We start from the raw sequence: 57,671 nt of genomic DNA, 5'->3' as shown, positions 1-57,671 counted from the left end.
CCGTCCACGGATGGGGAGCGCTGGCTGTTTGTTTGTACCAAGGAATAAAAGTGATGAAAGAGTCCGTAAATGTCGGACTCTTTTTTTTAGGCTTTGTTAAAAGTTAGAATCGAGGTCATTGTCAGTTTTTAAAGGATATGGCAGGATTGTGGAAGACTTGATTTCGAGACTTTTGTTGAGTGGGTAGGAGCTGCGGGGAATAGCTCGCTTTCCGCGGGAGCGCGGTGAGCCTCCTCGGACTGCGTCCTGTGGGGTCTCACCCTGCACTTTTTTCCCGCAGGAGTCTCCCCATTCCCCTCCGCCCCTTTGCCATGGAAGATTCTCGAAATCACTTCTGGAACAATCAGCTTGAATGACTGAGGAAAGTGGATCATATAACATCTCCACAAACAGGCATTCAGAATCTATAAGCTTGATACAGAGCGCTTTATGCCTGCCTTAGGAGGGGAAGTAGGAGACACTCCCTCTAGGTAAAGGGGGTCGTTTCTCCTTACTATGAAAGGGGTGGTTGGGAAGCTGCGAGACTCCCGCGGGAATGGATTGGCTGGCGAGACCCCGCAGTGCGAAGCACGAGGAGGCTTGCCGTCATCCCCGCAGGAAAGCGAGTGGCTTCCCAACCACCCCTGACGCTCAACCAGGCAACGAACCCCGGGAACGTCTCGAAACTGAGTCTTCAAGAAAAGGGAGCTTATATTCAATAACAATTTAAATGGAAAGTTTTGCAGGAATTTCGATGCATTTGTCGAATAGTAAAGATTATAAATCAATGTGTTTTTTATCCTCTTTATGTTTATTCTGAGTGGCTTCAAACATTTTTTGGAACAAAGGTCCAATGTGATCTTCTAATGCTTGTAAGCCCTCGCCAGTAACCCCGCCTTTCACCGTAACCTTTTCCATCAATTCTTCCAATGTCATGATTTTTTGTGCCAAAAGTTCTCCCAAACCAACCATCATATTCTCAGTCAACGAGGTAGCTTGATCTTTGGGAAGGTCTGCAACATCACCGGCAGCTGCAATCCACTGGCTTAACAGGTAACTGATGAAAGCAGGACCGCATGAGACGATATCTGACGCTACACGAATATGCTCTTCTTTTACATCGATAGGAGTGGATATATGTTGGAACGTCTGCTTTAATAAATCCTGATTTTCCTTCTTTATTCTTGATCCGAAGGTGAATAAACTCACACCAGACCATGCGTGGTTTGTGATCGATGGAACAATTCTTGCGACCTGGCAGGGAGTAACTTTTTCTAACTGATCAACAGCAACCGGGCTTGTTATGGAAACAAGACATTGGTCCTCAGACCATTTTCCTTCTAAGGTATCAATAATGGTTTTGTAGTGATGCGGTTTAACACATATGAAGATGATATCGCTGTTGCTTTGTAGGGAAGCTAAATTTTCCGCTACGTGGAGCATTGGAAATTTCTCTTGGATCTTTTCTGCTTTTTCTAATGTGCGATTGTAAATCGTCAACTTCTCAGCAGGTACGGCTCCGCTCTTAATAAGCGTAGAGATGAGCATACTCCCCATATTCCCTGTGCCGATGATTCCCCATTTCATTGGAATCCCTCCTTATTGATTACCTATATATCCTTATTCTGAAATTATTTAATTATGAAAGAAGGTAAGAACATGGGCGTATTAAAAAGATACGTGTGGCTATTTATCGTCTTTGCCATAATCGGTGTGCTATATTTTTTCAAGCCACCAAATGATGGGGAGAGCCAGACAGTAAAAGTTGAAGAAATGACCGTACAGGAAACGGTTGAAAAAAAAGACTCTCCTACTGAGTTATTCGTGGATGTGAAAGGAGAAGTGCATAACCCTGGTGTCTATACAATGAAAGAGGAAACGCGCGTGGATGATGCCATAAAGCAAGCTGGAGGGATGACACAATTGGCGGATCCGACAAGTGTCAATCTGGCTCAAAGGATACAGGATGAAATGGTCATCTTTGTAGCCTCTCATCAATCGTCCAAGAATGAATCAAGTGATGGCGATTCATTTAAGGAAGGAAAAGTAAGCATCAACCGTGCTTCAGCAAGTGAGATCGAAACATTGAATGGAATTGGACCATCAAAAGCAGCTAGTATTATTGAGTATAGAGAAGAGAATGGACCCTTTTCTTCAGTGGAAGATCTTGTGCTAGTCCCTGGCATTGGTGAAAAGACGTTGGAGAATGTCAAGGAAATGATTAAGGTTCCCTAAGTTTGACGGAATTAGATGGTCAGAGTACACTTGATGAAAAAATAGTGGGGGTTACATAATGGAACGGATTACTTGGAATCAATACTTTATGGCGCAAAGCTATTTATTAAAATCACGGAGTACATGTCAAAGGCTAGCTGTCGGAGCTGTTATTGTAAGAGACAAGCGTATGATTGCTGGCGGTTACAATGGAAGCGTCTCTGGAGGTGTTCATTGTATCGATGAGGGCTGTTATGTTGTGGATGGCCATTGTGTTCGTACCATTCATGCTGAAATGAATGCACTCCTTCAGTGTTCGAAGTTTGGTGTGGCTACAGAAGGAGCAGAGATTTATGTCACTCATTTTCCTTGTCTTCACTGCACAAAGGCAATCATTCAAGCAGGGGTAAAAGCTGTCTATTACAGCGAGGATTACAAAAATGATTCGTATGCGATTGAATTGTTGCAACAGGCAGGTGTCCGCATGCAAAAGGTTCCTGTTGAAAAGGAACCGCTTCAACCTGAACAGCAATTTCTCATTCGACAAATGCTTGAGAAACTTGAAAGGATGGACGACCCTGAGTCAGAGGAACTGGTACAGGAAGCGGCTCAACTTCTAAGATTGGAAAACCGATGACCCCATTAAGAGGAATCTGGCATATCCCCGTCATCGCCTTTGTGCTTGGCGGGGTGTTATCTGTCCAAGCAGGTCTGACCTTTTATGTCTTTGGCAGTATTTTCCTTATCTGGCTTATTAGCTACCAACGCCACCCTTTATTCCTCTCACTCGTTCTTCTATTTGGGGTGGGTGGGTATATCCATCTCTCACTCGATTCCTCTTCTTTCCCTCCTCAACTCTTCAATAAAGAATCCATGGAAGGTAAAATCATATCCGATGTGTCGGAAAGTGATCAAACCATATCTTTCGTAATAAAAGGGAGGGAAGGGAACGTGGCCGTTCGGTATGTAAAAGGTGAGAGAAGTGAACCTCATCCGGCCAGATTGAAATATGGAGCTGTTTGTGTGGTGAAGGGGAAGGTCAAGCCTTTTGAAGGCGCACGAAATCCGGGGCAGTTTGATTACCGCTCGTATATGACAGCTAAAGGAATTCATGGTCAAATCCTTTTAGATAATGAAGCAGCTCTACAATGTGAAGGAGAATCCTGGATCAGTCATTTGTATGACACTAGGAAAAAACTGAAATCGGATGTTAAGGCGCACGTTCATCCAAGTGCTTATATGTGGATGGAAGCCCTTGTTTTTGGAGATACGGACCTTATCGATTCTTCGACTATTGAATGGTTTAGAGAGTTTAATTTATCCCATATTCTCGCTATATCAGGGCTGCACGTAGGTCTTACACTTGGTGGAATTTATTTTCTTCTATATCGGACAGGCATAGCAACAAAAAAGCAATCCAAACTCTTTTTGGTTGCCCTTCTGCCTTTTTATATTTTCATTTCTGGTGCTGCTCCTTCAGTTATGCGAGCAGGGTTAATGGGCGTGCTTCTTATTTTCGCAGGCTTCTTCCGGAGGAAGATCCCCATCATCGATCTCTTATCTTTCACTTGTCTTCTTTTATTGATCTCTTCCCCTTCTTATTTTTACCATCTCGGGTTTCAATTTTCATTTTTAGTTACCTTCAGTTTGTTGCTCACGATACCTGTCCTGAAGCAATATGAAAGTAAATGGGTACAGTCAGCAATTATAGGGTTGATCAGCCAGCTTTCTCTTCTTGCCTTACAGGTGCACTATTTTTATGAATTTCAACCTTTTTCTTTATGGATCAATATGATTGCTGTTCCTTATTTTTCATTCTTTGTTATCCCTTTCTTAATGAGCCTCTTTCTTTTATCTTTTCTAATCCCTTCCTTAAGCATGGTTCTCTCCTATGCATTTTCCAGCTTTCATGATTTTTTTCTATCTTTGTTTATTAAGGGATCAGAATGGCTTGACTATCCCTGGGTCATTGGTGAACTACCCACTTTTTACATCGTTTTATACATATCATTTTTCGTAATAATGATGAAAAAATGGGAGCAGAAGGAAAAGGTGAAAGCGTTTTTTGTTTCGCTGGCCACAATTTTTGTCCTTGTTTTTTATAGTTCAATTCCGTATTTCTCTAAAGAAGGAGTCGTGACCATGTTGGATGTGGGTCAGGGGGATTCCTTTGTCATAGAACTGCCGGAAAGGAAGGGGGTCATTATGATTGATGCCGCTGGACCACCGATTTTCACCACGAATAAAGAAAAAACGGCTAAGGAGGTAATCTTACCTTTCCTAAAGTCAAGGGGGATCGATCGTATTGACGCGTTATTTATAACTCATGAAGATTCTGATCACAGTGGGAGCGTACCTTTCATCCTTGACGAAATGAAAGTTGACCAAATCTTTGTGAGTCCGTTTCATACTGAAGAATATGAAAAAACGAGTAAGATCGAGAAAGTAAGCGCAGGACAGCGTGTTTGGATCGGGGGACATGTGTTTCATGTCATACATCCAATGATAGAGAGGGATGAAGGAGACCCAAATGACAATTCGCTTGTATTGGACACCGTTTTTGGAGGGGAGCGGTGGCTCTTTACTGGGGATATATCTACTTCAATTGAAAGGGACATTGTAAGTCGAAACGCTACTTTACAAACAGATGTATTAAAAGTCGCTCATCATGGCAGTCATTCATCCACCTCAGAAGACATCTTAAATGAGCTTCATCCAAACATCGGCCTCATTTCTGCGGGTGTTAATAACCGTTACGGTCATCCTCATGAAGAGGTGGTGGAAAGATTAAACAGGCATGGGGTTGTAAGGCTTCAAACCAGCCGTCACGGAGCCGTTCAATACATTTTTTCTAGGCAAAGTGGAACGTTTTCAACGTTTTTCCCGTATAATGCGAGCAGAGAATAAAAAAAGACTGCCGAAAACAGCAGCCTTCCCGTTTTGCATCTTATTATTGTCCCAGAAAAGAAAACAAAACACCGATGAAGAAGATGACGAAGAAGAAAACAAATGAAAATACAAACCCTAACCCAGAGTCGATCACATCATTAGTTTTGGATTGAATATCGTTTTTAAACTCGTTCACTGTTACCCCTCCTATATCAATTACTAAGTATAGTCCATTTTTACCCAAAAATCTACATTTACCGGGCATGAAAACGAATTTTATTGAGTATTCATACCTTTCCCACTCCTAGCAAGACTTGTCACAGATAATTCTTACGTAAGCGGTCAAACTAAACGCAAGAGAGGAACAACATCGTCCTCTTCAAAAGCTCCCGGGGCTTTTGGAATGGCGTTTATATAGATGGTTCATACGGCGAGATCAGCACACCATTTTGACAGAAATTCGAAAGAAACATAAAATGGTGACACTGAGTTCCCCTTTATGGGGCGCCGTACTCTTTTTTTATAAAGGAAGGACAACCACTTTATGGTCAATGTAAAACAATCACAAGTGTACTTATTATATGGAGAAGAATCCTATCTGATTCAAGAACATAAGAATAAAATTATTGAAAAAACGTTAAAAAAAGAAGACCGGGAGTTTAATATATCCCAATATGATTTAGAAGAGACGCCTATAGAGGATGTTGTTACAGATGCAGAAACCTTTCCGTTTCTTGGTGAAGGAAAAGTCGTCATTGCCCATCATCCTGTCTTTTTAAAGGCGAAGCCAGATAAACTTCCAATTGAACATGACACAGAAGTCCTCTTGGAATATCTTCAAAATCCTGCTGAATACACGGTGCTAATTTTAATTGCTCCTTATGAGAAGCTTGATGAACGGAAAAAATTGTTCAAACAATTAAAGAAGAATGGAGAAGTCATCAGCTGCCAGCCGGTCAAAGAGTGGGATGTTGACAAATGGGTCCAAACCTTAGCGAACGATTTACATATCACCGTTCCACCAGAAATTCATGAACTTTTCACTCAGGAAATTGGAGCAAACTTAATGGCGCTTAGAAAAGAAATGGAAAAATTAGCTTTATATGTAGGTGAAGGGGGCGTGGTCACGAGAGAAATCGCAGAACAGCTCCTTTCCCACAGTGCTGAAGCATCAGGGCTTAAGCTTGTCGATGCCGTTATGGAAAAAGATTTGGGACGGGCGATCCGGATTTTTAAGGATCTTGAGAAACTAAATGAGGAGCCGATTGCTTTAACTGCTCTCCTGGCTTCACAATTCAGGATTATTAGTCAGGCGAAGGTACTTAAGCAGAAAGGGTACGGTCAAAATCAAATGAAGAGTTATATTAAGGCCCATCCGTACGTGATAAAAATGGCGCTGAAAAGGGAGCGTGCCTTCACTCAGCATGAGCTGGACCAAATTATGAACCAACTGGCAGAAACCGATCATAACTTGAAGCAGGGGAAAATGGAGAAGTCACTGGCTTTTGAAATGCTTCTTTATCGCTTGATCAACATCAAACAAAAAGCACCCGTCTCTACCTAGTCTACACGCACACTCTCTTAAAAGGAGTGTCAAAACGAAGCCTTCAGTAAAAAAGAAAATGAATGAAAAGAAGCCCTCCGATTCTTCGGAGGGCTTCTTTTCATGTAAAAACGACCCATTCAAGAAAGAAGGATCGTCTGTTGGTCATAAATTACGAATGAATTATAATGCGTTGACAAGTTTAGTTAGGCGGGATTTTTTACGGTTCCCTGTATTTGTAGGAAGGGCGCCACGTTGAACAGCTTTGTCGATTTTCTTAACAGCTGTAGGAAGTGCTTCTTTCGCGTTCTCTACATCTTTGCTTTCAACAAGCTTTTCTACACGTTTAACCGCTGTACGCATGTCAGATTTGAAAGCTGCATTCAAAGAACGAGCGTCATCATTCGTACGTACACGTTTTTTCGCTGATTTAATATTAGGCATAGTTTCACCTCCTAGGTAAAAACAAAAGACTCATTCATATCGAACAAGAGACATTTTACCAGAGCGGTGCACGGTTTTCAATACTTATCTATATACCAATCCTTTCATTTGCATAGTTTTTATCTGGTTGGGAGAAGATTTTCTTAAGGAGGTTGAGTTGAATGGAGGAAAATTTCGACTACACGTTGAGAACGGACCTGGCTCTGGAGGCACAGGAAATGAACGTCAAAGATGAACCTGAGTCTTCAGACTCTGATGGGGTTGAGGTTCATGAAAATGAAAAAAATGAAATTAAAATTACGTATGTAACGGTGGATGAAGCAGGCTCTGAACGAATTGGGAAAAAGGCGGGGCATTATGTCACGTTGGAATCACTCGCAATTCGAAAGCAGGATCACGACCTGCAAGTGAATTTATCCAAAACATTATCCGGTCAGCTGAGAAAATTAATGAATGAGTGTGGAATCAAGGAAATGGACAGGGGGCTGATTGTTGGCCTTGGTAACCAAAATGTGACACCGGATGCTTTAGGGCCATTGGTAACGCAAGAAGTCTACGTGACGAGCCACTTATTTGAGCTTCATCCGGAAACCGTCTCGGATGGCTACCGGCCTGTGTCTGCATTTACACCCGGGGTCATGGGTGTGACTGGAATAGAAACAAGTGACATGGTGCATGGAATTATTGAACAGACGAAGCCTGATTTCGTTCTGGTCATTGATGCCCTTGCTTCACGTTCAATCAACCGCATTAATGCAACGATACAACTTTCTGATACGGGAATCCACCCAGGGTCTGGTGTGGGCAATAAGAGGAAAGAAATTAGCCGGGAGACCTATGGGATTCCTGTGATCTCCATTGGTGTACCAACCGTCGTCGATGCTGTGACCATCACGAGTGATGCGATTGATTATGTGTTAAAACATTTTGGTAGAGAGTGGCGGGAAAAAGATCGTCCTTCCAATGCGTTGTCACCCGCAATGAATCCGTTTGAAAGAAAGACGTTAACGGCTGAAGACCACCCGAATGAAGAACAGAGCAAAGCGGTCATGGGCATGTTCGGCCAATTGGAAGACGTAGAAAAGAAGCAACTAATCAAAGAAGTGCTCACGCCCCTCGGCCATAACCTGATGGTCACCCCTAAAGAGGTGGACAGCTTCATCCAGGATATGGCTCATGTCATTGCGAAGGGAATCAATGGAGCCTTGCATCCAGGTATTGAGGATGGAGAAGCACAATCTTATTTTAAATAATGATTTAATAGAGAGGTTCTATTAAATTCCTCTCTCTCATACCATTTAATAGATAGTGGATGAGGGGGAGGATTTTTCATGTCTCGTTACCCGATCATGAAAAAAGATAAGAAGAGTTATATGAAACAGGGGACAAGATGGACCATCATCACAGTCACTGTTTTGCTTTTATTGTTTATAGGGATCGGTATCCTTACAGGAGCTAAAACGACGTATCGTATTTATTCAAGTACGATACAAGAGTGGACAACCAAGCTTGAAGGCAGTGCATTTTTATATCTGTTCGAAATGGAAAACCGTTCTTTCAAAGATGCTCATCCGGAAGGGAATCGAATTCCTAGTTTGACGACATTGTCTTTTCAACTACTCACAAGCCTTACACCGAACGACCCAAGAAGTCTCTTGGGTCGTGAGATTCCGGGGCTGTCCTCTTACAATAGTCAAATCATCATTGCCGGTAAAGGAACGGACTATTCCACCCTTCCCATTGAGTCAGAACCTCCTAGGTTTGTAGATAACCGCGGGGAGGAAGGAGAGGTTGAAGAAAATAACGATGGAGATCGTGACCCGGAACAGAAACCGGTGGGTGAAGAACGTGTCTATATTTACCACACTCACAACACAGAATCTTTTTATCCTCATTTACCGGATCAGTCCACGAGCTATGATGGAAAAGTAAATATTACTCTTGTTGGAGAACGTCTCGGTGAAGGGTTAGAAAAAAGAGGGATTGGCACGATTGTAGACACAACAGATGTCGCTGCACTTAGAAATGAAAACGGTATGGAGTATCATCAATCCTACGATGCCGTGAGACCGGTCGTGGAAGAAGCTATCAGTCAGAATGGAGACATACAGTTTTTATTTGACCTTCATAGGGATTCCCTTTCCAAGGAACACACAACTACCTCAATTGATGGGAAAACTTACGCACGTTTTGCTTTTGTTATTGGGGCTGAACATCCTCAATATGAACAAAACTTACAACTCGCATCCACCATTCATCAGATGCTGGAGGAAAAATATCCAGGGATCAGCAGGGGAGTTATAACGAAGAAAGGTTCCGGAGTAGACGGTGTGTATAACCAGGACTTGCATCCAAATGCCATGCTTGTTGAATTTGGAGGCGTTTACAATCATTTGGATGAGTTGTATCGTTCCGCAGATGTAATGGCTGAAGTATTCAGTGATTTCTACTTCAAAGACGAAAAAGTCTCCACAGACTAATAGAGGAGGGGCAAAATGAAATGGTTAGCGGGTGGACTCATCGTTGTCATCGTTTTTGTTACGGGAGCATTTTATGGCATTGAAAAAACAAACGAAAAGCTGGATGACCGCCCCACTGTGGTGACATCTCAAAGCTCAGAACAGGAATTGGACCATGGGGTTGAAAAACAAGAACCCACAACACAGGAAGCCAAGGATTTTTGTGCTTCTCCTCAAATGGATTTTGATCCTCCCTGGATCTCCCAACTTGCCGGAGGGATGGGGAAAGGGGTAGCTTCGAGCTTCAATGGAGTCATCGTTGTTTTATCCGAAATCATCCAGGCAGGTTAATAAGATTCAAATGTTGTTGGGGTTTACATTGAATATTGCTTGACGTATTGCTATAATCAACCTAGATATTTGTGTCGAATTCAGTAGGAGTGATTTAAGTTGACAGCACAATCTAAACAAGAAAGGGTCCGCAATTTTTCGATTATTGCCCATATCGACCACGGGAAATCGACACTTGCCGATCGTATTCTAGAAAAAACAAAAGCACTAACACAAAGAGAAATGAAGGAACAATTCCTGGACGCGATGGATCTTGAACGTGAACGTGGAATCACGATTAAATTGAACGCCGTTCAATTGTCCTATGAAGCGAACGATGGACAGGACTATACATTCCACTTAATTGATACCCCAGGCCACGTCGACTTTACATATGAAGTCTCTCGTAGTTTGGCGGCCTGTGAAGGGGCGATTCTCGTAGTAGACGCCGCCCAGGGCATAGAAGCACAGACACTTGCCAATGTTTATCTAGCACTGGAGAATGATCTAGAAATCATCCCTGTCATCAATAAGATTGACCTTCCTGGTGCAGATCCTGAACGGATTAAACAAGAAATCGAAGATGTTATCGGGATTGATGCATCGGATGCCATTCTTGCTTCTGCTAAAGAAGGCGTAGGAATTGATGAGATTTTAGAACGGATTGTGAGCGATATCCCCGCTCCCGAAGGCAATGGAAACGATCCGACGAAAGCTTTGATTTTCGATTCCTTGTACGATTCTTACAGGGGTGTTGTAGCCTATACCTGTGTCCGTGAAGGCTCTATCAAACTTGGAGATAAAATAAGAATGATGGCGACGGGTAAAGAATTCGAAGTAAACGAACTAGGCGTGTTTCGTCCAACACCGACCCCAATGAAAGAGTTGAATGTTGGGGATGTCGGTTATTTAACGGCTTCGATAAAAAACATCGGGGACAGCCGTGTGGGTGACACCATCACCCTTGCCAATAACCCTGCAGCGGAACCACTGCCTGGATATAAGAAGATGAACCCGATGGTGTTCTGTGGAATGTATCCGGTAGATGCGAGCAAATACAATGACCTTAGAGATGCACTTGAACGATTGGAACTTAATGATTCCTCCCTTCAGTTTGAGCCTGAAACTTCTCAAGCGCTTGGATTTGGATTCCGTTGTGGTTTCCTGGGAATGCTCCATATGGAAATCATTCAAGAACGTATTGAGAGGGAATATAAGATTGATCTCATTACGACTGCTCCAAGTGTTATTTATCAGGTGACCCTTACTGATGGATCGGTCTTCAATGTCGATAACCCTTCGATGATGCCGGATAACCAAAGACTCGAAGAAGTTCAGGAGCCTTTCGTAAAAGCGACGGTCATGGTTCCTAACGATTATGTCGGACCAGTCATGGAAATTTGTCAACGCAAACGTGGCAACTTCATGGATATGCAGTACCTGGATGACAATAGGGTGAACATCGTTTATGAAATTCCTTTGTCTGAAATCGTCTATGATTTCTTTGATTCCTTGAAGTCCCAAACCAAAGGTTATGCTTCCTTCGATTACGAGTTAATCGGGTACCGTGTCTCCAACCTCGTGAAAATGGATATCTTGTTGAATGGGGATACCATTGATGCCTTGTCCTTCATTGTCCACCGCGACTTTGCGTACGAACGTGGAAAGCTGATTGCTGAGAAGCTTAAGGAATTAATTCCTAGGCAGCAATTCGAAGTACCTGTCCAGGCTGCGATCGGGAATAAAATCGTTGCTCGAACGACGATCAAAGCAATGCGTAAGAACGTTCTCTCTAAATGTTACGGCGGAGATATTTCCCGTAAGCGTAAATTGCTTGAGAAGCAAAAAGAAGGGAAAAAGCGCATGAAGATGGTCGGATCAGTCGAAGTACCTCAAGAGGCCTTCATGTCCGTCCTTGATTTGAACGAAGACTAAAGCTAAAGGAAGACAGTTGAAACCGCAGGAGACTTTTTCTCTTGCGGTTTTCCTTATGAAAGGTGGTAACATCCATGAACATTCCATCCGCATATATTCACATTCCATTCTGTCAGCAGATCTGCCACTATTGCGACTTTACGAAGTTTTTCTATAATGAGCGGCTGGCAGATGACTATTTAGAAGCACTCGAAAAAGAAATACACACGTATATTCCAGGGCAAAAAGCGAGTGTGCGCACTATTTTTGTCGGAGGTGGGACCCCCACTGCAGTCAACCACAAACAGTTAGAAAAACTATTACAAATGATTGATGACCATTTTGATATTGCAGGGTGTGAAGAATACACATTTGAAGCGAACCCTGGTGATTTGGATGTGGAAAAAGTACGGTTGTTAAAAGCCTATGGCGTCGATCGCATCTCGCTTGGAGTCCAAGTTTTCGATGATGACATGTTGGAGAAGATTGGTCGTGTCCATAAAGTTAAAGATGTGTATACAAATATCGACCGCCTCGTTCAAGCGGGCTTAACGAATATAAGTATTGATCTTATGTACGCTCTCCCTGGGCAAACTGTTGAAGATTTTGAGGAAACAATTGATGAAGCGATGCAATTCGGCCTGCCGCATTACTCTTCCTACTCTCTTCAAATTGAACCAAAAACGGTGTTTTATCAACGGTATAAAAAGGGTAAGCTTTCCAAGGCCAAGGAAGATGATGAAGCAGAAATGTACGAATTGCTGCAGCGTAAATTAGCAGAAGCGGGCGCTGAGCAATACGAAATTAGTAACTTTGCCAAGCCTGGGTTTGAAAGTAAACACAACCTGACATACTGGAATAATGAATTTTATTATGGAATAGGTGCCGGGGCACATGGATATCTTCCAGGTAAACGAACAATCAATATCCGTCCTTTGCCTGCTTACGTAAAAAAAGCCACAGAAGATGGAAAGCCTGTTCTGCATGAGGAACCTATTGGTGAGAAAGAACAGCTGGAGGAAGAAATGTTTCTCGGGTTAAGAAAAACAAAAGGGGTATCCAAAGACCTTTTTCAACAAAAATACGGCAAAACACTAGTCGATGTTTTTGGAAACAAACTGACAGAACTGAAAGAACGCTCCTTGATTGCAGAAGATGCTGGCCATATCCGCCTCACGTCCAAGGGGCGCATACTCGGTAACGAAGTTTTCCAAGAGTTCTTATTGGATGAATGATTATGCAATAATTTTCTTTGGTAAGAGCCATTTCCATTGGGGGTACGGTAGCCTTTTTTGAGGGATATGTAGGAGAGATCACCGCCAGAATAAGTTGTTGGGGGTGATTTTCCATTCCCACAGGATCCAACCGTTCTTTATCTCCAATCTGATCTCCATGTGTCACAGACTTGATATCCTGTTTTTGCAGTGGGAAACACATGAAGCACAAATTCGAAGGGTAGAAGGGCCTGGACGAATGAGTAAAAAAAAGAGCTTTTTCCGTTGACATCCATCAACCCTTTTGATAATTTATTATTAGATTTAGCACTCACTACAAACGAGTGCTAACAGGGGTGATCATCGATGTTAACAAACAGACAATTGCTCATTTTGCAAGTCATAATTGATGATTTCATTCTGACCGCACAACCAGTGGGTTCGCGGTCAATAGCCAAAAAAGATGCTGTGACATTTAGTTCAGCAACAATAAGGAATGAAATGGCTGATTTAGAGGAATTGGGTTTTATTGAAAAAACCCATTCATCTTCCGGAAGGGTCCCTTCTGAAAAAGGGTACCGCTTCTATGTCGACCATCTTCTTTCTCCATTGCGCCTTTCGAGTCAAGAGATGGTGACAATTCGGGAAGCATTCGATGATAAAATGATGGAGTTCGAACGTGTCGTTCAGAAATCAGCAGGCATTCTTTCTGATATGACGAACTACACATCCATCATTCTTGGACCGGAAGTATTTGAAACGAAACTAAAACAATTGCAGATCGTTCCATTATCCGATCAATCTGCTATTGCCATTTTAGTTACGGATACCGGTCATGTAGAGCATCGGGCATTCAATGTCCCTGTTGAAATCAAAGGTGCGGATTTGGAAAAGATGGTGAACATTTTAAACAGCCGTCTCCAAGGAGTCCCGTTAGTAAAACTGCATGAAAAACTCTATTCCGAAATCAATGATCTGTTAAAAACACATACGGATCATCATGAAGAAGCTTTCCAATATTTGCGTGCAGCTCTTGTGGATGAGCATCCGACGAAACTGTACATTGGTGGAAAGACTAACATTCTCATGCAACCTGAATTCAGGGACCTTGATAAAGTCAGGTCTTTATATGCAACCATCGAACAGGAAAGTGAGATGGCTGACTTGCTGCGTACTGGTAAGGAAGGGATTCAAGTTCGAATCGGACAGGAAAACCCTTTTGATGCTATGCAGAACTGCAGTTTAATTACCGCAACTTATCAGCTTGGCAATGATCAAGTAGGTACGATTGCACTTTTAGGCCCGACTCGCATGGAGTATAACCGTATGTTTTCACTGATGAACGTCTTATCCAAGCACATGACAGATACTTTCCGTGGCTGGTATTAGAACGGTCCACCGCTTCTTTATGTGTCATGCTTTTTCAGGATAAGGATTCATGTTATAGTCAGTAACGGTGAAATGGAAAGTAGGAGGTGGAAGTCGTGGAAGAGAACAAACAAGAAATCATTGATGAAAAAGATGAATCTCAAAATGAGGAACCTGAACAAACGGTTGTAGAAGAGACGGATGAGCTAGAACAACTTCGTCAGGAAAAAGAAGAAATCAATAATCGACTGCTTCGTTTGCAAGCGGATTATGATAATTTCCGCCGCCGTACTCAAAAAGAGAAAGAGGCGGACAGGAAATATAGATCCCAAAGTCTTGTAGAAGAATTGATACCGGCTTTGGATAACTTTGAACGAGCTCTCCAAGTAGAAGTGGATGGCGATGCCGCCAAAAACTTTGCAAGTGGAATGAAGATGGTTTATGACCAGTTCAAAGCAGCTCTGGAAAAAGAAGGCGTGGAAGAAATTCCTGCTAAAGGGGAAGAATTCGATCCTCATATGCACCAGGCGATCATGCAAGTCGAAGATGAAAATTACGAAAGTAACATTGTCGTTGAAGAGTTGCAAAAAGGTTACCGCTTGAAAGACCGGGTCATCCGCCCGTCAATGGTAAAAGTAAATCAGTAAAAATTATCAAATGAACGAGTACGTAAAGGAGGACATTTAACCATGGGTAAAATCATTGGTATTGACTTAGGTACAACAAACTCTTGTGTAGCAGTAATGGAAGGTGGGGAAGCGAAGGTAATTCCCAACCCAGAAGGGAACCGCACTACACCATCTGCTGTTGCATTTAAGAATGGTGAACGTCAAGTAGGGGAAGTCGCTAAACGTCAGGCGATTACAAACCCGAACACAATTCTTTCCATCAAACGTCATATGGGAACAGACTACAAGGTAGAAGTAGAAGGTAAAGAATATACGCCACAAGAAGTTTCTGCCATCATTCTTCAGTACATTAAGAATTATGCAGAAGACTATCTTGGAGAAACAGTAGATAAAGCAATCATCACTGTTCCAGCTTACTTTAATGACGCTGAGCGTCAGGCAACAAAAGATGCTGGTAAAATTGCTGGCCTTGAAGTCGAGCGTATCATTAACGAGCCAACAGCAGCTGCTCTTGCTTACGGCATTGATAAAGAAGATCAGGATCAAACGATTCTTGTCTATGACCTTGGTGGTGGTACATTCGACGTATCCATTCTTGAAATCGGAGATGGAACGTTCGAAGTTATTTCTACGGCCGGTGATAACCGCCTTGGTGGGGATGACTTCGACCAAGTCATTATCGATCACATGGTAGCTGAATTCAAAAAAGAAAACGGCATTGATTTGTCCCAGGATAAAATGGCTAAACAGCGCCTGAAAGACGCGGCTGAGAAAGCGAAGAAAGACCTTTCCGGCGTTGCTCAGACTCAAATTTCTCTTCCATTCATCACTGCAGGAGAAGCGGGACCGCTTCACCTTGAGATGAACTTGACTCGTGCGAAATTCGAAGAGCTTGCTTCTGATCTTGTCGAGCGTTCTATGAAGCCGACACGTCAAGCGCTTAAAGATGCCAGCATGAGTGCAAGCGACATCCACAAAGTTATTCTTGTAGGTGGATCTACTCGTATCCCGGCTGTACAAGAAGCAATCAAGAAAGAAATCGGCAAAGAACCTTCTAAAGGTGTAAACCCTGATGAAGTTGTAGCCCTTGGTGCCTCCATTCAAGGTGGCGTACTTCAGGGAGATGTGAAGGACGTAGTACTTCTTGACGTTACTCCACTTTCCCTTGGAATCGAAACAATGGGTGGCGTTACGACGAAATTGATCGAACGTAACACGACAATTCCGACAAGCCACTCTCAAGTGTTCTCAACTGCTGCTGACAACCAGACAGCTGTTGATATCCACGTCTTGCAAGGCGAGCGTGAAATGGCTCAAGATAACAAGACCCTTGGTCGTTTCCAGTTGACAGATATTCCACCAGCACCACGCGGTGTGCCTCAAATCGAAGTAAGTTTCGACATTGATGCTAACGGAATTGTTAACGTTCGTGCCAAAGACATGGGTACAAACAAAGAACAATCTATCACAATCAAGTCTTCTTCTGGTCTTTCTGATGAGGAAGTCGAAGAAATGGTTCGTCAGGCAGAAGAAAACGCTGAAGAAGACAAGAAAAAACGTGAAGCGATTGAACTTCGTAACGAAGCGGATCAGCTGATCTTCACAACAGACAAGACAATCAAAGACCTTGGTGAACAAGTCAGTGAAGAAGAAAAACAAAAAGCAGAATCTGCGAAAGAAGAACTACAAACTGCCCTTGAAGGCGAAGATCTAGAAGCAATCAAAGAGAAAAAAGAAGCACTTCAAGAACAAGTGCAAGCTCTTTCTGTGAAGCTCTATGAGCAGGCTCAAGCACAGGCTGAAGCTGCTCAAGGCCAAGAAGGCGGCGGTGCTGACGAAGATGTCGTTGATGCGGATTATGAAGAAGTTAACGACGATGAGAACAAGAAGTAAGAATAGGTAGAAAAAAAGTCAAAGTCAGGTTCTTCTTGACTTTGACTTTTTTCATGAATAGGCAAAGGGATGACGTTTGCCTGCCTAGATTTTCAATGTTAATATAAACCTTATGTAATAGCGTCCGGGAGAGTGATCGATAAGTGAGTAAACGTGATTATTATGAAGTCCTTGGCGTGTCCAAGGATGCTTCAAAAGATGAAATAAAGAAAGCCTACCGTAAACTGGCGCGTAAGTATCACCCTGACGTCAGTGAGGAAGACAATGCTTCTGAAAAGTTTAAAGAAGCAAAAGAAGCCTACGAGACGTTAAGCGACCAGCAAAAACGTGCCCAATATGACCAATTCGGTCATGCCGGTCCAAATCAGGGCGGCTTTGGCGGTTTCGGTGGCGGAGCAGAAGATTTCGGCGGTTTCGGCGATATATTCGACATGTTCTTCGGTGGAGGAGGACGACGCCGTGACCCGAACGCACCACGTAAAGGTGCAGACTTGCAATATACGATGACACTTCAATTTGAAGAGTCCATTTTCGGCAAGTCTACGGACATCGAAATTCCTATGGAAGAAGATTGTGATACATGTGATGGTTCAGGGGCTAAACCAGGAACATCACCTGAAACATGCTCCCACTGTCAAGGCTCAGGACAAGTCAACCAAGAACAGAATACCCCGTTCGGTCGCGTCGTCAATCGCCGCGTTTGTCATCACTGCCAAGGTACAGGGAAATTCATTAAAGAAAAATGTAACACCTGTGGCGGCGATGGCCGCGTGACAAAACGCAAGAAAATTCACCTCGATATCCCAGCAGGTATTGATGATGGTCAACAGATCCGCGTGCCTGGAAAAGGAGAAGAAGGTGTCAATGGCGGACCAGCTGGTGACTTATTCGTAGTCATCCGCGTTCAGCCACACGAGTTTTTCCAACGCGAGGGCGATCACATTTTCTGTGAAATTCCTCTTACTTTTGCACAGGCGGCACTTGGTGATGAAATTGAAGTTCCTACCGTACATGGAAACGTAAAGTTAAAAGTACCTGCAGGAACGCAAACAGGAAAGACGTTCCGTTTGAAAGAGAAAGGGGCTCCAAACGTTCATGGCCGTGGACAAGGTGACCAGCATGTGAAGATGAAAGTTATTACACCTAAGAATTTAACGGAGAGACAGAAAGAACTGCTACGTGAATTCAATGATATCAGTGGCAATGAAGCAACAGATGAACAGCACGGCAATTTCTTTGAGCGTATGAAACGTGCGTTTAAGGGAGACAGCTAAAGGTTAAAAGGAAGGTGTCTGTACGATTGGTAGATGGGTAGTTCAAGTGGAATTCCCCGTTCATTCGTACAGGCACTTTTTATCTTAGACTCTGGTTTAGTTTTGTAAAGTACTTGTACTTAGAAAAAATAATGAAAAGGGTGGATCATCAATGAAATGGTCTGAAGTGTGTATCCATACAACAACAGAAGCAGTTGAACCGGTATCAAATATTCTTCACGAGTCAGGAGCAAGCGGAGTCGTCATCGAAGACCCATCAGATATGAAAAGGCAGAAAACCAAACTGGGAGAGATTTACGAATTGAATCCCGATGACTATCCAGCAGAAGGTGTGTATGTAAAAGCCTACCTTCCGATGAATAGTTTTCTTGGCGAAACTGTCGATGGGATTAAAAAAACGGTATCAAACCTAACTGAATTCGACATTGATATCGGGCATAATCATGTGACCATCAGTGAAATCCATGAGGAAGACTGGGCAACGGCGTGGAAAAAATATTATAAACCCGTCAAAATTTCAGAAAAGATCACAATCATCCCGACATGGGAAGACTACACACCAGTTTCCAGTGATGAAATCATTATTGAGATGGACCCTGGAATGGCCTTTGGAACAGGTACACACCCAACGACCGTTCTAAGCATACAGGCATTAGAACAGTACTTGGAGAACGGAGATACAGTGCTTGATGTTGGCGCTGGATCTGGGATCTTAAGTGTAGCTTCTGTCCTTTTGGGTGCCGAACATGCCTATGCTTATGATTTAGACGATGTTGCCGTCTCAAGTACGAGAAACAACGCTGCTTTAAATGGCGTGGAAGATAAAGTGACCTCTAAGCTCAATGACCTTCTAGAGGGAGTATACTGGGAAGCTGACTTAATTGTGTCGAACATTTTGGCAGAGATTATCGTCAAATTCACCGATGATGCCTATCGTGTCGTCAAGCCTGGAGGATATTTCATTACATGCGGTATCATTTCTGGACGTAAAGAAATGGTGCGCGAACAATTGATTCAATCAGGTTTTGAGATTGTTGAAACAAACAAAATGGAAGACTGGGTCAGCATTATCGCTAAAAAACCGGAGTGATTGAATGCAACGATATTTTGTTAATCAAGAATGTTGGAAAGATGGTTCCCTGTATGTGACGGGAGAAGATACCCATCACATTGTGAGGGTGATGAGAATGAAGGAAGGGGACAACCTTGTCGCCATCCATCCTGAAAAAGGACCCGCTTTATGCGAAATCACTCGAGTGGCTGAGGACGTCGTTGATTGTAACGTCATCAACTGGCTGGAGGAAGACCGTGAACTTCCCGTTCATGTAACAGTTGTAGCAAGTCTTGGAAAAGGTGATAAACTGGAACGAATTGTTCAGAAAGGTACTGAACTCGGAGCTTCTGCTTTTATCCCATACCAAGCAGATCGTTCAGTTGCCAAATGGGATGAAAAAAAAGCAGTGAAAAAAATCCAGCGATTGCAAAAGATATCTAAAGAAGCGAGTGAACAATCAGAGCGAACGGTTGTACCTGAGATCCAATCTGTTCATGCACTTCAGCAGCTTTTGGAATTAAAAGACTACTATGACCACTGTTTGTTTGGATATGCTGAGAATGCGAGGGGAGAAAAGTCCTGCTCGTTAAGTGAAGCCTTCTTACCGATGAGGCGGAAGGAATCTGTTTTAGTTGTCTTCGGGCCTGAAGGTGGATTTTCTGAAAGTGAAGTGGAAAGACTATTGCAGGAAGGGTTCAAGTCGATTCGGTTAGGTCCACGCATTTTACGCATGGAAACAGCTCCTCTGTATTTTTTATCCAGTCTTTCTTATCAGTTGGAAGAAGTTTGAATGTACGTAGACAAGCTCGCATTTTAATCGCTTTCATGCTATGATAGAAGAGATGTACGAACAACTTAAATTTGAAAGGACGATTCAACAATGGAACAAAATTTAGCAAAAATGATTGATCATACACAGCTTAAACCTGATACAGCGAAAGATAAGATCACGCAAATTTGTCAAGAAGCGAAAGAACAAAACTTTGCCTCTGTTTGTGTTAACCCTCACTGGGTATCCTACTGTGCAGAGTTACTTGAAGGAACAGATGTGAAGGTTTGTACAGTTATTGGTTTCCCATTAGGGGCAACTACGAAAGAAACAAAAGCTTTCGAAACAAAACAAGCCATCGAAAAAGGCGCAACTGAAGTTGATATGGTCATCAACATCGGTGAATTGAAATCAGGAAACAAAGAACTTGTTCAGCAAGATATCGAAGCAGTCGTCCGTGAAGCGGAAGGCAAAGCGATCGTCAAAGTAATCATTGAAACTTCCCTACTTACAGAAGATGAGAAAGTAGCAGCATCTGAACTGGCTAAGGCTGCAGGTGCAGACTTTGTCAAAACTTCAACTGGTTTCTCTGGTGGGGGAGCAACAGTTGAGGATATCAGCTTAATGCGTAAAACTGTCGGCCCGGACATGGGTGTAAAAGCTTCCGGCGGAGTACGTGACTACGAGGGAGCTAAAGCCATGATCGAAGCTGGTGCTACTCGTATCGGTGCAAGCTCCGGAATCGCCATTGTTAACGGCGAACAAGGAACTTCTGATTATTAATTAAACGAAAGAAGCCATCTCCAAAAGGGATGGCTTCTTTTTAATTTTCACCTTTATTTAAGAATATGGCAGGGTTGTTGAAGGCTCAGGTTTGAGGTGGTTCGGGTTTCGTTGCTATGTTGGGCGTCAGGGGTGGTTGGGAAGACACTCGTCTAGCTCCATCGCCCAGACACTCGCGTCATAAGCAGAACAGCAACGGAATGGAGGGTACATTCCGTTGCTGTTCTGCTTATGCCAGTCGTGTCTACCAGAGCGATTCCGTATTTGAACACTTTCCTGTGGGGAGTGGCGAGCTTCCTCGGGCGGTTTGCCGCACTAAGGGGTCTCGCCGATCTCCTTCTCTCCCACGGGAGTCTCGCAGCTTCCCAACCACCCCTTTCAATAATGTGAGAAACGAACCCCTACATCAAGAATAAGCATTTTCCAACATCACAACATATAGTAAGAAAGCGGTCTATAACAAGCGTTTGTGAGCTCTATCTATACGATGGAATCCTTGTGTTACAGCTCCTAATACATATAGAATGCGCTTAATTCTGGAGGTGGTTTCGAGATACTTATATGGAAAAGGGGCGGAGGGGAATGGTGAGACTCCTATCTTAAGTGTGGAGGTGCCTCGATCAGCGGCGTATGGACTGGACTGAGCTGGCGGAGATAAAGGAAACACGAAGAACGGAGTGATTCGATGTTGACTTATCGTACAGAAGCGAGGGAAGTCTCACTAGCCGCTAGGCACCGAAACCGGATATCACGAAAAAAAGTGCATGGTGAGACCCCACAGGACGCAGTCCGAGGAGGCTCACCGCGCTCCCGCGGAAAGCGAGCTATTCCCCGCAGCCCCCATCCACTCAACAAACATCTCGAAACTGAGTCTTCAACTAAAGGGAGCCTTACTGGAGAAGAGGGTATTGGGATTTGACTTTGGAGGGGAATTGAAAGAATGTATAGGGGAGGAGGGATGAGATGAATAGAAAAGATCACGTAAAAATGCATAGTTATCCTGGGATGGTAGCCGTTGTGGGAGTTTTTCACGAGGGAAAAGTGAACTTTATGGCTGCTGGTTGGCACGCCTACTTATCCATGTCCCCGCCAATGTACGGTGTAGCCATAGGAAGAGAAAGACATACATATGAAATGGTAAAACAATCGAACCGATTCACCATTAACTTCCTTCCTTTTGATGAAGCAGGTTTTATACAATACAGCGGAACGGTTTCAGGTGCAGATGTTGATAAAAATCAAAAGTACAAACAACCATGGAGAATGGAGCAGGATGGATGCCCTTTGCTTGAATATGCTTATCTTGCTTACGAATGCCATGTCCATCAAATTGTACCTACAGGGGATCACGATTGGGTGATTGGTGACATCAAAGGTTGTCTCTACAAGGAAGAAAAATTTCTTGAAAATGGATTGCCAAACTTTGAGGATTTAAACATTCCGCTATACCTCGGGCGTTCAAGTTACATGAGGCTGAATGAAGAGGTAGAAATTAGTGAAGTAAACGACCCTTTATCTTGCAAAAAAAGTTGACCATATGACATGCATATAATATAATTGTCAAAGGTATGGGGGGTTCCCATACAAGAGAAACAGTTTTGTTTGCTTCGGAGGGAGGGAAATTAGCATGTCAAAAACAACTCGCGTTCGTAAAAACGAGTCTCTTGAAGATGCTCTTCGTCGCTTTAAGCGTGATGTATCAAAAAGTGGTACATTAGCGGAATATCGTAAGCGTGAATATTACGATAAGCCTAGCGTACGCCGTAAGAAAAAGTCTGAGGCGGCTAGAAAGCGTAAGTAATTAAAGAGGGTGTTGAAGAGATGACAATTACAGACCGTCTCACCCAGGATATGAAAACAGCCATGAAAGCCCGTGATAAAGAAAGATTATCGACGATACGCATGGTGAAAGCTTCTATGCAAAATGAAGCCATTAAACTGGGGAAAGACTCATTATCTGAAGAAGAAGAATTGACTGTTTTATCCCGTGAGGTAAAACAGAGAAATGATTCCCTCCATGAATTCAAAGAAGCTGGACGTGAAGATCTTGTAGAAGGACTCGAACGTGAAATTGAGATTTTACAAGTATATATGCCGAAACAGCTGACAGATGAAGAACTCAAGCAAGTCGTTGATGAGACGATTCAAGAAGTAGGCGCTACTTCCAAGAGTGACATGGGTAAAGTCATGAGTGCCGTCATGCCTAAAGTCAAGGGCAAGGCCGACGGAACCAAGGTCAATAAGCTCGTTCTTCAGCAACTATCGTAAATATAAAGGCCTCTCTTTGTTAAGAGAGGCCTTTTTACATAGGTATAACATCTCTTCAACGCGTTTCTGAAAGTCTTAAACTTTTTGAAACCAACCGTGGTTTTGATTCGTAAACGTATTATATGGTGGGAAGGCTACCTGTCAAGGAGGTGAAATGAATGAAGCGATCATTGCGTTTAGGTGTTTGGGGGATGCTTCTCATTTTAGGAAGCGTTTTATCATTTCTCCATCTTCACTCATTTGTTCAGGCAGATGGAGAAGGTCAGACTGTTTATGTGATTCCGGTAGAAGATACGGTGGAGCGTGGGATGGCTGCGTTTCTTAACCGTACGACAGAAGAAGCTCGTGAAAATGGCGTGGATCATATCATATTTGAGATTGATACGCCCGGGGGCCGTGTGGATGCTGCCGGTGATATCGGAGAAATTTTTCAAGATTTAGATGTTCCCAATAGTGCATTTGTAACAAACAGGGCTTATTCAGCCGGTTCATACATTGCGCTAAACGCAGATTCAATCTACATGAAGCCGACCGCAACGATGGGCGCATCCGGAGTCATCAACTCTGATGGAACGGCTGCCGATAAGAAAGCTCAATCTGCTTGGATTTCATCAATGGTAGCTGCGGCGGAATCTACCGGGCGTGACCCCTTATATGCTCGGGCTATGGCGGATGCATCTGTCGATTTAAAAGATTATGGAGCTCCAAAAGGAGAATTTTTGACCTTGGGAGCAACAGATGCAAAAGAGGTTGGCTATGCTGAAGGAATCGTTGAGGATCGTAATGAGCTTCTCAGTAAACTTGGCTTGTCTGATGCAACCATTATAGAGGAAAACCCCACTCTCTCTGAGAATATAGCCAGATTTTTGACAGATCCCGTTGTTATTCCGATCTTATTATCCATCGCAAGTATTGGTCTTGTTGTTGAATTGTATTCACCTGGCTTTGGGATTCCTGGAACGATGGGGGCGCTTGCGCTCGTCCTGTTTTTTTATGGCCACATAGTTGCCGGATTGGCCGGTTATGAAGCGATTATCCTATTGGTCCTTGGGATCGGGTTAGTCATTGCTGAATTCTTTTTACCTGGTGGGATTGCAGGAATTGCGGGGGTTGTAGCGATTGTATCCTCATTGATGCTTTCATCAGCGGATATGGGGCATATGGCCATGAGTATAGGAATTGCTCTATTGGTGACAATTATTATATCTATCGTGCTCTTTAAATTCGTTGGCTTGGAAAGAGGATTCTTTCGCCATATCATCTTGAACGATTCCACTTCGTCTGATCAGGGATATGTATCTTCCCAAAATCGCTTGGATTTAATCGGTATGGAAGGGGTGACGCTTACACCTCTCCGCCCTTCTGGTACAGCTGACTTTGATGGAGAACGTTTAGATGTCGTAACAGAAGGTGGTTTCATTCCTGTTCATAGGACAGTGAAAGTCATGAAAACAGAAGGCTCACGTATAGTCGTTCGTGAAATGAAAAAAGAAGAACAAGAGGAGGAAAAAGAGTGACTTTAGAACAATTAATGCCAATCATCATCATTGGTATCATCATTATCGTCGTAGCCGTGTTGTTTACGTTTATCCCTGTAATGCTGTGGATCAGTGCTCTTGCTGCAGGTGTAAAGATTAGCATTTTCACATTAGTAGGTATGCGATTAAGAAGGGTTATTCCTTCACGTGTCATCAATCCGTTAATTAAAGCTCATAAAGCCGGAGTGAATGTGAATACAAACCAGCTGGAAAGTCACTATCTAGCAGGTGGTAATGTTGACCGTGTCGTAAATGCTCTTATTGCAGCACAAAGAGCCAATATTGAACTTAGCTTTGAGCGTTGTGCAGCCATTGATTTGGCTGGTCGTGATGTACTGGAAGCTGTTCAAATGAGTGTTAATCCAAAAGTTATTGAAACGCCATTTATCGCTGGTGTGGCTATGGACGGAATTGAAGTGAAAGCAAAGGCGCGTATTACCGTAAGAGCGAATATTGACCGACTTGTCGGTGGTGCCGGTGAGGATACAGTCATCGCTCGTGTTGGTGAAGGAATCGTATCCACCATCGGGTCAAGTGAAAATCATAATAAAGTACTAGAAAACCCGGATAGGATTTCACAAAATGTTTTAGGAAAAGGCTTAGATGCTGGAACGGCCTTTGAAATTCTTTCCATTGATATTGCGGACATCGATATCGGCAAGAACATCGGTGCTATTCTACAAACCGATCAAGCAGAAGCAGATAAGAACATTGCACAGGCAAAAGCTGAAGAGCGTCGTGCTATGGCTATTGCTCAGGAACAAGAAATGCGTGCACGTGTACAAGAAATGCAGGCGAAAGTGGTCGAAGCAGAAGCCCAGGTTCCTCAAGCGCTTGCGGAAGCTTTACGTTCCGGTAAGATGGGTGTCATGGATTACATGAACTATCAGAACATCAATGCGGATACGGATATGAGAAACACTCTAGGTAAAATGTCCGATGAAGAGGAAGAAGAAAAATAATCCTTGTTTAACTTAAAGGAGAATTTGTATGGGAGATCTGATAGAACTCATTTTCAGCAATTTCCTTATTCTCGCTGCCATAATTGGCGGGATTATCAGCTGGTTTAGCGGGATGTCGAAAGAAAATGAGAATAAAAAAAGGCCTGAAAAGAGAACATCTCCAGTTCCTCCTGCCTATCCTAGCGGGCCTTCTCGTGACGTTCAAAAAACAGAAACGAACGACAGGTCCGGGGAAGAAAGGTTTAGGGATTACTACGAGACCAAACAGAAGAAGCTTGCTGAAGCCGAGACGGCTCGTTCTGAAGAGCGTCAGGGAATGGAAGAAGAAACATACTCTCATCGGCCGGAGTTAAGAAAAAAGCAGAAGGTATCTTCTGAGTTGAATTTAAATGGTCCGCTTATAGAAAAAACAAGAAAGTGGGATAAAAAGCGGTTAGCTGAAGGGATTTTAATGGCTGAAGTGCTCGGTCCCCCCCGTGCTCGCAAGCCTCACAGCTCCCACCCTCGAAAAAGATAACCCGAACGCACGAATTGTAGTGATACAATTCGTGCGTTTTTCGTATAAATGAAAAGAGGGGAGGGCGTCACATGTCAAAATGGCAGCAGCATATACGGACTTGGATCAGTCGTTACTTTGATTTACCATCTGATGTCATGTTGGATCTTCCTAGAATAACGACGATCGGATCCATTCATGTGTACATAGAAAATCATACAGGCCTCCTGCATTTTTCGGATGAAGAAGTTAGGATTCAATACAAAAAAGGTCAGGTTCGCATTATAGGCAAAGACCTTGGAGTGAAAATGATGCTGAAGGAAGAATTGTTACTTGAAGGTGAACTCAAGTCCGTGGAGTTTTTGCCGGACTCATAAGGGGGTGAGACGATGAAGAACCAGCATGATTTCTTTCAGGGAATCATGACGGTACAAGTGGAGGGCCCGTTGATCGAACCTTTTTTGCAAGCCTGTACGAAACGTGGCTGTCATATTACAAATATGAGAAGATTGGATGCTTCGGTTGTCGTATTAACGATCCGATTAAAGGATTGGAAAATCTTCAGGGAATTGAGGAAAAAATACCGTTGTAAAATCTCCATTAAAGGTGGAAGAGGGCTTCCATTTCTGATCCAGCATGTAATAGGGAGGCTATCGGTTCTTCTCGCCTTCATCGCAGCCGTTGTGATAATTTTTGTTCTCGCGAATACGTTGTGGTCCATCAAAGTGGACGGCCTCTCTCCGGAACTTGAAGCAAATGTTGAAAGTAAATTGAATAGTTACGGTGTCTCACCCGGAAAACTAACGATAGGAATGAAGGATCCTATTGAAATACAGCAACAGTTATTAGAGGATATCCCGGATCTTTTATGGATCGGTGTGAAAAAGCAAGGGACAAGCTATCATCTGTATGGCGTAGAGAAGACGAGATACGATACAGAAATAAACACTCGCCCTTCCAATCTTGTAGCCGCAAAGAAAGGGATGATTATTGAAACGTTCATTAAAAAAGGTCGTCCTATGGTATCGGTCTACGATGTTGTGCAAAAAGGTCAAATCCTTGCCACGGGTCAGCTAGTGGAAGAAGAGGATGTGTTCATTCATTCCGAAGGAGAAGTAATTGCGGAAACATGGTACCGGGTCGCTCAATCACTTCCAATGCAACAGGTGTTATCGTTGACAGATGGTTCAGTAGAAAGTGAATATGGCTTGGTACTTGGGAAGCTTTCTATTCCTATTTGGGGATTTTGGCGTGGAGATGAAGGGGACTTCAGGGAAGAGTCCCATACATCAGATTGGAGTGTTTTCGGGTTCAAAATTCCTGTGAACATGAGGACGATCGACTACTATTCGATTGACCGAAAAAAATATGAATCTTCCCGGAAAGAGATTGAACAGATAGGGATATCCTCTGCAAGGAGCAACCTCCAGCAAGAACTCGATCCGGAAGCAGAAATTAAGGATGAAAAAGTTTTGCACCTCAGTGAGGAGAATGGTAAAGTAAAATTAATCCTTATGTACAAAGTTTATGAAAATATTGCAGTGACCAAGTATTTAAGTCAAGGAGATTGAGTATGCCAGAAGATTTGAAAACAATGGACATTCAATTAGATAATACAACAGAAGCATTAGCCCTTTTTGGAACAGAAGACCGTAACCTTAAGCAAATTGAGGAACAGCTGAAAGTCACGATCATTTCACGTGGAGAACAAGTCAGAGTATCTGGGCAAGCAGAACATGTTCAGCTTGTAGAAGAAATACTCAACAGCGTTCTTGCGATTATTCGTAAAGGGTTGACCGTTACGGAACGAGATATCGTTTACGCTGTAGAACTCGCTAAAAAAGGGAAAATCAATCAATTCGAAGCATTGTTCGAAGACGAAATCACAAAAAACTCCAAAGGGAAATCAATCAGGGTCAAAACCCTTGGTCAAAGGAATTATATCGCAGCGATCAAAAAGAATGACCTTGTCTTTGGTATTGGCCCTGCTGGTACAGGAAAGACCTATCTTGCTGTGATCATGGCCGTCAATGCTTTGAAAAATGGAGATGTGAAGAGGATCATCCTGACTCGTCCAGCTGTGGAAGCTGGAGAAAGTTTAGGGTTTCTTCCTGGGGATTTAAAAGAAAAAGTCGACCCTTATTTGAGACCGCTTTATGACTCTTTACATGATGTATTCGGTGCAGAACATACAGCACGCTTGATTGATAGAGGAACGATTGAGATTGCTCCGCTAGCTTATATGAGAGGGCGGACGCTGGATGATGCATTCGCTATTTTGGATGAAGCTCAAAATACGACACCAGAACAAATGAAGATGTTTCTGACTCGTTTAGGATTCGGTTCAAAAATGATTATTACTGGAGATATCACTCAAGTGGATCTTCCTAAAGGTGTAAAGTCCGGTTTGCGAGTCGCTGAGGAGCGGTTAGCTAAAGTGAAAGGGTCTGCCTTTATTCATTTGGATCAATCCGACGTTGTCAGGCACCCACTTGTGCAGCGCATTATCGATGCATATGAAGGGGAAAACAAATAAGACCCAGTCCCTGGGTCTTATTTGTTGTCTTTACATGGAATAAATTAGGAGGAGGGCGTTGGGGGCACACACGATTCCTAAAACAGCTTTATGTGAAAAGTGAAACCTGTTGGGCTACCCCCGCGTTTTTAGGTGCTGTTTTTTTTAAGCTGCTTATATTTATGTACTCTCAACCCTGAAAATTTGATAAATCCAGCTCGGCACTAGAAACGTCCACATGCTTGAGAACCTTTTACATAACCATTTTAAAGATTCTCAGCTCGCGGTCATTGCCAGTTCAATCACCAGCTTTAACGGAAGTTCTCTTTGAAAATCCAGTTACGTATGATCACACCACAAGCGAGGCAGCGTGTGTCAATTGAAGCTCATGGTCTTCTTGCACGTGTGGCATCCTATTACCATGACGTTGGTTAAGCAATCCACCCTCATGTTTGTGGAAGGTTTATGCGTGTTGGTCAGCTGGATGACCGTAATTTGACGTTTAATGTGTTGAATACAATGGAAACAGTCCTATGTGAAACGTAGCTTGGCATGTTTCGCTCAAGAATGAAGGATCCCGAAAAATAATCCATTTGCCAAGGAGGCAGAATAATATGATTACCATTGATTTTCAAGACGAAACCAATTCAGTAGATGAAGCATTTGTCGATATGATTCAACGCATCATCCGTTTTGCAGGAGAAAAAGAGGAAGTTACAGGGGATGCGGAAGTATCGGTGAGCTTCGTGGATAATAAAGAAATTCAGGAAATCAACCGCAATTACCGTCAAAAAGATGAACCGACAGATGTGATCTCTTTTGCCATGCAGGAACTAGGGGAAGACGAAATGAATGTTCTCGATGAGAACATGCCGCTCATGCTCGGAGATATTATCATTTCTGTAGATAAAGCGAAAGAACAAGCAGAGGATTATAACCATTCCCTTGAAAGAGAATTCGGCTTCTTGGCGTTGCATGGCTTTTTACATTTGCTTGGTTATGATCACATGAATGAAGAAGATGAGAAGAAGATGTTCGGCAGACAAGAGGAAATTTTACATGAGTTCGGACTACAAAGATCGTAAAAAGAAAACAAGGATCGGTTTCCGGTTTGCATGGAATGGGATCAAAGAAGTGTATAGGTCAGAGAGAAACTTCCGTATACAACTGACCGTGGCTTTATTGGTCATCATAGCAGCCCTTTTATTCGGCTTATCAAAATGGGAATGGATCACGATCCTCATTATTATGGGCATGGTCCTAACGTTGGAAATGGTTAACACAGCGATGGAAAGGCTGCTGGATTTTTACCATCCTGAACAACATCCCGTCATAGGTTCGATAAAAGATATTACAGCTGGAGCAGTCCTTGTAGCGAGCGTGGTCTCGGTTATGATCGGGATTATGATCTTCCTTCCTAAGCTTTTGATGATATGGGAATGAAATAAAGACGATGATATAGTAAAATAGATTAGAACGATTGCGTGAACATTTATTGGAGGAACATTTATGACAGAGAATTTCAAATCGGGTTTTGTTACGATTGTCGGCCGTCCGAATGTGGGCAAATCGACGTTTATGAACCGTGTAATCGGTGAAAAGATCGCCATCATGAGTGATAAACCCCAAACAACGAGAAACAAAATCCAGGGAGTCATGACAGATAAAGAATCACAAATCATTTTTATTGATACGCCTGGAATCCATAAACCGAAGCATAAACTTGGAGACTATATGGTAAACGTTGCCGAGAACACGTTGAACGAAGTGGATGCCGTTCTTTTCATGATCAATGCAGAAGAAGGATACGGCAGAGGCGATCAATTCATTTTGGATCGCCTGCAGCGTGTCGATCAGCCTGTTTTCTTAATTATCAATAAGATAGACAGGGTTCATCCGGATGATTTATTGCCATTAATTGATCAGTATAAAGAAAAGCTTGATTTTGAAGAAATCATTCCGATCTCAGCACTTGAAGGGAATAATGTCAATCATCTCCTGGGCGTTCTAAAGAATCACTTGCCTGAAGGACCTCAGTTCTATCCGGAAGACCAAATCACTGACCATCCGGAACGTTTTGTCATCAGCGAGTTTATCAGGGAAAAAGTTCTGCATTTAACTCGTGAGGAAATCCCTCACTCCATTGCGGTTGTCATTGAGGGGATCGAGCCTCGAAATGAACATGACAAAGTTCAGATTCAAGCGGCTATCATAGTGGAACGAAAGTCTCAAAAAGGCATCATTATCGGTAAGCAGGGAAGCATGTTAAAAGAAATCGGTAAGCGGGCTAGAAGAGACATTGAGTCCCTGTTGGGAAGTAAAGTGTATTTAGAACTTTGGGTCAAAGTGCAAAAAGACTGGAGAAACAAACAAATCCAACTTAGTGATTTCGGCTATCGCGAGGACGAATATTAAGGGTTGGAAAAAATTAAGCCTTATGTTTTCAGTTAGGGGAAGCATTCTAGTAATGTACACTCGTTTAGCGATGATAAGAAAGGCGGTGTTTCTTGTGCGCGACAAGCTTTCATGGAACGTTTTCAGTCAAACAGGCAATGTGGAAACCTATTTATTGATGAAAGAATTGGAGTCTCAAGATCAGCAGTCTCAAGAAAAGCTCGCTTCCCCTACTGAACCAATATCTACGGATGATTTGAATTCGTAAACGGAGCAGGTGAGCCCATTGATGGACAAGGTGGAAGGAGTCGTCATCCGGACGAATCATTACGGAGAAACACATAAAATCGTCACGATGATGACACGAGAAAAAGGGAAAATCGGCGTGATGGCTCGTGGTGCGAAAAAGCCGAAGAGCCGCATGTCCTCAATCACCCAACCATTCATCCACGGCACATTTTTAATTCAAACAGGATCCGGCTTAGGATCAATGAGCCAGGGGGAGATGTTATCTTCTCTAAGGTCGATTCGCGAAGATATTGTAAAAACGGCTTACGCGTCTTACATCGCCGAATTGACCGACAAGCTCATTGAAGAAAAACAGCCGGATCCTTTTCTTTATGAACAGTTGCTTCAAACTCTCCTTTGGATGCATGAAGGAAAAGATCCGAATATCCTCACGTTGATGTATGAGTTGAAGATGTATAAAAAAGCGGGGTTCGCCCCTGTCGTCGATCACTGTATCCAATGTGGCCGTCAAGAAGGACCTTTTTCCTTTTCAATCGTGGAAGGCGGCCTGTTGTGTTCCAGGTGTAAGCAACGGGATCCTCAAGCCTATGGATTGCCAGATCCTTTACCCAAATTGTTGAGAGTCTTCTTACATATGGACGTGAAGCGACTCGGTCAGATAACTATGAAGGAAGAGAACAAAAAACTGTTGCGTCAGATTATGGATGAATACTATGATCGTTATGGTGGATATTTTATTAAATCAAAAAAATTCTTAAAACAGCTGGATTTGTTTTCAGACTGAGGTTTGACAACTTTGCTGGATGTAGAGTATGATTCTATTACTAAATAACGTGTTGCTGTGAAAGAGAGGAGTAACCAGTCTTTCTGTTTCCAAAAGCGAGCTTGTGACGGTGAGAGACAAGTGGAAACCAACTGGTGAAGGCGTTCTGGAGCAATGATGAAAGTGGCTTTCTCATTTTTATGGGGAAGCAATTAGGGTGGAACCGCGGAGACCCCGTCCCTATGTCTGGATACAGACGTAGGACGGGGTCTCTTTTCTATTTAGCCATTCATTTACTAGGAGGGAACGTATGAATATTCAAGACATGATTTTAACTTTGCAGAATCATTGGTCGCAGCAAGGCTGCCTGCTTATGCAAGCGTATGATACAGAGAAAGGTGCAGGGACGATGTCTCCTATGACGCTTTTACGGAGCCTCGGACCTGAGCCATGGAACGTAGCCTATGTAGAGCCGTCCCGCCGTCCTGCTGATGGACGCTATGGCCAAAACCCGAACCGGTTGTATCAGCACCATCAGTTTCAGGTCATCATGAAACCATCTCCAGACAACATCCAGGAGTTGTATCTGGAGTCCCTGGAAGCTCTGGGGATCGATCCGAAAAAACACGACATCCGTTTCGTTGAAGATAACTGGGAAAACCCAACATTGGGTGCTGCAGGTCTTGGTTGGGAAGTTTGGCTCGATGGCATGGAGATTACCCAATTCACCTATTTCCAGCAAATTGGTGGTTTAGAAGCTAAACCTGTTTCTGCAGAAATTACTTATGGTCTGGAGAGACTAGCCTCATACATTCAAGACAAAGAAAATGTTTTTGAATTAGAGTGGACCAACGGGGTAACCGTTGGAGATATTTTCACACAGCCGGAATATGAACACTCCGTTTATACTTTCGAAGCTTCTGATGAGGACATGTTATTTGAACTCTTCTCCACGTATGAAAAAGAAGCTCAGCGAATCATGGAACAAGGCTTGGTGTTCCCGGCTTATGACTATGTTTTGAAGTGTTCCCATACGTTTAACCTGCTTGATGCCAAAGGTGTCATTAGCGTAACGGAAAGAACGGGATACATTTCCCGTGTAAGGAACCTCGCCCGTAAAATAGCTAAAACATACGTAGAAGAAAGGGAGCGTCTCGGGTTCCCGATGTTGAAGAAGGAGGAGGGTCATCATGAGTAATACTGTATTATTTGAACTAGGTGTAGAAGAGCTTCCTGCTCGTTTTATCAATGATGCTTTAGATCAGTTGCAAGAAAAAACAGCGGCATGGTTTAAGGACAACCGTATTCCTTATGGAGACATCACAGGCTTCGCTACCCCAAGAAGATTGGCAGTTAAGATTTCGCATGTTGAAGAAAAACAGCCGGATATTGAAGAAGAAGCAAAAGGTCCAGCTAAGAAAATCGCCCTTGATGAGGAAGGCAATTGGACGAAAGCGGCAATCGGCTTTTCTAAAGGTCAAGGAAAAGATGTGGATGATATCTATTTCAAGGAAATAAAGGGCACCGAGTATGTCCATGTCAATAAGTTTATTGAAGGGGAACCGACAGCAAAGCTTCTTCAAGATTTCCGTGATGTTTTCTTATCCCTTACCTTCCCCAAAAATATGAGATGGGGAAATCGTGAGCTCCGTTATGCCCGTCCAATCCGTTGGATGGTTGGTCTTTTCGGAGAAGAAATCATTCCTTTTACAATTGAAGGGGTCCAAACAGGAAAGACGACCTATGGGCATCGATTCTTGGGAACTGAAACTACAGTAGATGAAGCGGATCAATATGAACAAACCTTAAAAGAACAATATGTGATGGCTTCCGTAGAGGAAAGAAAAGCGGAGATTGTTTCTCAGCTCAACAATCTTGAAAATGAAAATGAGTGGAAACTGACTATTGATGAAGATTTATTGAACGAAGTCACGCATTTAGTCGAATACCCGACTGTATTCAGCGGTAATTTTTCTGAGGAATTCCTTGAAGTTCCTGAAGAAGCTCTCGTAACTTCTATGAAGGAACATCAGCGGTATTTTCCAGTACGTTCTTTGAATGGGGAGCTGAAACCTCATTTCGTTGGTGTACGTAATGGAGACGATCAACACCTTGAAACAGTAGCAAGAGGAAACGAAAAGGTGTTGAAAGCGAGACTTAAAGATGCCCAATTCTTTTATGAAGAAGATCAAAAGGGAAGCATCGATGAAAAAATGCAGAAACTTACACGCATGGTCTATCAGGAAGAGCTAGGCACGTTAGCAGATAAAGTTCAACGAATCGTAGCCATCACAGGTAAACTAGGGGAATGGATCGGTTTAGAAGATGCTCAACTCCAAAAAGCGAAACGAGCGGCAGAAATTTGTAAGTTTGACCTTGTGACTCAGATGGTCGATGAATTTACCGAACTGCAAGGAACCATGGGGGAAAAGTATGCTCGTATTTTCGGTGAAGACGAAGAGGTAGCCGTGGCTATCAATGAACATTACATGCCTCGTCAAGCAAATGGCGCCGTACCTTCTTCGACCATCGGTTCTCTTGTCAGTATTGCAGATAAGCTGGATACAATCGTAGGGAGTATATCCATCGGTATTATTCCAACAGGTTCACAGGACCCTTACGGATTGAGACGTCAAGCATTGGGTATTCTTCAAACCTTGACAGCTCATGGCTGGTCAATTCCAGTTGAAAAATTAATTGATCTCGTGCATCAATTTTACTATGAGTTGGAACTGCCGACACGTGATGAAACAGAAGTCTCTAACGACTTGCATGAATTTTTCCGTGTCCGTGCGTCTTATTTAATGAGAGAAGAGGAAGTTGCACCCGATGTTGTAGAAGCGGTGTTGGCAAGAGGCATCGGAGTCTATCCGACAACGAAGGAAAAAGCGGTTCTCTTAGAAGAAAAACGCAAAGACCCTTCCTTCAAGCCCGTACATGAAGCACTCGGTCGTGTGTTGAACTTAGCAAAGAAGGCAGATTCTACAGATGTCAATCCTTCATTGTTTGAAAACGAACAAGAGCAGCAATTGTTTGATGCTTATCAACAAATGCAAGAAGAATATCGACAAGCATTGAAAGAGACTCAATTGGAGCTTTCTTTGGAACAGTTATCTAAACTTGCAAGTCCCATCCATTCCTTCTTTGATGCAACGATGGTTATGGCAGAAGATGAGAGCATACGCCGGAACCGCTTAGGTCTATTGAGACAGATTTCCGATGATGTCTATGCGTTCGCCGACTTAAATGCAATTGAATGGAAACAGCAGTTCTAATCAGCTTTCTTTTACCGATGCTTAAAAATGAGCTATAATTAAGAAATAGTATGTCACAGTTAGTGATCGGGGTGAAGAAAGATTGGAACTATCAAACAGGCAAGAGCAGATTATTCAAATTGTGAAAGATAATGGACCGATTACAGGTGAGAATATCGCAGATCAGCTAAATTTGACACGGGCCACACTGCGTCCCGACTTGGCCATTTTGACGATGGCGGGTTTTTTGGACGCACGACCGCGTGTCGGTTACTTCTTTACGGGAAAAACAGGCTCCGAGCTTTTCACAGAGAAGTTGAAGAAGTTTAAAGTGGATGAATATCAATCCCGTCCTATTGTAGTTGAGGAAGATGTATCGGTTTACGATGCCATCTGTGCCATGTTTTTAGAAGACGTAGGGACGCTGTTCGTAACGGATCAACATTCCATACTAACCGGTGTTTTATCTAGAAAAGACCTTCTTAGGGCGAGTATCGGGAACCAGGACCTTACATCTGTTCCTGTGCACATCATCATGACGAGAATGCCGAATATCACCGTTTGTGAACCGGAAGATTTGTTGTTGGATGCTGCGCAGAAGTTAATTGAAAAACAGATTGATGGTCTGCCTGTCGTCCAACCCATTGAGGCAGGATTGAAAGTAGTCGGACGACTAACGAAAACCAATATCACGAAAGCCCTCGTGGAATTGGCTAGAGATCAACACTTGTAGTTTTTAGAGGGGAGGAGGAATCCTATGGAAAAGCCTTTGATTTATGTCTTATCAGACTCAGTTGGAGAAACAGCAGAACTGGTCGTAAAAGCGTGTTTAAGTCAATTTGATGACGGGCCATTTGATTTGCAGCGAATTCCCTATGTGGAAGACAAAGGAACTATCAATGAGGCGGTGCAGCAAGCGAAAGAGCAAAAAGCGATGATCGGTTTTACCTTGGTGATTCCAGAGTTCAGGCAGCATCTGAAACAAGAAGCTGAAAAACATGGCATTCAGTGTGTCGATATTATGGGGCCGATGATGGAAGTGATGGAAGATCATCTACAAATCAAGCCTCGCCTTGAACCAGGTCTTGTCCATAAATTAGATGAAGATTACTTTAAGAGAGTAGAGGCCATTGAATTTGCTGTCAGATACGATGACGGCAGGGACCCGCGTGGCATTTCTAAAGCAGATATCGTTTTGATCGGGGTGTCTCGAACCTCTAAGACACCTTTGTCTCAATACTTAGCTCACAAACGCCTGAAGGTTGCGAATGTGCCGATTGTACCTGAAGTGCAGCCACCCTCGGAATTGTTCCGTGTGGACCCCGACAAATGCATAGGCTTGAGCATCAGTGCAGAAAAATTAAATGATATAAGAAAAGAAAGATTAAAGTCATTAGGGCTTGGAGATCAAGCAAGTTATGCGAATATGAATCGCATTAAGCAGGAAATCGACCACTTTAATCGTATTGTGGAGCGGATTGGTTGTCCGGTGATTGATGTATCAAACAAAGCTGTGGAAGAGACAGCGAATGTCATTGTCAACAAATTACGTCAGAATACCCAAGAATAGTACAAATAGCGGAAGTCGCGCTTTGATTAAGCGCGACTTTTGTTGGGAAGAATGAAATTAGGTACAATTAGACATAGCGTAAATGATAGGAATGTATTATAATATCTATTTGTGGTAAAAATCCTTAATATGAATGGATATCTATTCTTACAAAGTTTTTCTGTTGAAAAGTTAGAAGAAGCACATACTTTTCAGAAAAATAAAACATTCACTTTTAAGGAGGATTCTACCGCTTATTGTAGAAATATTGATACTATGCCAAATTTAAATGTTCATATTTATGTCGATGCAGATAGTTGTCCGGTACAAGAAGAAATCATCGATGTCTGTGCTCACTATGATCTACACCCCCATTTTATTGCTACTGTCAATCATTATAGTCGTGAAAAGGCAGATGCTGGATGGATGTTCGTCGATGACGGATCACAATCTGTCGACATGTATATCCTCAATCAAGTGGGAGAAGGCGATGTCGTTGTTACACAGGATCTTTCCCTGGCTGTGTTATTGACTTCCAAAGGGGTTTATGTCCTTACTCCAAGAGGTAAACTGGTTAGAGAAAATGATGCTGACCTCATCATGAATCAAAAATTCATACGGCAGCAGACGATGAAGCAGAGAAAGAAATGGAAAGGTCCATCAGCCTTTACAATGCAGGATCGAGAAAGGTTCCGATCGGTTTTCCAAAAATTGTTGTCAGAACATGAAGGAATTTAAGCATGAAACGAGAATAATTGAGTAGTATGGTGATCTTATGGCTGGACATATTCCAGAAGAAAAAGTCGATGAAATCAGAAGGTCAACGGATATTGTAGAAGTAATCGGCAATTACGTCGATTTGAAGAAACAAGGCAGGAACCATTTCGGCCTTTGCCCTTTCCATGGGGAAAACACTCCTTCCTTTTCCGTTTCTCAAGATAAGCAGATCTTTCATTGCTTTGGTTGTGGAAAGGGAGGGAATGTCTATACCTTCCTGATGGAGATAGAAGGATTTAGTTTCATACAGGCACTGAAACAACTGGCTGAACAGACAGGGATCGATCTTCCTGATCAACTGTCTGAAGATGCCCCGACAGAAAAGAGCCAAGAATCCCAGGCGATGCTCGAAGCTCATCAGTGGTTGACTAAATTATACCATCATTTGTTAAAGAATTCCAAAGATGGCCGAGAAGCTTATCAATATTTAATCGACCGTGGTTTCACGGATGAGACCATTCAGAAATATCAAATGGGGTACTCACCGGATTCCAAAGACTTTGTCGTAACGTTCCTTGAAAAAAAGGGATACCATCCACAGACGATGGTCAAGGCGGGCCTGCTCAGTACCAATGATCATGGTGAATATGCGGACAGGTTCCGAGGAAGAGTTATTTTCCCACTACGAAACCACTTGGGAAAGACAGTGGCGTTTGCGGGAAGGTCTCTCGGGAAACAGGAACCGAAATATTTAAACAGCCCGGAGACAGAGCTTTTCCATAAGGGTCGTTTGCTTTATAACTTCGACCTCGCCCGTTCCGCCATACGAAAAGAAAAAACGGTCATTTTATTCGAAGGTTTCGGAGATGTCATATCTGCAGATCAAGCAAATATACATCATTCCGTAGGTACAATGGGTACTTCCTTATCAAGCATGCAGGCGAATCTTTTAAAGAAATACGCCGAGCAAATCATCATTTGTTATGATGGCGATCGCGCTGGGATTGAAGCAGCTGTCAAAGCAGCGAAACTGTTGAAGAGTGTGGGCTGTCAAACCTACGTTGCTCGTGTTCCTGATGAACTCGACCCAGATGACTTTATCCAAAAGTATGGGGGAGACCGATTCAAGCGTGAGATCATTGATACAAGTGATACGTATATTTCCTTCATGATGAATTACCTGCGCAGAGATTATAATCTGCAGGTAGAAGGAGATCGCATCACCTATATCGAAAAAGTATTACAAGAGATCGCAGGGCTTGACCGTGCTGTCGAACGAGAGCACTACCTCAATGATATGGCTACAGAATTTCAGCTCTCCGTAGAAACTCTGAAAGAAGAAGTTCAGCGGATCCGATCACAAAACGGTGTAAAGGATAAGGAACCTAAGAACCGATATACTAATGATACAAGGCAGCCGACGGTTCAAAAAAAACTTTTACCCGCTTTTCATAATGCAGAGAGAAATCTGATTGCGTATATGTTGAGAGATCCTTATATCGCTGATAAAGTTCAAGAGGAAATTGGAGGAGCTTTTAATATTGAAGACCATCAGGTCATTGTCACCCATCTTTATGCATATTATGAAGACGGCAATGAATCGGATATCAGTCAGTTCGTCGAGATGATTGAAGATGCTTCCATTAAAAATTTGGCAATCGAGCTTGCGATGGCCCCTGTCAGCGAGGAAGTTTCTGATCAAGAAATCCATGATTATATTACAAGGATCCGATCAGAACAGTGGGATCGAACGGATATTAGAAACCTTGAATCCGAGTTGAAAAAGGCTGAACAACAAAATGAGCCGATCAAAGCAGCTGAAATTGCGATGGAGATCATCAAGCGCAAGAAAGAGTTAAAACATCACTAGGTAGAGTTTGTATAGATTGTTGGAAGGAGGGGGACTTATGGCAGATAAGCAACAACAGCCATCACGTTCTAAAGAAAATGAGAATCAAACTGAATTAACACTTGAGCAAGCGAAAGAGCAAGTGGTAGAGTTAGGGAAAAAACGAGGGATCCTTGCTTATGAAGAGGTAGCTGAAAAACTATCGAGCTTTGAACTGGATTCAGATCAAATGGATGAATTCTATGAACATCTGAATGAGCAAGGCGTTGAAGTAATCGGGGATTCAGAATCAGATCCTAGTATGAAGCAATTGAATAAAGAGGAAGAATTCGACCTTAATGACCTAAGTGTACCACCTGGAGTCAAAATCAATGACCCTGTCCGAATGTACCTTAAAGAAATCGGTCGAGTGAACCTACTTTCTGCCAAAGATGAAATCAGTCTTGCTCAACGGATTGAAAATGGCGACGAAGAAGCTAAGCGTGATTTGGCGGAAGCCAACCTGCGACTTGTCGTTAGTATCGCTAAAAGATATGTAGGCCGCGGTATGCTTTTCCTTGATTTGATTCAAGAAGGGAACATGGGACTAATCAAAGCGGTGGAAAAATTCGATTACCGTAAAGGATACAAATTCAGTACCTATGCTACATGGTGGATTCGACAAGCAATTACTAGAGCGATCGCTGACCAAGCGCGTACGATCCGTATCCCTGTCCACATGGTGGAGACAATCAACAAACTCATCCGCGTTCAACGTCAACTTTTACAAGATCTTGGGCGTGAACCAACACCGGAAGAGATTGCACAGGATATGGACCTCACTCCAGATAAAGTTCGTGAAATTCTAAAGATTGCTCAAGAACCAGTATCTCTTGAAACACCGATCGGAGAGGAAGACGATTCTCACTTAGGTGACTTCATTGAAGATCAGGAAGCGACATCTCCTTCAGATCATGCGGCTTATGAACTGTTGAAAGAACAGCTTGAAGATGTCCTTGATACATTGACAGATCGAGAAGAGAATGTCCTCAGACTTCGTTTTGGATTGGACGATGGACGTACAAGAACACTAGAAGAAGTAGGGAAAGTGTTTGGGGTAACTCGTGAAAGAATCCGTCAAATCGAAGCAAAAGCTTTACGTAAACTCCGCCACCCAAGCCGGAGCAAGCGTTTGAAGGACTTCATGGAATAAAGAATTTTCCGACTCAGGGGTCTTTTCGCAACTATATGCGGGAGGGCTCCTGAGTTATTTTTTCTTTTGGAGGCTGCTATGAAACATGAAAGGACAAAAACCATCGTTAACGAAATCAAGTACTGGAAACAAAACCAACTGCTTCCTGATCAATACTGCAATTTTTTGTTAGCGCTTTACACTCAAGGCGAAAGCCAGGAGAGCGAAGAGAGCGCTCAAGGTTCAGAAAGCCTCTCTTTTTCTATGTTCATGGTCATGAATGCTTTTTTGTTACCCCTTTCATTTCTTGTCATTTATTTTACTGAAATGGGAATCATAATGCAAACAGTGGTTTTGTCGAGTTTTGTAATCGGGGTATGGATTCATATACGTTGGTTACAATATAAAAAGTCGGACTGGCTTTTTATTCCGCTTCTGAATGGAGCTTTAATTCTTCTCCTTTTGACTGTTGACTTAAACCGTAATCTGTTTGGTTTGGGTTTATCCTTTTACATAACGCTCACGGTAAACTTGATCTTATGGATTTTTCTTGGATGGGTATGGAAGGTGAAAACGCTTTTCTATTCAGGGGTCATTGGCTTCATTTCTTTATTAATTTACATTGTTTCATAAGTTTTCACATGATATCTCTTTAATAAGTAACGGTTTTCAAGTAAAATAAATATAGTCGAATAGACACGAAAATTCTATATATGGGAATACATAAGGAGGTTGCAACAAATGAGAAAGAACCCTGTGATTCCATTCGCTATTATCGCTGCCCTGGGAATCGTCGTTATGATCGTCGTATCCGCAGCGGGAATTAATCAACGCGAAGCTATTCAGAATGAAGAAGAGGGCCACGGTGAGAAGCAAGAAGAAACCGCAAGCGCAAGTCCTGAAGAGTTGTACCAGAATCAATGTGCAAGCTGTCACGGTGGAGAACTTGGAGGAGGGGCTGGACCAAACCTTCAAGAAGTAGGAAGCCGTTACTCTGCTGAAGAAATTAATGACATCATCGTCAATGGTAAAGGTTCTGCCATGCCTGCTGGGTTATACACAGGTGAGCAAGCAACTAAATTGGCCGAATGGTTAGCTGAAAAAAAATAACAATAATAAGAAGAACGAAAAGCTTTCTGGCCAATCAGAAAGCTTTTCTTTTATGAGAGGACAGAGTCTATGAATGTAAATCAATTATCTCAGCGCTTGGCACAGGTGGCCGATTATTTACCGGAGGGGGCCTACTTTGCTGATATCGGATCGGATCATGCCTATCTTCCGTGCTATGTCTGTTTGAACGATCCTGGAGCAAGAGCTGTAGCTGGCGAAGTGAATCAAGGGCCTTATGATAGTGCAAAAAACGAAGTAGCCAAACATAACCTCGAGGATCGCATTGATGTCCGCCTCGGAGACGGACTCACAGTTGTAGATCCTGGAGAAATAGAGCAGGTAGTCATTGCTGGCATGGGCGGACCATTAATTCGTGACATTCTTGAGGGAGGAAAAGATAAACTTTCTCATGTTAATCGAATTGTTGTCCAACCCAATATAGACTCAAGGTCACTTCGCAAGTGGTTCTTTGAGCATGACTATACGCTTGTTGATGAGGCTATTTTAGAGGAAAGTGGCCACATCTACGAAATCCTTGTGGCAGAAAAAGGAGACCCATCCTCCTGTTATCATCAGTCTATTATGGAGAAAGAAATGTGGCTGGGGCCGTTTTTATTGGAGAAAAGAACAGAGCCGTTTATCCAAAAGTGTAAAGAGGAATGGAAGAAGAAGCAATACATTGTCGAACAGATGCAGCAAGCGACTACTCTTGATGAAGAGAAACTGAAACAACACCAAAAAGAAATGGAATGGTTAGAGGAGGTATTGCAAACATGAATGGAACGCACACCGCGCAGGAGATTATTCGAGAGTTTGAAAAATGGTCCCCTAAAGGATTAGCTTTTGATTGGGATAATGTGGGTCTTCAAGTGGGCACCCTTAATAAACCAGTAAAAAACATTATGGTTACCCTGGATGTGTTAGAAAACGTCGTTGACGAGGCTATTGAAAAAAATGTGGATTTAATCATCGCTCATCACCCTTTGCTTTTTGTGAAATTGAATCAAATCAATTTGGATACACCAAAAGGAAGAGTTGTCCAAAAACTAATAAAACATGACATAACCGTTTATGCTGCTCACACGAACCTTGATATTGCTAAAGGTGGAGTCAATGATGTTATGGCTGAGCTTCTCGGAGTAACGAATTGCCGTCCGTTGATCGAAACGGGAAGCGACGGGCTTGTAAAGCTTACCGTTTTCGTGCCTGAAGATCACGCTGAGCATGTACGCAATGCTATCAGTGAAGCAGGAGCAGGGCATATCGGTCATTACAGCCATTGCACCTATCAACTTTCAGGGCAAGGGACATTCAAACCGGAAGAGGGAACGAATCCATATCTCGGTGAACAGGGAGAGCTTGAGATCGTGGATGAAAAACGAATAGAGACAATCGTTCCAAAGTCCCGCTTATCTGGAGTCTTGAAAGCGATGGAGGAGGCTCACCCTTATGAAGAAGTCGCTTATGATCTGTATTCCTTATTAAATGAAGGGGAAGCAATGGGGGCAGGACGTGTTGGAGAACTCGAAAGCCCGATCGTTTTACGTGAGTTCGCCGATCGTGTTAAGAAGAAATACGATGTTCCTCATGTGCGTGTATCCGGAAATATGGACAAAAAAGTGAAGCGAGTCGCTCTTCTAGGAGGCAGTGGTGAAAAATACATCCATAAGGCGAAAAGAAGCGGTGCTGATGTTTATATTACAGGAGACATGACATTCCATATGACCCAGGATGCAATGGAAATGGGGCTTTCCATCATTGACCCAGGTCATCATGTTGAGAAAGTGGTTTGTCCTAGAGTGAAACGATACTTGGAAGAGAAGTGTAATTCTGAAGGACACTTAAATATTATGGTATCCCAAGCGGATACGGAGCCCTTTACAACGATATAAAAAAAGATGAAAGCCGAGGCTTTCATCTTTTTTTATCTTTTCACTTTTTTTCTAGCACGAACAGGTGGCAGAATCTTTTTCTGCTCCACTTTTGATTCGCGGACCCATGTGCTTTCATCGCTATGATCAAATTGTTCAATGAATTTGATAACTTCTTTTGTAATAGGGGTCGGAGTGGAGGCACCCGCTGTGACGGCTACTTTCTCGACACCTTCCAACCACTCTAATTGAATTTCTGTCACATCAGCAATGCGGTAGGCTGTGGTACCTGCTTTTTCCATAGACACTTGTGCAAGTCTGTTGGAGTTGTTACTCATCGGATCACCAACAACCAACGTTAAATCTGCTTCTCCAGCCTGTTCAGAGACCGCTTCTTGGCGAACCTGGGTCGCCATGCAAATCTCCTGCTGTTTTTCGAGTTGTGGATATTTTTCCTTTGCTTTTTCCATGACATCATAAACGTCCCATTGACTCATCGTTGTCTGGTTGGTAATCATCAGTTTCTCATGATCAAGGTCAAGTGCTTCCACGTCTTCTTCAGTCTGAACGAGATGGACTTTCCCTGGGGCTACACCCATAGCACCTTCTGGTTCAGGATGGCCTTTTTTACCTACGTAAATGACTTCGAAGCCCTCAGCCACTTTTTTTCTAATCAAATTGTGAGTGTTGGTCACATCAGGACAAGTGGCGTCTAAAGCAGTGAGGCCTTTTGCTTTCGCACGTTCCTTCACTTCAGGAGACACACCGTGAGCAGTAAAAATAACAGTCCCTTCATGTATACCATCCAACATATCACTACGGTTTTTCCCATCGACAGTAATGATTCCTTCTTCTTTAAAGGCATCGGTCACATGTGTGTTGTGGACAATCATACCTAATATATATATAGGACGTGGTAGATTAGGGTCTTTCGCTGCGTTTCGAGCAATAACCATTGCATCTACTACACCATAACAATAACCGCGAGGGGCGATTTTAATGACTTCCATTGATTAACGTCCTCCTCTATTAATCCAATCCAATAACTTTAAAGATACCATTATCATTATAAAGGGTAAAGGGAAAGATGACAAAGAAAGACGTTCTAAGACAAGGTTATCGTGCAATTTACCTTCTGCTCTATTATAATAAGGAAGGAACATTTTACATTAAAGGAGAACGGTTATGAGTAAGCATACATTTGATCAATACGCTATCACTTCTACAGTAAGTCAAATTGTAGAGGGATTAGGCTTTAAGAAACCCACACCGATTCAGAAGCAGGTGTTGCCGGCAGCTTTGAGAGGGGAAAGTCTCATTGGACAATCCCATACAGGATCAGGAAAGACACATGCCTATTTACTACCACTCTTCAACCAGATGGATGAAGAGTCCAACCATGTGCAGTTTGTGATCACAGCACCTACAAGAGAATTGGCGATTCAAATTCAGGAAGAAGTAAAAAAAGCTATCCAGATGGCTGGTAAAGAACAGGTTTGGCGTTCCAAGCTCCTCATAGGTGGCACAGATAAGCAGAAAATGGTGGGTAAATTATCTTCCACTCCCCCGCATATTGTTGTCGGTACACCAGGGCGCATCTTGGACATGGTAAAAGAAGAAGCGATCGATCTTTACCAAGCCAAAGCATTTGTGCTTGATGAAGCAGATTTGATGCTGGATTTAGGCTTCATAGAAGAAGTAGACCAAATTTTGGTTAGAATGGATCAGGATGTACAAATGCTCGTATTTTCAGCGACCATCCCTGAACGTCTCCAACCATTCCTGAAAAAATATTTGACGAATCCTACCCACATCCAAATCGAGGATGATAAACCATCTCCTGAAACGATGGAACATCGACTTGTACCTCTAAGACATAAAGCACCAGCGGATGTGATCGTCGAAATTTCGAAGGCCATTCAACCTTATTTGGCCATTATTTTTACAAACGGAAAAGATCATGCCGATGAGCTTGCCGATGAATTAATGAAGAGAGGTCTTGAAACCGGAATCCTCCACGGAGGTCTTTCGCCGAGAGAAAGAAAAAGAATGTTGAAAGAGTTGCAAAACTTGCGCTACCAGTATATTGTAGCCACAGACCTTGCCTCCAGGGGAATCGATATTCAGGGCGTCAGTCATGTCATCAACGCACAAATGCCGAAAGAAGAAGAGTTCTACATCCATAGAGTTGGTCGAACAGCTCGCGCTGGCTTGCAAGGGACGGCTATTAATTTGTATAAGGACTCCGACCTTCCACTTATACAGAAGCTAGAGAAAAAAGGACTCACTTTTGAATTTTATGAAGTGAAAAATGGAGAATGGAAAGAAACGAATGCCTATAACGAGAGGCAGAACAGGGAACGGAGAACCTCTGATCTAGAGAAAAAAGCTAAACAGATGGTGCGTAAACCGAAAAAAGTTAAGCCTGGTTATAAGAAAAAGATGAAAGAACAGGCAGATAAAAACATGAAGAAAATGAAACAAAACCGTTTCAAGAAGAAATAAGAAAGGGTAGATCGTATGTTGAAGATTGGATCACATGTTTCTATGAAAGGGAAGAAGATGTTGCTTGGAGCTAGCGAAGAAGCGAAATCCTACGGTGCAAGCACATTTATGATCTATACAGGGGCGCCGCAGAATACAAGACGTCGTCCCATTGAAGAACTAAATATCGAAGCAGGAACCGAGCATATGAAAGCGAACGGCATGCAAGACATCGTCGTTCATGCCCCGTATATCATTAATATCGGTAACACGACAAAGCCTGAAACGTTCCAGCTCGGTGTTGACTTCTTAAGAAGTGAAATTGAACGGACAGAAGCTCTTGGGTCAAGACAAATCGTTCTTCACCCAGGGTCTCACGTAGGACAAGGGGTAGACAAAGGACTGCCGAAAATCATCGAGGGCTTGAACGAGGTTCTTCATAAAGACCAAAAGGTTCAAATTGCTTTAGAAACAATGGCAGGAAAAGGATCTGAAATCGGTCGGAGTTTTGATGAGTTGGCCCAGATCATTGATGGGGTAACCCACAATGAGAAGCTGTCTGTATGTATGGATACCTGTCACATCCATGATGCAGGCTACAATGTGGTAGAAGACTTTGATGGTGTGTTGGATGAATTTGATAAAATTGTCGGAATCGACCGTCTCAAAGTCGTCCATGTGAATGACAGCAAAAATGAAAAAGGAGCGGCCAAGGACCGTCACGAGAATATCGGCTTTGGTCACATCGGTTTCGATGCTCTTCATAAAGTCATTCATCACCCGACATTAAAAGATTTGCCTAAAATCCTTGAAACACCATATGTAGGGGAAGATAAGAAAAATAAAAAGCCTCCTTACCGTTTTGAAATTGATATGGTCAAAGAAGGTATATTTGATGAAGGTTTAAAAGAAAAAATCATTCAACAATAAAGAAGGAGCCCTCGGGCTCCTTCTTTTGTTTATTCCTTATTAAATTATATGGCAGGATTGTGGAAGACTCAGGTTCGAGATGTTTCGGGGTTCGTTGCTGAGTTGTGCGTCAGGGTGGTTGGGAAGCCACTCGCTTTCCTGCGGGGATGACGGCAAGCCTCCTTGTGCTTCGCGCTGTGGGGTCTCGCCAGCCAATCCATTCCCGCGGGAGTCTCGCAGCTTCCCAACCACCCCATTCGATTATGTGAGAAACGAACCCCTTTACCATGAAGGAGCATCTTCCACAATCGGGAGCGTTTGTGGAATGAAGGATGGAGATTGGTTAGGGTTCCTTTATTTTAGCCAATGCTCTACTCCATACTCTTTTGCCATTTTCATAAGAAGTTTATATACAGATCTTGCTGTATCTTTTGAGGTGATTTTTGCGAGTTTGCTGAACATACGCTTCCGTCCATCAGGGTCGAAGGGGTTATCTTTATTCTTCTTCAATGCTTTGACTATGGCAGCAGCTTCGTCCTCCGTTATCGGGATTTGATACTTTTCACTATAAAAAAGTAGTTCTTTTACGGTTAACTGCTTCAATTTCTGGGTAATTAACTGTTGTGCCACATTCTTCATAGGCTTATACTCCCTCTCTCCGTAATTACTACACCATATGAATGTAGAGAAGGATTTGTGTTTTTAAAAAATTATGTCTATAAGTGTTTCAATTGAATTACATATTCCAATCGGTTAGTATAAGCCAATGGGTTTGAGTGGTACTTGTTAAAAGTGCTAATGTGCTGGGAGTGAAGGAGTGAATGAACATGAAGGAACAAAAACCTCTTTGGACTACGGGTGTTGCGTTGCTGCTCGTTGCGGCGACATTCTTTACTATAAATCAATGGAACCAAAAGCAGGAACAAGCCCTGGTTGATCAAAAGCAGGAATTGAAAAATAAAAATGAAGCGCTATCTAAAGAAGTTGATCGATTACAGTCAACGAATGAGTATTTGAAGGAACAGCCTGCATCAAAAGAAGAAAAAAATGGGTACTTTACATGGCCGGAAATTGAAAAAAAGGCAGACCGCTTAGTAAACGAAAGTGATGGGAATTTTAAGAAATCCTGGGCGATGTATTTAGTGAAAGAAGCCGAGCGTTATGAAATTAACCCTTTTCTTGTTTATGAGTTACTAAAAGTAGAAACGGGGGGAACCTTTGATCCTGAGCTTGTGGGACCCGAAACGAAATATGGACATGCCTACGGAATGTCACAATTCATGAAAAACACGGCTCCTTGGATTGCTGATATGGCTGGCTTACCTTACAAAGAAGAGTTGCTTTTCGACCCTTATTATTCCATGCAATTATCTCTAGTTTATTTGGATTTTTTACAAAATCAATATCAAAATTGGGACGAGGCACTCACGGCGTATCATCGAGGAATGGGCGGCTTGAAGGAATATAAACAAGAAAATGGACATGCTCAAAGCTGGTATGCTAAAGAAATTCAAGAGAAGGCAGAAAGTCATACAACCGTAGTATTAGCAAATTGATCGGGAAACGTCTGATGTATAGTCAGACGTTTTTTTACCATCAAATCCCTCATGTAATTTCTTAGGCTCTCCATATAATAATCATGATTCTTCAAACAGAAAGTGAGGGTATTCTAATGCGTGATCCGAAAGATACTGTTGAGAATCATAAAACACAAAGAGCCCCTGAACACGGGGATGAATTAGAGCATGTTCATGAAAATGCAATTCATGAGCACGATGAGCCTTCAAATGAACAAGTCCTGAATGAAGCATTTGAAGAAATTCAAGACCAGGATCTACGTCAGGAATCTGGAAATAGTGAAGCAGGTGCCTCTGATTTTGATGACGTTGTAGCTGTTGATGATCATGGTCGAGGTTCAGATCAACCTGTTTATGGCGATAGTTATGAGGAAGAGTTTGCTCAGGAAGCGGCCGTAGGACCGATCGATGAGCCGATGAATAATGAGGAACAAGAAACGACGATGGAAGAAGAGGAAGACGTTAAAGTGGGGATGGGCTGGTTGGGATTATCAGCCGCAATCCTTTCTTTCTTTTTCGCTCCTCTAATTCTCGGTGCAGCCGGGATTATCCTGGGCATCATTGGTAAGCGACGTGGAGCTGATACACTAGGCAACATGGCGATTATAGTCAGTATCGTTTCCATTGCATTTTCATTATTCTTCGCTCCGATGTATAACTTGATATAGACAAAAAAGGTGACCCGGATCCGGGTCACCTTTTTTTAGGATTGCTCTTGCTCTTGTTTTAATTTCTCTTTTTCTTTACGCTCTTTTTCGTAATGTTCCTCAGCTAATTTATCGACTTCTTTCTTCAGTTCTTCTACCATGATGTCTTCAGGTACTTTACGGATGATTTCTCCGTGACGGAAGAGTAGTCCTTCTCCGCGTGCACCGGCAATTCCGATGTCTGCTTCTCTTGCTTCACCAGGACCATTAACAGCACAGCCGAGGACAGCTACTTTAATCGGTGCTTTTATGGTTTGGATATATTCTTCAACCTCATTAGCGATGGAGATTAAGTCGATCTCAATTCGTCCACACGTCGGACATGAGATGAGTGTCGCGGCGTTGGATGCAAGGCCGAATGATTTGAGAAGTTCTTTCGCTACTTTAACTTCTTCCACAGGATCAGCACTTAAGCTGATTCGGACCGTACTTCCAATTCCTTTACTTAAGATTGCTCCCAGTCCTGCAGCACTTTTTACAGTGCCGGCAAAAAGCGTCCCTGATTCAGTGATACCCAAGTGTATAGGGTAGTTGAATGCAGCGGCAGCTTTTTCGTAAGCTTCTATGGCCAGCTTAACGTCAGAAGCTTTTAGGGACACAATGATATCGTGGAAATCAAGGTCCTCAAGGATCTTAATGTGGTGCAAGGCACTTTCTACCATTCCATCTGCAGTAGGATAACCGTATTTCTCAAGAATGTGGCGCTCTAAGGATCCAGCGTTGACTCCAATTCTGATCGGAATGCCTTTTGCCTTGGCTGCTTTTACAACTGCTTCCACTTTTTCACGTTTCCCGATGTTCCCTGGGTTAATACGAATCTTGTCTGCTCCACCTTCTATGGCTTTCAAAGCCTTTTTATAATCAAAGTGGATATCAACAACCAAAGGGATGTTAATGCGTTTCTTGATTTCAGGAATCGCATCAGCAGCTCGGTCATCCGGGCAGGCGACTCGAACGACTTGACAGCCGGCTTCTTCCAAGCGCTTGATTTCAGCGACTGTTGCCTCTACATCGTGTGTTTTAGTGGTGGTCATAGACTGGATGACAACCTCATCCGATCCACCTATTGTAATGTCTCCGACTCTTACGGGACGTGTATCTTTTCTGTGCGTAATTGCCATTAGTATCGCTCCTTTGTATATTCACAAAAAGGTATGCAAGATGAATTCCAACCTTCATTATAAGGGCTATTTTTGTAAATGAGAAGTCAGGAACCTTAAATATGCGCATTTGTAAGTTAAATTTGTGTAAACGAACAAATGTTGTCATCATTATACCATGGTGGTTGGAGACAAAAAATAATAAGAACTTTGAAACGAAAGATCATCTTCAAACGTACGTATAGTAATTAAGGAGAGGATGTGAACCATCTTGTTTACTTATGATTGGATTGCTTTATTTATTACTTTTCTCGGTACGATGTTTTTAATTGGAGAATTACTCGTAAATATGCGTGGCGTGTTTGCTATTATCGGCTTCGGCTTTATAACGGTTTTTTTCTCAGGGTACCTTGAGACAGAAATGTTCATTGTCATGATGCTCGTTTATTTTCTTGGAATTGCCCTGATGATCATCGATGGAAAACTCATAAACGACGGTACACTTGCAACAATTGGTGCGGTAACGATGATCATTGCAGTGGGTTTTAGTGCGCCTAACTGGATCGCAGGTTTGTACAGTGTGATAGGGGTTATTTTGGGAGGAGCGTCTTCTTTGCTTTTTTTGAAGGTTTTCAAACACAGAAAGATGTGGTCCAAAATGGCTCTCAACGACCAATTATCCACTGAAATGGGATACAACTCAATGAATGAAAAGTACCAGTACTTACTTGAACAACAAGGGGAAGCTTTAACAGATATGAGACCCGTAGGTACGATCATCATTAACGATGAAGAATACAGCGCAGTTTCTAACGGCCAGTGGGTTGCTTCTGGAGATGCTATTAAGGTCGTAAAAGTGGATGGGACAAAAATCCTGGTCAAGAAGTTGTGAAATTACCTAATCTTAAAAAATCATTAACAATACCTTAACACTCTGTCGTCATACTTTGGTTTGTGCAATCAATCAAAGAGATGGAGTGTTTTTTTATGAAAAAAAGGATACGGCTTAAACCAATGGCCTTAAGAAGGCAATGGCCTCGAAACAGCTTGCAAATAAGGCTTACAGTCATTGTTTGTGCCCTAGTGCTTATTTCAGTTTCCATGATCGGGTTTTTCTCTTACACGAAAGCTAAAGACATTCAAATGGATCTGGTCCAGGACCGTTTGGAACGAGAACTGTTGATGGCTCAGGATGTAGCAGAACAGTTGATGTATGCCTTCGTAGGGGATCAGGAACAATTTTCAAAACGGATGGAAGGGTATTCGAACGTGCAGCAAGCAGAAATCCAACAAGATGGGTTATCTTCTAAAGCTTTTCTCATTACGAACGAGGGAGTCTATTCTTACCCTGCCATGGATGAAAAATCTCTGCCTGAGTCGCTGGCGGAGGAACTGCTGACAGAAGAGAATGGTACAGAAACCGTACAGTTGGATGGTGAGAGCTTCGTGCTATCTTACGCGCCTGTTCAAGAATTACAAGGGATTTATGTCCTTGGGGTGCCAGAACGAGACTTTATGAGTGGAGTTCGTCAAATGGCTGTGAATACGGCGTTATTAGGTTTCATTACTGTACTGACGATCGGTGTAATTGTTTATCTGGTTGTGGGGAAAATTGTCCATCCAGTGAAACAAATGCAGCGTGTTATGGAGCAAGCGAGGAATGGAGTCTTGAGTGAGGCAACGACCATTAATACGAGCCTTCCTGAAATTCAATCATTAAGAAAAAGTTATGAGGAACTTATACATAAAATTGCTGACATACTGTCATCCCTTCAAGGAGCTGTCGATCAACTTGAAAAGGGGGGAGAGCAGATGGATCACTCTTCACATGAACTGAAGCTTGTCCACCACGATCTTCAGAAAAGTGTGAATCAAGTCCAGGATGAAAGCGGACAAACTTCAGAAAATATGGAGAGCCAAAAAGAAGTCTTTAATGAATTGAATACAGTATTCGGCCAGTTGCAAATGACGTTGGAAAATCTTTTTGGTGAACAGGAACGAATGAATGGTGCTGTTTGTTCAGGAAATGGAGGGGTGGAGCAAGTCGAACAAACTTTCCGTACTTTTAGAACAGAAATTCAAGGCATGACCTCAAGGATTGAATCTTTTCAAAACTACATGCTAAACATTCAGGATTCCGGAACCAAGATACAAGAGATCGCAGAGCAAACCAGAATGCTTGCATTGAATGCTTCGATTGAAGCGGCTCGTGCAGGGGAGCATGGCAATGGATTCGCCGTTGTTGCGCAGGAAGTAAGGCGGCTGGCTGACCGATCCAGAACAGCGGCTGTTGATATTGACCAACGGATGAAGGATGTCATGTCACTCGGAGGAGATCTTTCCGCACAATTTGACCAGATGGAAAAAGAAATTCAGGAACGGCAACAACAAATGGATATATCAAAAGATGCTTTTAGGAATTTATCGCACGGGATGAATACATTTAATCTACAATTAGAGTCCACCAAACATCAGCTGAATGATGGGAAAGAGATTATGCCGCGTATGGAACACGTCATTGAAGGAATGAACAATGTTACCTCAAACCAGTTTCGTTCCACAAAAAGATTAGCTGAAACTTCCGAGCGCCAACAAAACACAATGGAAACTTTTGATGCATTTACGCACGATCTGATTGGACTTACACAAGAGCTCTCAGGCATAATAGCTTCGAATCAATTTGTAAATGAGGATTTACGAAAAGAAGTATCCCATCATGATGTGGAAGAAGATCCAGATCAGGATTCCACAATGGAAGAAAGAGCTTCATAAAAGGTCCCCACAGCGGGCCTTTTTTTATCGGAAAATTTCAATAACAAACCGAAATTATGTCAGTATTATAGGAATGTAAATTTAATGTTAAGATTCGTTAATTGTCTTTACAAAAGCTTTTTCCATGGTTAATATGAGTGAGGTTGTTTTTAAAAAAGAGAAAAATGATGAAATTTGGATGAAGAAAGGGTGGAGAAAATGGAAATCGATGTACAACAGATGATATTTGAATTCATCGGTGGACTCGGTATCTTTCTATTCGGCTTAAAGTATATGGCGGATGGACTACAACGTACAGCAGGAGATCGTTTGAGGGAACTGTTGGACCGTTTTACGAGTAATCCATTCATGGGTGTAGTAGCGGGTACAATTGTTACGATTCTTTTGCAAAGTAGTAGTACGACAACAGTATTGACTGTTGGTCTTGTTAATGCAGGATTTATGACATTCAGACAAGCGATCGGTGTCATAATGGGGGCCAACATTGGTACAACCATGACCGCATTTATTATTGGTATAGATATTAAAGCTTATGGGTTGCCTATTTTAGCTGTTGGTGCATTCTTGTTATTCTTTTTCAAAAGTAAAAAAGTGGCAAACCTTGGTCAGACCATCTTCGGTCTAGGTGCTTTATTTTTTGGTCTTGAAGTTATGAGTGGTGGAGTGAAGCCGCTTCGATCATTACAGGCTTTCCAAGACTTGACCGTCAGCATGAGTGATAATCCTATTCTAGGTGTTATTGTAGGTACCCTATTCACAGTGATCGTACAAAGCTCCAGTGCTACAATTGGAATTTTGCAGACATTGCTTGGGGAAGGTCTTGTCGATTTGCAAGCAGCGATCCCAGTCTTGTTTGGAGATAATATTGGTACAACGATTACGGCTGTTCTTGCCTCAATCGGTGCAAGTGTCGGAGCGAAGCGAGCTGCTTTTGCACACGTCATTTTCAACGTGTTAGGTGCTACCGTATTCTTGATTTTCCTTGTTCCATTTGAAAGATATGTGAACTGGTTACAAACGAGTATGGATTTAGAGCCCGAGATGACCATTGCCTTTGCTCACGGATCCTTCAACATTGCGAATGCGGTTGTGCAATTCCCGTTTATTGCAGTCCTTGCATGGATTGTCATTAAGCTGGTACCCGGGAAGGATTCAGAAATTGATCACAAACCAAGGCATTTGGATCCGATTTTCATTGAACAATCTCCATCCCTTGCGTTAGACCAGGCAAAAGAAGAAGTTGTACGTATGGGTGAGTATGCTTATAAAGGTCTTGAAGAGACAAGTCTCTATTTGAACAATAAACAACAAAAGCATTCTGAACTTGCCATGCAAATTGAAGATGCCTTGAACAACCTGGATCGCAAAATAACAGATTATCTTGTTGATCTATCTCAAGCATCGCTATCTGATGAAGAAAGTCATAAGCATTCAGCTTTAATGGATTCTGTCAGAGATTTGGAACGTATTGGTGACCACTTTGAAAATATCATTGAGCTGATTGATTATAAGAACTCAAATAAAGTGAATCTAACCCCTCAGGCTATTGAGGATTTAAATACAATGTTTGATCTTACGTTAATGACCGTTAAGCAAGCCACAAGATCTCTTGAAACGATGAGTCGTGAAGAGGCGCTGGCTGTCGTCCAAAAAGAGAATGAATTGGATCGTATGGAACGCAGTTATCGTAAAAAGCATATCATCCGTTTGAATGAGGGTGTTTGCACAGGACAAGCAGGAATTGTCTTTGTAGATATGATCAGCAACTTAGAACGTATCGGTGATCATGCAGTGAACATTGCTGAAGAAGTATTGGGAGAAAAAGAAAGTCTTTAAAGGAAAAAGGCGGCTGGATCAGCCGCCTTTTTTATTTTGTTATTGTTTATATGAGATAGCAATTATGGAAAGGTTGTGCAAAGGGGGGTGTTTTATGTTTGTATGATTCTTTTTACTCATGAAAAGTGATGGCCTTCCCCCGTCGCACATAAACATGCTCTCTGCTTTTGCCTATCATGACTGTCAGTAGGACTTTCACTCGAAAACTTCCCTAAATAAAGGGCTCTAAGCAGGAAGTCTAATCATCAACTTCAGAGGTTTATGGGGACAGATATTCAAGATGTTGTGTTTTCTTGAAAAAAACCCTTGAAAGGAATAGGAGGGCGTGGTATATTATTTTTGTCGCTGATTTGGAAGAGAAAAAAACAGTTGACGTTTTCAACAGGAAATGATATATTAATAAAGTCGCTCATAAGCGATATCTAATGGCGGTGTAGCTCAGCTGGCTAGAGCGTACGGTTCATACCCGTGAGGTCGTGGGTTCGATTCCCTCCACCGCCACCAATTATACATATTAAAAAAGCATGGCGGTTGTGGCGAAGTGGTTAACGCACCGGATTGTGGTTCCGGCATTCGTGGGTTCGATTCCCATCAGCCGCCCCATGTGGACCCTTAGCTCAGCTGGTTAGAGCTATCGGCTCATAACCGATCGGTCGCAGGTTCGAGTCCTGCAGGGTCCACCACAACATGTTACGGAGGAGTACCCAAGTTTGGCTGAAGGGAGCGGTCTTGAAAACCGCCAGGGGCTTTACGGCCCGCGGGGGTTCGAATCCCTCCTCCTCCGCCATGATTACATAATAATGATAGCAGTATGGCCTGACGAGTTTATAGAAAATGGATGATGTTCTTGAAGATCAGGCGGTAAAAGGATTTGCAAGAAGCGCAAGCAATACGTAGTATAATACTAATTATGGCTCGGTAGCTCAGTCGGTAGAGCAACGGACTGAAAATCCGTGTGTCGGCGGTTCGATTCCGTCCCGAGCCACTTCTTGAAAACAACCAAGTGAATCTTGGTTGTTTTTTTATGTTTTAAATTTTGCTTTAAGGGAATTCTTAATATCGTGATGCAAAACATTTGCTAATCATTTTTCCGTTTGATAATGTAAAATGTGAAGCGAATTGCTTCTGTTTTACATATTATTCTAAAGGAGGAGTTACATTATGGCTAAATTTGAACTACCAGAACTACCTTACGCTTATGATGCACTAGAACCTACTATTGATAAGGAAACAATGAACATCCACCATACGAAGCACCACAACGGATATGTAACAAAGCTTAACAATGCACTTGAAGGACATGCTGATCTTCAAGACAAGTCCTTGGAAGAGCTTCTTTCCAACAACCTAGCTGTTGTACCGGAAGATATTCGTACAGCAGTGCGCCGTAACGGTGGCGGACACGCAAACCACAGCCTATTCTGGACAATCATGTCTCCGAATGGTGGCGGTGAACCAACAGGGGATCTTGCTACGAAAATCAACGATACGTTCGGTGGCTTCGATCAGTTTAAAGAAAAGTTTGAAGAAACGGCAAAAGGCCGCTTCGGATCTGGCTGGGCATGGTTAGTAGTCAATAATGGCGATCTGGAAGTAATCGATACCCTTAACCAGGATTCTCCGATTATGGAAGGTAAAACTCCAATCTTAGGTCTTGATGTTTGGGAGCATGCGTATTACCTGAACTATCAAAACCGTCGTCCTGATTATGTGTCAGCATTCTGGAATGTTGTCAATTGGGATGAAGTAGCTAAGCGTTTCGATACAGCTAAATAATTCAAAATTCCGAGAGGCATGGATATTAATCCATGCCTCTCTTTTTGTATATCTCCTTTTGTTCTGAAAACACTAAAGGTGAACACAAAGGAGACATGGATATGGTGAGTAAGCTGCGTGTGTGGCTCAGCCACGAAAATGTATCAAAAGATTTATTGCTGTTACTTCTCATTGGAGGCTTATACTCTCTCGGTATATTCTTATCCAGTACATTTGTGAACATATACTTATGGAAACAATCCAATAGCTACGTTGATATAGCTCTTTATAATTTAGCCATTTATGTCTTACAACCCATAACTTTCATAATCGCGGGGAAGTTTGCGAAGCGATTAGATCGTGTGATTGTATTGAGAACCGGTGTGACAGTTCTCTCTTTGTTTTTTTTAACTGTTTTGTTAGTTGGAGAGCGTGCTGCCACATTTAATATCATGCTTGGGTCACTGTTAGGGGTAGGGTATGGCTTTTATTGGCTTGCTTACAATGTTTTGACCTTTGAAATTACAGAACCCGATACGAGGGATTTTTTCAATGGGTTTCTTGGTGTGTTGCAATCACTTGGGGGTATGACCGGTCCGCTGCTTGCTGGATACATTATTTCTCGATTGAATAATTTCACTGGTTATACGGTGATTTTTACGATATCCTTTGGTCTATTTATCATTGCTGTTCTCGTCAGTTTCGGTTTATCCAGAAGGAAGGCAAGAGGTCATTTTTCATTTCGGAGGATTTTGTCGGAAAGAAGAAACAATTCAAATTGGAGGCGAATCTTAAACGCTCATGTATCTCAAGGGTTTAGAGAAGGAACGTTCTTATTTGCCGTATCCATTTGGATCTTCTTAATGACTAAAGATGAATTGTCCCTGGGTGTTTTCAATCTCGTTTACTCTGGATTTTCTTTTATGTTTTATTTCCTTGTTAGTCGCTGGGTAAAACCAACACGGAGGAAAAAAGCAATTCTTATATCCGGGCTGGCGCTGTATTTGAGTGTCCTGATTTTGTTGTTCAGTGATACGATGGCTTTATTGCTCATTTATGCAGGGGTTGC

The 57,671-nt window shown here is 42.6% G+C and carries 57 protein-coding genes and 5 tRNA genes (2 of these 62 only partly in view); 56 read left to right on the top strand and 6 right to left on the bottom strand.

Going from position 1 to position 57,671, the window contains the following annotated elements; translation table 11 throughout:
• Nucleotides 1-48, top strand: partial view of a class I SAM-dependent DNA methyltransferase gene (locus ACXACN_RS08715; protein ID WP_474963824.1) — the 3' end only. 669 nt of this gene lie to the left of the window's left edge; only the last 48 of its 717 coding nucleotides appear in the window; its start codon lies off the left edge, out of view; the stop codon is at nt 46-48.
• Nucleotides 49-756: 708 nt separating this feature from the next.
• Here the strand turns inward: ACXACN_RS08715 and comER are convergent.
• Nucleotides 757-1,566: a late competence protein ComER gene (comER, locus tag ACXACN_RS08710; protein WP_474963822.1), complete on the bottom strand. Its 810-nt coding sequence runs from the start codon at nt 1,564-1,566 to the stop codon at nt 757-759.
• Nucleotides 1,567-1,638: 72 nt separating this feature from the next.
• On the opposite strand from comER, the gene ACXACN_RS08705 reads away from it, so the two are divergent.
• The 3 genes from ACXACN_RS08705 to ACXACN_RS08695 are packed head-to-tail and all read left to right on the top strand — an operon-like array spanning nt 1,639 to nt 5,100.
• A complete protein-coding gene (locus ACXACN_RS08705; RefSeq protein WP_474963821.1) occupies nt 1,639-2,214 on the top strand; it encodes a helix-hairpin-helix domain-containing protein in 576 nt (191 codons plus the stop codon).
• 58 nt (nt 2,215-2,272) lie between these two features.
• On the top strand, nt 2,273-2,830 hold the full coding sequence (locus ACXACN_RS08700; protein WP_474963820.1) for a ComE operon protein 2: 558 nt from the start codon (nt 2,273-2,275) through the stop codon (nt 2,828-2,830).
• The gene (locus ACXACN_RS08695; protein WP_474963818.1) at nt 2,827-5,100 is read left to right on the top strand and encodes a DNA internalization-related competence protein ComEC/Rec2; all 2,274 of its coding nucleotides are present in this window, start codon (nt 2,827-2,829) and stop codon (nt 5,098-5,100) included. The genes ACXACN_RS08700 and ACXACN_RS08695 overlap by 4 nt, the downstream gene beginning before the upstream one ends.
• Before the next feature lie 43 nt (nt 5,101-5,143).
• Here ACXACN_RS08695 and ACXACN_RS08690 read toward each other — a convergent pair whose 3' ends face one another.
• Nucleotides 5,144-5,278 carry a YqzM family protein gene (locus tag ACXACN_RS08690; RefSeq protein ID WP_089654323.1) on the bottom strand — a complete coding sequence of 45 codons (135 nt, stop codon included), beginning with the start codon at nt 5,276-5,278 and terminating at the stop codon, nt 5,144-5,146.
• Nucleotides 5,279-5,626: 348 nt separating this feature from the next.
• Here ACXACN_RS08690 and holA point away from each other — a divergent pair, with 348 nt between their 5' ends.
• Nucleotides 5,627-6,646: a DNA polymerase III subunit delta gene (holA, locus tag ACXACN_RS08685; RefSeq protein WP_474963817.1), complete on the top strand. Its 1,020-nt coding sequence runs from the start codon at nt 5,627-5,629 to the stop codon at nt 6,644-6,646.
• A gap of 162 nt (nt 6,647-6,808) precedes the next feature.
• Here holA and rpsT read toward each other — a convergent pair whose 3' ends face one another.
• A complete protein-coding gene (gene rpsT / locus ACXACN_RS08680) occupies nt 6,809-7,069 on the bottom strand; it encodes a 30S ribosomal protein S20 (RefSeq protein ID WP_146812792.1) in 261 nt (86 codons plus the stop codon).
• Between the two features lie 161 nt (nt 7,070-7,230).
• Between rpsT and gpr the strand changes: the two genes are divergently transcribed.
• From gpr to ACXACN_RS08495, 37 genes are all read left to right on the top strand, one after another.
• The gene (gene gpr, locus ACXACN_RS08675) at nt 7,231-8,322 is read left to right on the top strand and encodes a GPR endopeptidase (protein ID WP_474963816.1); all 1,092 of its coding nucleotides are present in this window, start codon (nt 7,231-7,233) and stop codon (nt 8,320-8,322) included.
• A 78-nt stretch (nt 8,323-8,400) separates the two neighbouring features.
• A complete protein-coding gene (gene spoIIP, locus ACXACN_RS08670) occupies nt 8,401-9,549 on the top strand; it encodes a stage II sporulation protein P (RefSeq protein WP_474963814.1) in 1,149 nt (382 codons plus the stop codon).
• A 15-nt stretch (nt 9,550-9,564) separates the two neighbouring features.
• Nucleotides 9,565-9,879: a hypothetical protein gene (locus tag ACXACN_RS08665; protein WP_474963813.1), complete on the top strand. Its 315-nt coding sequence runs from the start codon at nt 9,565-9,567 to the stop codon at nt 9,877-9,879.
• A 99-nt stretch (nt 9,880-9,978) separates the two neighbouring features.
• Nucleotides 9,979-11,793: a translation elongation factor 4 gene (lepA, locus tag ACXACN_RS08660; protein WP_474963811.1), complete on the top strand. Its 1,815-nt coding sequence runs from the start codon at nt 9,979-9,981 to the stop codon at nt 11,791-11,793.
• Between the two features lie 74 nt (nt 11,794-11,867).
• The gene (gene hemW / locus ACXACN_RS08655; RefSeq protein ID WP_474963810.1) at nt 11,868-13,007 is read left to right on the top strand and encodes a radical SAM family heme chaperone HemW; all 1,140 of its coding nucleotides are present in this window, start codon (nt 11,868-11,870) and stop codon (nt 13,005-13,007) included.
• A 345-nt stretch (nt 13,008-13,352) separates the two neighbouring features.
• Entirely contained in the window at nt 13,353-14,375 is a 1,023-nt protein-coding gene (gene hrcA, locus ACXACN_RS08650) for a heat-inducible transcriptional repressor HrcA (protein WP_474963808.1), read from the top strand.
• A gap of 95 nt (nt 14,376-14,470) precedes the next feature.
• On the top strand, nt 14,471-15,001 hold the full coding sequence (grpE, locus tag ACXACN_RS08645) for a nucleotide exchange factor GrpE (protein WP_474963806.1): 531 nt from the start codon (nt 14,471-14,473) through the stop codon (nt 14,999-15,001).
• A gap of 42 nt (nt 15,002-15,043) precedes the next feature.
• The gene (gene dnaK / locus ACXACN_RS08640; RefSeq protein ID WP_474963804.1) at nt 15,044-16,876 is read left to right on the top strand and encodes a molecular chaperone DnaK; all 1,833 of its coding nucleotides are present in this window, start codon (nt 15,044-15,046) and stop codon (nt 16,874-16,876) included.
• Between the two features lie 143 nt (nt 16,877-17,019).
• Nucleotides 17,020-18,150, top strand: a complete 1,131-nt coding sequence (gene dnaJ, locus ACXACN_RS08635) for a molecular chaperone DnaJ (RefSeq protein WP_474963802.1) — start codon at nt 17,020-17,022, stop codon at nt 18,148-18,150.
• 151 nt (nt 18,151-18,301) lie between these two features.
• Complete coding sequence (gene prmA, locus ACXACN_RS08630; RefSeq protein WP_474963800.1) at nt 18,302-19,240, top strand: 50S ribosomal protein L11 methyltransferase; 939 nt, start codon at nt 18,302-18,304, stop codon at nt 19,238-19,240.
• Between the two features lie 4 nt (nt 19,241-19,244).
• Nucleotides 19,245-19,994: a 16S rRNA (uracil(1498)-N(3))-methyltransferase gene (locus ACXACN_RS08625; protein WP_474963799.1), complete on the top strand. Its 750-nt coding sequence runs from the start codon at nt 19,245-19,247 to the stop codon at nt 19,992-19,994.
• Nucleotides 19,995-20,084: 90 nt separating this feature from the next.
• Complete coding sequence (gene deoC, locus ACXACN_RS08620) at nt 20,085-20,756, top strand: deoxyribose-phosphate aldolase (RefSeq protein ID WP_474963797.1); 672 nt, start codon at nt 20,085-20,087, stop codon at nt 20,754-20,756.
• Between the two features lie 963 nt (nt 20,757-21,719).
• Nucleotides 21,720-22,289 (top strand): flavin reductase family protein, encoded by a 570-nt coding sequence (locus ACXACN_RS08615; protein WP_474963796.1) that lies wholly within the window; start codon nt 21,720-21,722, stop codon nt 22,287-22,289.
• A 94-nt stretch (nt 22,290-22,383) separates the two neighbouring features.
• Nucleotides 22,384-22,557, top strand: coding sequence for a 30S ribosomal protein S21 (gene rpsU / locus ACXACN_RS08610; protein WP_008638284.1), 174 nt, complete (start codon nt 22,384-22,386; stop codon nt 22,555-22,557).
• Between the two features lie 20 nt (nt 22,558-22,577).
• Nucleotides 22,578-23,024 carry a GatB/YqeY domain-containing protein gene (locus ACXACN_RS08605; protein WP_146812806.1) on the top strand — a complete coding sequence of 149 codons (447 nt, stop codon included), beginning with the start codon at nt 22,578-22,580 and terminating at the stop codon, nt 23,022-23,024.
• Nucleotides 23,025-23,182: 158 nt separating this feature from the next.
• The gene (locus ACXACN_RS08600; RefSeq protein ID WP_474963795.1) at nt 23,183-24,541 is read left to right on the top strand and encodes an NfeD family protein; all 1,359 of its coding nucleotides are present in this window, start codon (nt 23,183-23,185) and stop codon (nt 24,539-24,541) included.
• 14 nt (nt 24,542-24,555) lie between these two features.
• Entirely contained in the window at nt 24,556-25,524 is a 969-nt protein-coding gene (gene floA, locus ACXACN_RS08595; RefSeq protein ID WP_167356116.1) for a flotillin-like protein FloA, read from the top strand.
• Nucleotides 25,525-25,552: 28 nt separating this feature from the next.
• Complete coding sequence (locus tag ACXACN_RS08590; protein ID WP_474963794.1) at nt 25,553-26,041, top strand: hypothetical protein; 489 nt, start codon at nt 25,553-25,555, stop codon at nt 26,039-26,041.
• Between the two features lie 71 nt (nt 26,042-26,112).
• Complete coding sequence (gene yqfC / locus ACXACN_RS08585; protein WP_474963792.1) at nt 26,113-26,397, top strand: sporulation protein YqfC; 285 nt, start codon at nt 26,113-26,115, stop codon at nt 26,395-26,397.
• Nucleotides 26,398-26,409: 12 nt separating this feature from the next.
• Nucleotides 26,410-27,591, top strand: a complete 1,182-nt coding sequence (yqfD, locus tag ACXACN_RS08580; protein WP_474963791.1) for a sporulation protein YqfD — start codon at nt 26,410-26,412, stop codon at nt 27,589-27,591.
• Between the two features lie 2 nt (nt 27,592-27,593).
• A complete protein-coding gene (locus ACXACN_RS08575; protein WP_474963790.1) occupies nt 27,594-28,556 on the top strand; it encodes a PhoH family protein in 963 nt (320 codons plus the stop codon).
• A gap of 593 nt (nt 28,557-29,149) precedes the next feature.
• Nucleotides 29,150-29,620 (top strand): rRNA maturation RNase YbeY, encoded by a 471-nt coding sequence (gene ybeY, locus ACXACN_RS08570; protein ID WP_474963788.1) that lies wholly within the window; start codon nt 29,150-29,152, stop codon nt 29,618-29,620.
• Nucleotides 29,595-29,978: a diacylglycerol kinase family protein gene (locus tag ACXACN_RS08565; RefSeq protein WP_474963787.1), complete on the top strand. Its 384-nt coding sequence runs from the start codon at nt 29,595-29,597 to the stop codon at nt 29,976-29,978. The genes ybeY and ACXACN_RS08565 overlap by 26 nt, the downstream gene beginning before the upstream one ends.
• Before the next feature lie 66 nt (nt 29,979-30,044).
• Nucleotides 30,045-30,950, top strand: coding sequence for a GTPase Era (gene era / locus ACXACN_RS08560; RefSeq protein ID WP_474963786.1), 906 nt, complete (start codon nt 30,045-30,047; stop codon nt 30,948-30,950).
• 70 nt (nt 30,951-31,020) lie between these two features.
• On the top strand, nt 31,021-31,197 hold the full coding sequence (locus ACXACN_RS08555; RefSeq protein WP_474966831.1) for a YqzL family protein: 177 nt from the start codon (nt 31,021-31,023) through the stop codon (nt 31,195-31,197).
• Nucleotides 31,198-31,215: 18 nt separating this feature from the next.
• Nucleotides 31,216-31,962 (top strand): DNA repair protein RecO, encoded by a 747-nt coding sequence (gene recO / locus ACXACN_RS08550; protein WP_474963784.1) that lies wholly within the window; start codon nt 31,216-31,218, stop codon nt 31,960-31,962.
• 289 nt (nt 31,963-32,251) lie between these two features.
• Nucleotides 32,252-33,139 carry a glycine--tRNA ligase subunit alpha gene (glyQ, locus tag ACXACN_RS08545; RefSeq protein WP_474963783.1) on the top strand — a complete coding sequence of 296 codons (888 nt, stop codon included), beginning with the start codon at nt 32,252-32,254 and terminating at the stop codon, nt 33,137-33,139.
• Nucleotides 33,132-35,216, top strand: a complete 2,085-nt coding sequence (gene glyS / locus ACXACN_RS08540; protein ID WP_474963782.1) for a glycine--tRNA ligase subunit beta — start codon at nt 33,132-33,134, stop codon at nt 35,214-35,216. Before glyQ ends, glyS begins: the two co-directional genes overlap by 8 nt.
• A gap of 82 nt (nt 35,217-35,298) precedes the next feature.
• The gene (gene ccpN / locus ACXACN_RS08535) at nt 35,299-35,928 is read left to right on the top strand and encodes a transcriptional regulator CcpN (RefSeq protein WP_474963780.1); all 630 of its coding nucleotides are present in this window, start codon (nt 35,299-35,301) and stop codon (nt 35,926-35,928) included.
• A 24-nt stretch (nt 35,929-35,952) separates the two neighbouring features.
• On the top strand, nt 35,953-36,765 hold the full coding sequence (locus ACXACN_RS08530; protein WP_474963779.1) for a pyruvate, water dikinase regulatory protein: 813 nt from the start codon (nt 35,953-35,955) through the stop codon (nt 36,763-36,765).
• 255 nt (nt 36,766-37,020) lie between these two features.
• On the top strand, nt 37,021-37,482 hold the full coding sequence (locus ACXACN_RS08525) for a YaiI/YqxD family protein (RefSeq protein ID WP_474963778.1): 462 nt from the start codon (nt 37,021-37,023) through the stop codon (nt 37,480-37,482).
• A 37-nt stretch (nt 37,483-37,519) separates the two neighbouring features.
• A complete protein-coding gene (gene dnaG, locus ACXACN_RS08520) occupies nt 37,520-39,331 on the top strand; it encodes a DNA primase (RefSeq protein WP_474963776.1) in 1,812 nt (603 codons plus the stop codon).
• 37 nt (nt 39,332-39,368) lie between these two features.
• Nucleotides 39,369-40,502: an RNA polymerase sigma factor RpoD gene (gene rpoD / locus ACXACN_RS08515; RefSeq protein WP_089654288.1), complete on the top strand. Its 1,134-nt coding sequence runs from the start codon at nt 39,369-39,371 to the stop codon at nt 40,500-40,502.
• A gap of 78 nt (nt 40,503-40,580) precedes the next feature.
• Entirely contained in the window at nt 40,581-41,114 is a 534-nt protein-coding gene (locus ACXACN_RS08510) for a hypothetical protein (protein ID WP_474963775.1), read from the top strand.
• 108 nt (nt 41,115-41,222) lie between these two features.
• Complete coding sequence (cccA, locus tag ACXACN_RS08505; protein WP_474963774.1) at nt 41,223-41,591, top strand: cytochrome c550; 369 nt, start codon at nt 41,223-41,225, stop codon at nt 41,589-41,591.
• 69 nt (nt 41,592-41,660) lie between these two features.
• Nucleotides 41,661-42,368, top strand: coding sequence for a tRNA (adenine(22)-N(1))-methyltransferase (locus ACXACN_RS08500; RefSeq protein ID WP_474963773.1), 708 nt, complete (start codon nt 41,661-41,663; stop codon nt 42,366-42,368).
• Nucleotides 42,365-43,483: a Nif3-like dinuclear metal center hexameric protein gene (locus tag ACXACN_RS08495; protein WP_474963771.1), complete on the top strand. Its 1,119-nt coding sequence runs from the start codon at nt 42,365-42,367 to the stop codon at nt 43,481-43,483. The genes ACXACN_RS08500 and ACXACN_RS08495 overlap by 4 nt, the downstream gene beginning before the upstream one ends.
• A 32-nt stretch (nt 43,484-43,515) precedes the next feature.
• On the opposite strand, the gene ACXACN_RS08490 is transcribed toward ACXACN_RS08495, so the two are convergent.
• Entirely contained in the window at nt 43,516-44,472 is a 957-nt protein-coding gene (locus ACXACN_RS08490) for a 4-hydroxy-3-methylbut-2-enyl diphosphate reductase (protein WP_474963769.1), read from the bottom strand.
• 175 nt (nt 44,473-44,647) lie between these two features.
• Between ACXACN_RS08490 and ACXACN_RS08485 the strand changes: the two genes are divergently transcribed.
• The gene (locus tag ACXACN_RS08485) at nt 44,648-45,967 is read left to right on the top strand and encodes a DEAD/DEAH box helicase (RefSeq protein WP_474963768.1); all 1,320 of its coding nucleotides are present in this window, start codon (nt 44,648-44,650) and stop codon (nt 45,965-45,967) included.
• Between the two features lie 15 nt (nt 45,968-45,982).
• Complete coding sequence (locus tag ACXACN_RS08480) at nt 45,983-46,876, top strand: deoxyribonuclease IV (RefSeq protein ID WP_474963766.1); 894 nt, start codon at nt 45,983-45,985, stop codon at nt 46,874-46,876.
• A 333-nt stretch (nt 46,877-47,209) separates the two neighbouring features.
• On the opposite strand, the gene ACXACN_RS08475 is transcribed toward ACXACN_RS08480, so the two are convergent.
• The gene (locus tag ACXACN_RS08475; protein WP_474963765.1) at nt 47,210-47,494 is read right to left on the bottom strand and encodes a DUF2624 family protein; all 285 of its coding nucleotides are present in this window, start codon (nt 47,492-47,494) and stop codon (nt 47,210-47,212) included.
• Nucleotides 47,495-47,682: 188 nt separating this feature from the next.
• Between ACXACN_RS08475 and ACXACN_RS08470 the strand changes: the two genes are divergently transcribed.
• The gene (locus tag ACXACN_RS08470; RefSeq protein WP_474963764.1) at nt 47,683-48,411 is read left to right on the top strand and encodes a transglycosylase SLT domain-containing protein; all 729 of its coding nucleotides are present in this window, start codon (nt 47,683-47,685) and stop codon (nt 48,409-48,411) included.
• Nucleotides 48,412-48,527: 116 nt separating this feature from the next.
• Nucleotides 48,528-49,100, top strand: coding sequence for a hypothetical protein (locus tag ACXACN_RS08465; protein WP_474963762.1), 573 nt, complete (start codon nt 48,528-48,530; stop codon nt 49,098-49,100).
• Nucleotides 49,101-49,135: 35 nt separating this feature from the next.
• Here ACXACN_RS08465 and ispG read toward each other — a convergent pair whose 3' ends face one another.
• Entirely contained in the window at nt 49,136-50,260 is a 1,125-nt protein-coding gene (ispG, locus tag ACXACN_RS08460; protein WP_474963761.1) for a flavodoxin-dependent (E)-4-hydroxy-3-methylbut-2-enyl-diphosphate synthase, read from the bottom strand.
• A 250-nt stretch (nt 50,261-50,510) separates the two neighbouring features.
• On the opposite strand from ispG, the gene ACXACN_RS08455 reads away from it, so the two are divergent.
• From ACXACN_RS08455 to ACXACN_RS08410, 10 genes are all read left to right on the top strand, one after another.
• The gene (locus ACXACN_RS08455; RefSeq protein WP_474963760.1) at nt 50,511-51,131 is read left to right on the top strand and encodes an NfeD family protein; all 621 of its coding nucleotides are present in this window, start codon (nt 50,511-50,513) and stop codon (nt 51,129-51,131) included.
• Between the two features lie 95 nt (nt 51,132-51,226).
• Nucleotides 51,227-53,011, top strand: coding sequence for a methyl-accepting chemotaxis protein (locus tag ACXACN_RS08450; protein WP_474963758.1), 1,785 nt, complete (start codon nt 51,227-51,229; stop codon nt 53,009-53,011).
• Between the two features lie 198 nt (nt 53,012-53,209).
• Nucleotides 53,210-54,847: a Na/Pi cotransporter family protein gene (locus ACXACN_RS08445; RefSeq protein WP_474963757.1), complete on the top strand. Its 1,638-nt coding sequence runs from the start codon at nt 53,210-53,212 to the stop codon at nt 54,845-54,847.
• 427 nt (nt 54,848-55,274) lie between these two features.
• A tRNA-Met gene (locus ACXACN_RS08440) sits at nt 55,275-55,351 on the top strand.
• A gap of 23 nt (nt 55,352-55,374) precedes the next feature.
• Nucleotides 55,375-55,450 (top strand) — tRNA-His (locus tag ACXACN_RS08435).
• Between the two features lie 3 nt (nt 55,451-55,453).
• Nucleotides 55,454-55,530 (top strand) — tRNA-Ile (locus ACXACN_RS08430).
• A gap of 11 nt (nt 55,531-55,541) precedes the next feature.
• A tRNA-Ser gene (locus ACXACN_RS08425) sits at nt 55,542-55,634 on the top strand.
• A gap of 125 nt (nt 55,635-55,759) precedes the next feature.
• Nucleotides 55,760-55,832 (top strand) — tRNA-Phe (locus ACXACN_RS08420).
• 176 nt (nt 55,833-56,008) lie between these two features.
• The gene (locus ACXACN_RS08415; protein WP_474963756.1) at nt 56,009-56,623 is read left to right on the top strand and encodes a superoxide dismutase; all 615 of its coding nucleotides are present in this window, start codon (nt 56,009-56,011) and stop codon (nt 56,621-56,623) included.
• Between the two features lie 101 nt (nt 56,624-56,724).
• Nucleotides 56,725-57,671 carry the 5' portion of an MFS transporter gene (locus tag ACXACN_RS08410; protein WP_474963754.1) on the top strand. The gene runs 289 nt beyond the window's last position, so 947 of the gene's 1,236 nt are visible here — the first part of the coding sequence; its start codon is at nt 56,725-56,727; its stop codon lies off the right edge, out of view.

The sequence above is a fragment of the Halobacillus sp. AWM4_238 genome (genome assembly GCF_056158265.1).
The sequence above is the reverse complement of the archived record's forward strand: the minus strand, read 5'-3'. Positions and strand labels throughout refer to the sequence as shown.

Excerpts from the sequence above, each read along its gene's own strand:
- comER (WP_474963822.1), bottom strand. The coding sequence starts at position 1,566 with ATGAAATGGGGAATCATCGGCACAGGGAATATGGGGAGTATGCTCATC.
- ACXACN_RS08705 (WP_474963821.1), top strand. The coding sequence starts at position 1,639 with ATGGGCGTATTAAAAAGATACGTGTGGCTATTTATCGTCTTTGCCATA.
- ACXACN_RS08700 (WP_474963820.1), top strand. The coding sequence starts at position 2,273 with ATGGAACGGATTACTTGGAATCAATACTTTATGGCGCAAAGCTATTTA.
- ACXACN_RS08695 (WP_474963818.1), top strand. The coding sequence starts at position 2,827 with ATGACCCCATTAAGAGGAATCTGGCATATCCCCGTCATCGCCTTTGTG.
- holA (WP_474963817.1), top strand. The coding sequence starts at position 5,627 with ATGGTCAATGTAAAACAATCACAAGTGTACTTATTATATGGAGAAGAA.
- rpsT (WP_146812792.1), bottom strand. The coding sequence starts at position 7,069 with ATGCCTAATATTAAATCAGCGAAAAAACGTGTACGTACGAATGATGAC.
- gpr (WP_474963816.1), top strand. The coding sequence starts at position 7,231 with ATGGAGGAAAATTTCGACTACACGTTGAGAACGGACCTGGCTCTGGAG.
- spoIIP (WP_474963814.1), top strand. The coding sequence starts at position 8,401 with ATGTCTCGTTACCCGATCATGAAAAAAGATAAGAAGAGTTATATGAAA.
- ACXACN_RS08665 (WP_474963813.1), top strand. The coding sequence starts at position 9,565 with ATGAAATGGTTAGCGGGTGGACTCATCGTTGTCATCGTTTTTGTTACG.
- hemW (WP_474963810.1), top strand. The coding sequence starts at position 11,868 with ATGAACATTCCATCCGCATATATTCACATTCCATTCTGTCAGCAGATC.
- hrcA (WP_474963808.1), top strand. The coding sequence starts at position 13,353 with ATGTTAACAAACAGACAATTGCTCATTTTGCAAGTCATAATTGATGAT.
- dnaK (WP_474963804.1), top strand. The coding sequence starts at position 15,044 with ATGGGTAAAATCATTGGTATTGACTTAGGTACAACAAACTCTTGTGTA.
- prmA (WP_474963800.1), top strand. The coding sequence starts at position 18,302 with ATGAAATGGTCTGAAGTGTGTATCCATACAACAACAGAAGCAGTTGAA.
- ACXACN_RS08625 (WP_474963799.1), top strand. The coding sequence starts at position 19,245 with ATGCAACGATATTTTGTTAATCAAGAATGTTGGAAAGATGGTTCCCTG.
- deoC (WP_474963797.1), top strand. The coding sequence starts at position 20,085 with ATGGAACAAAATTTAGCAAAAATGATTGATCATACACAGCTTAAACCT.
- ACXACN_RS08615 (WP_474963796.1), top strand. The coding sequence starts at position 21,720 with ATGAATAGAAAAGATCACGTAAAAATGCATAGTTATCCTGGGATGGTA.
- rpsU (WP_008638284.1), top strand. The coding sequence starts at position 22,384 with ATGTCAAAAACAACTCGCGTTCGTAAAAACGAGTCTCTTGAAGATGCT.
- ACXACN_RS08605 (WP_146812806.1), top strand. The coding sequence starts at position 22,578 with ATGACAATTACAGACCGTCTCACCCAGGATATGAAAACAGCCATGAAA.
- ACXACN_RS08600 (WP_474963795.1), top strand. The coding sequence starts at position 23,183 with ATGAAGCGATCATTGCGTTTAGGTGTTTGGGGGATGCTTCTCATTTTA.
- floA (WP_167356116.1), top strand. The coding sequence starts at position 24,556 with ATGCCAATCATCATCATTGGTATCATCATTATCGTCGTAGCCGTGTTG.
- ACXACN_RS08590 (WP_474963794.1), top strand. The coding sequence starts at position 25,553 with ATGGGAGATCTGATAGAACTCATTTTCAGCAATTTCCTTATTCTCGCT.
- yqfC (WP_474963792.1), top strand. The coding sequence starts at position 26,113 with ATGTCAAAATGGCAGCAGCATATACGGACTTGGATCAGTCGTTACTTT.
- yqfD (WP_474963791.1), top strand. The coding sequence starts at position 26,410 with ATGAAGAACCAGCATGATTTCTTTCAGGGAATCATGACGGTACAAGTG.
- ACXACN_RS08575 (WP_474963790.1), top strand. The coding sequence starts at position 27,594 with ATGCCAGAAGATTTGAAAACAATGGACATTCAATTAGATAATACAACA.
- ybeY (WP_474963788.1), top strand. The coding sequence starts at position 29,150 with ATGATTACCATTGATTTTCAAGACGAAACCAATTCAGTAGATGAAGCA.
- ACXACN_RS08565 (WP_474963787.1), top strand. The coding sequence starts at position 29,595 with ATGAGTTCGGACTACAAAGATCGTAAAAAGAAAACAAGGATCGGTTTC.
- era (WP_474963786.1), top strand. The coding sequence starts at position 30,045 with ATGACAGAGAATTTCAAATCGGGTTTTGTTACGATTGTCGGCCGTCCG.
- ACXACN_RS08555 (WP_474966831.1), top strand. The coding sequence starts at position 31,021 with ATGATAAGAAAGGCGGTGTTTCTTGTGCGCGACAAGCTTTCATGGAAC.
- glyQ (WP_474963783.1), top strand. The coding sequence starts at position 32,252 with ATGAATATTCAAGACATGATTTTAACTTTGCAGAATCATTGGTCGCAG.
- glyS (WP_474963782.1), top strand. The coding sequence starts at position 33,132 with ATGAGTAATACTGTATTATTTGAACTAGGTGTAGAAGAGCTTCCTGCT.
- ACXACN_RS08530 (WP_474963779.1), top strand. The coding sequence starts at position 35,953 with ATGGAAAAGCCTTTGATTTATGTCTTATCAGACTCAGTTGGAGAAACA.
- ACXACN_RS08525 (WP_474963778.1), top strand. The coding sequence starts at position 37,021 with ATGCCAAATTTAAATGTTCATATTTATGTCGATGCAGATAGTTGTCCG.
- dnaG (WP_474963776.1), top strand. The coding sequence starts at position 37,520 with ATGGCTGGACATATTCCAGAAGAAAAAGTCGATGAAATCAGAAGGTCA.
- rpoD (WP_089654288.1), top strand. The coding sequence starts at position 39,369 with ATGGCAGATAAGCAACAACAGCCATCACGTTCTAAAGAAAATGAGAAT.
- ACXACN_RS08510 (WP_474963775.1), top strand. The coding sequence starts at position 40,581 with ATGAAACATGAAAGGACAAAAACCATCGTTAACGAAATCAAGTACTGG.
- cccA (WP_474963774.1), top strand. The coding sequence starts at position 41,223 with ATGAGAAAGAACCCTGTGATTCCATTCGCTATTATCGCTGCCCTGGGA.
- ACXACN_RS08500 (WP_474963773.1), top strand. The coding sequence starts at position 41,661 with ATGAATGTAAATCAATTATCTCAGCGCTTGGCACAGGTGGCCGATTAT.
- ACXACN_RS08495 (WP_474963771.1), top strand. The coding sequence starts at position 42,365 with ATGAATGGAACGCACACCGCGCAGGAGATTATTCGAGAGTTTGAAAAA.
- ACXACN_RS08490 (WP_474963769.1), bottom strand. The coding sequence starts at position 44,472 with ATGGAAGTCATTAAAATCGCCCCTCGCGGTTATTGTTATGGTGTAGTA.
- ACXACN_RS08485 (WP_474963768.1), top strand. The coding sequence starts at position 44,648 with ATGAGTAAGCATACATTTGATCAATACGCTATCACTTCTACAGTAAGT.
- ACXACN_RS08480 (WP_474963766.1), top strand. The coding sequence starts at position 45,983 with ATGTTGAAGATTGGATCACATGTTTCTATGAAAGGGAAGAAGATGTTG.
- ACXACN_RS08475 (WP_474963765.1), bottom strand. The coding sequence starts at position 47,494 with ATGAAGAATGTGGCACAACAGTTAATTACCCAGAAATTGAAGCAGTTA.
- ACXACN_RS08470 (WP_474963764.1), top strand. The coding sequence starts at position 47,683 with ATGAAGGAACAAAAACCTCTTTGGACTACGGGTGTTGCGTTGCTGCTC.
- ACXACN_RS08465 (WP_474963762.1), top strand. The coding sequence starts at position 48,528 with ATGCGTGATCCGAAAGATACTGTTGAGAATCATAAAACACAAAGAGCC.
- ispG (WP_474963761.1), bottom strand. The coding sequence starts at position 50,260 with ATGGCAATTACGCACAGAAAAGATACACGTCCCGTAAGAGTCGGAGAC.
- ACXACN_RS08450 (WP_474963758.1), top strand. The coding sequence starts at position 51,227 with ATGAAAAAAAGGATACGGCTTAAACCAATGGCCTTAAGAAGGCAATGG.
- ACXACN_RS08445 (WP_474963757.1), top strand. The coding sequence starts at position 53,210 with ATGGAAATCGATGTACAACAGATGATATTTGAATTCATCGGTGGACTC.
- ACXACN_RS08415 (WP_474963756.1), top strand. The coding sequence starts at position 56,009 with ATGGCTAAATTTGAACTACCAGAACTACCTTACGCTTATGATGCACTA.